Source organism: Brevundimonas sp. GW821-FHT12E07 (assembly GCF_058807035.1).
Window position 1 is genome coordinate 222,926 of record NZ_JBXAQH010000003.1, and the last position, 47,114, is coordinate 270,039.

Genomic DNA, 47,114 nt, shown 5'->3' on the forward strand with positions numbered 1-47,114 from the left:
CTTCGGCTACAACCTCGACCGCGTGCAGAGCGGCGTCACCCCGCTGGCCTCGACCTACTTCCCCTCGGAACTGGTCGACAGCTATGAAGCCGGCTTCAAGGCGACCCTGTTCGACCGCAAGGTCCTGTTCAACGTCAGCTACTTCGACCAGAAGGTCTCGGACTTCCAGCTCAACACCTTCCTGGGCACCGCCTTCGTGGTGGAATCCATCCCCGAGCTGAAGAGCCGCGGCGCCGACGCCGACTTCCTGTGGTTCACCCCCATCGAAGGCCTGAGCCTGTCGAGCGGCCTGACCTACACCGACTCCCACTACGGCAGCTTCGTCGCCGCGGACCTGGCCAACCCGGCCAACTTCCCGCAGCTGTCGCTGCTGCCGGGCCGCACCCCGTCGTTCGCTCCGGAATGGTCGGGCACCGCCTCGGCCAACTTCGAGCGCTCGATCGGTCACGGCCTGCGTCTGGGCGCCAGCCTGACGGCCAAATACACCAGCGAGTACAACACCGGCTCCGACCTGCTTCCCTACAAGCAGCAGGACGCCATGACCCTGGTCAACGGCCGCATCACCTTCGGTTCGGAAGACGACCGCTGGACCTTCGAGGTCTGGGGCCAGAACCTGACCGACAAGGAATACATCCAGGTCGGCTATGCCGCGCCGCTGCAAGGCACCGCCTTCCAGTCGACGGTCCAGACCACGGGCGCCTATGCGGGCACCTACTACAACCCGGCCCTCGATACGGCGACCTACGACGCCTACCTCGGCCAGCCCCGCACCTACGGGGTGACCTTCAAGGTCAAATACTGATCGTCCCGAAAAGAGGACGGAACTCAGAGGCCGGCCGGGGGAAACCCCGGCCGGCTTTTTTATGCCCTCTCCGTCGCTGCGATGGGGAGGGGACCGCGACGCGCTTGCGTCGTGGCGGAGGGGATGATGCGCGTGCCTGGCCTTCTCTTCTTGCGGGAGAAGGTGGCAGGCGAAGCCTGACGGATAAGGGGTTGCGCAGGCCTGTGAGGTGAGGGGCGTTCGACGTCAAACGTCGGCACGCCCCCTCATCCGAGCCGCTTTGCGGCCCACCTTCTCCCGCAAGGAGAGAAGGATCAGATACTACTCCGCAGGCGTTTCCGCTTCTTCGGCCGGATGGTGGTGGTGCTGGCCGCCGAACCAGCGGTCCATGCGGCGCTCCAGCCGGGTCTTGACCCCGTCGATCAGGCTGAACACCACCGGCACGAAGAGCAGGCTGAGCGCGGTCGAGGTGATCAGGCCGCCGATGACCGCGATAGCCATGGGCGAGCGGAACGCCGTGCCCTCGCCGACGGCGGCGGCGATCGGCAGCATCCCCAGACCCATGGCGAAGGTGGTCATGATGATCGGCCGGGCCCGCTTGTGGGCGGCGTCGATCAGGGCCTCGCGCTTGGGCATGCCGCCGCGCATGGCCATGATGGCGTAGTCGACCAGCAGGATGGAGTTCTTGGCCGCGATCCCGGTCAGCATGATGATGCCGATCAGGGCGGGCATCGACATCGACTTGCCGGTGATCAGCAGGGCGAAGAAGGCGCCGCCGAACGACACGGGCAGGGCGGCCAGGATGGTCACCGGGTGGAAGAAGCTGCCGAACAGCAGCACCAGCACGACGTACATCAGAAGGATGCCGGTGAAGATGGCGAAGGCGAAGCCGGCGCCCAGCTCGGCGTTGGATTCAGCGTCCCCGGTGAGCTGCTGACGGACGCCTTGTGGCAGCTCCTTCATGGCCGGCAGTTCGTTGATCGCCTTGGTCGCGACGCTGAGCGTCGTGCCCGAAGTCTCGGCCGAGATGTTGGCGACCCGCAGCCGGTCCAGACGGTCGATCTGGTTGGGCCCGGCGCCGAAGCTGATGTCGGCGACGGCCGACAGCGGCACCACCGCGCCCGAGGCCGTCGGGACCTTCAGGTTTTCCAGCACGCCGAGTTGGGTGCGGGATTCCTCGGTCAGCATGACCCGGATCGGCACCTGACGGTCGCCCAAGTTGAACTTGGGCAGCAGCTGATCGGCGTCGCCCAGGGTGGCGACGCGGGCCACCTGGCTGATGTCCTGGGTCGAGACGCCCTGCAGGGCGGCGACGTCGGCCTTGGGCGTGATCAGCAGTTCGGGCCGGACGAGGGCCGAGGAAGAGACCACGTTCGACAGGCCGTCCACGCCGCGCATTTCGCGCTCCAGACGGGCCGCGGCGGGCTCGAGGGCGGCCGGATTATCGCTGACCAGAGCCACCTGCATGATGCCCGCGCCGCCGTTGCCGGAGCCGCCGAACTGGACCCGGGCGCCGGGTGTCTGGCGCAGGGTCGGGCCGAAGTCCTTCTCGAACTCCTGCTGGCTGAGCTTGCGCTTGCCGCGCGGGACAAGGTTGACGGTCAGGTTGGCCTTGCGGACCTCGCCGGCGCCGGAGCCGCCGCCGGGTCCGAAGCTGACCGTGGCCGAGCCGATGGAGGAATAGACGGACTCGACCTCGGGCCGCTTCATCAGTTCGGCGTTGATGCGCTGAACGGCGGCGTCGGTTTCGTCCAGCGTGGTGCCGGGCGGTAGCTGGATGGTCAGGCTGGAGCGCGACTGGTCCTCCACCGGAATGAACTCGCCGGGCAGGCTCATCGCCAGGCCGATGGAGAAGATGAAGAACAGCAGACCCATCCCCATCACCCACAGGCGATGGTCGCAGAAGCGGGCGCGGACCCGTTTCAGGAACGGCGGCTTGCGCGCAGGACGCGACAGGTCGAAGTCGGCGTTCGAGGGCGAGCCTGTGGCCGCCCGGACCGTGGTCGTCTGGCCCGCAACGGCCGGAACCGCCTTGCCGCGGTCGCCCAGCGCCCATTCCAGGGCGTGGAGATAGGGCGCCATCCAGAACGGATCCTTGTGCTCCTTGCCTTGGTCGCGCTTGAGCAGATAGGCGCCCATGAGCGGGGTCAGGGTCCGGGCGACCAGCAGGGAGAACAGCACGCTGACGCAGGCCGCGATGGCGAAGCTGACGAAGAACTGGCCGACGATGCCGGGCATGAAGCCCGTGGGGGCGAACACCGCCACCAGGGTCGCGGTCGTGGCCATGACCGCCAGACCGATCTCGTCGGCGGCTTCGATGGCGGCCGGATAGGGCGGTTTGCCGTCGCGGATGTGGCGGACGATATTCTCGATCTCGACGATGGCGTCGTCGACGAGAATGCCGACTGTCAGCGAAAGCGCCAGCAGCGACACGACGTTCAGCGACTGTCCGGCCATGTCCATGATCCAGAAGGTCGGGATCAGCGACAGGGGCATGGCGATGGCGGCGATCATGGTCGCACGCCAGTCGCGCAGGAAGACGAAGACCACGGCGATGGCCAGCAGCGCGCCCAGAAGCAGGGCTTCGACCGAGGCGTGGAAATTGTTGATCACGTCGTCGGTGGTGTTGGCCACCTGTTCGATCGTCACGTCCGGACGCTCGGCGTCCAGCTTTTCGATCTCCTTCATGGTGTTGTGGTAGACATCGACCTCGGACGAGCCGATGGCGCGTGAAATGCCGAAGCCGACGACTTCCTTGCCGTTGAACCGGGCGCGGCCGCGCTGCTCGGACCATTCGTCGGTGATCTCGCCCAGATCGCCCAGCCGCACCGAGCGGCTTCCGACAGGGATCAGGGTCTCGCGCAGCTGTTCGACGGTCTTGGCCGAACCGACCGTGCGGATGGCCTGTTCCGCGCCGCCCAGCTCGCCCCGCCCGCCGGGCAGGTTGATGTTCTGGGTGCGCAGCTGGTTGGAGACGGCCGCGGCGGTGACGCCGGCGGCTTCCAGACGGTCAGGATCCAGCTTGATGCGGATCTCGCGGCTGACGCCGCCGTCGCGGCTGATCTGGCTGACGCCCTTCACCGACAACAGACGTTTGGCCACGGTGTTGTCGACGAACCAGCTGAGCTCCTCCGGGCTCATTCCCGGCGCGCGCACCACATAATTGGCGAAGGGAATGGCGGTGAATTCGATGCGCTGGACAATGGGCTCCAGCACGTCTGCGGGCAGGTTCTGGCGTACGCCGGCGACGGCGTTGCGCACGTCGTTGGTGGCCTTCTCCAGATCCACGCCCAGCTGGAACTCGATCGAGGTCGTGGAGACGCCCTCGTTGACCACCGACTGGATGTGCTTGACCTGACCCAGACCGGCGACCGAGTCCTCGACCAGACGGGTGACCTGGGTCTCCATCTCGGTCGGGGCGGCGCCCGACTGGATCACCGTCACCGCCACGACCGGCAGGTCGATGTCCGGGAAGTTGTTGGTCCTGAGCTTGAAGTAGCTCGACAGCCCCGCCACCGTCAGGACGATGAACATGAGCACGATGGGGATCGGGTTCTTGATCGCCCAGGAAGAGATGTTCTGGAAACCCATGTCCGGGGTCCTTAGCGGGCGGCCGGAGCGGCGGCGGCAGGCGCGGCGGCAGGCGCCGCGCTGACCGTCACATGGTCGCCGTCGCCGAGGAAGCCGGCCCCCTGGACCACGACACGCGCGCCGGCCTGCAGTCCGGCGGTGATCACCACCGTCTGACCCGACCGTTCGCCGGTCGTGACCGGGGTGAAGCGGACCGTATTGTTGGCCGCGATCAGATAGACGCCGGGCTTGCCTTCGCGGAACACCACGGCCGAGGCCGGGACGGTCAGGGCCGGATTATCGCCGACGTCGATCTCGGCGCGGGCGAACATGCCCGGACGCAGGCCGCTGCCGGGGCTGAGGGTGATGCGAGCGACACCGAGACGGGTCTGGGCGTCGACCTGGGGCGTGACGATGCGCACGCTGCCGCTCACCGGGCCATTGGCCTGTTCGGACGTGACGACGGCGCCCTGGCCGGCGCGGACCAGCGGCAGTTCGGTTTCGGGCACCTGGGCGTCCAGCTCCAGGCGGCCGTCGCGGACCATACGGAACAGTTCGCTGCCGGCCGAGATGATCTGGCCCTTGGTCACGCTGCGGCTGATGATCAGGCCCGAGACGGGCGCGCGGATGGTCGCCTGGTTGACCCGGGTCTGGGTCTCCGACAGGGCCGCGCGGGCCGAAGCCAGGTTGGCCGCCGAGGACTTCTGGTTGGCAAGGGCGGTGTCGAGCGAGGCCTGGCTGAGGAAGCCCTTTTCCTTGAGCTGTTGGGCGCGGGACAGGGCGGCGTCGTCGCGGGCGACATTGGCCTCAGCGGTCTGGACCTGGGCCTGCTGCTGGCGCAGCTGGGCGCGCAACAGGACGTCGTTCATCTGCACCAGGGGCTGGCCCTGGCGGACGTACGAGCCTTCATCGACGTAGAGGCCGACTGCGGTCAGCCCGCCGGTCTCGGCGCCGACCGGCACCTCTTCCCAGGCCGAAACACTGCCCGAGGCCGAAACCTTGCGGCGCAGACTGGTCAGGGTCGCGGTCGCCGCCGTCACCGTCTGGCCGGCCGCCGCCTGTTCCTGCTGGGCCTTCTTGGCCGCGTCTTCCTTGCCCCCGCCGCAGGCCGCCAGCAGGGCCAGGGTCGCCGTCAGGGCCACGCCCGCATAGGCGCTGCGGGTCCGGGTCATGGTCGTGAGGGCCATGGTTCAGTCGTCCTGTCGAAATGCGCCCGCCCGGGGGAAGCGAGGCGAGAACGTCGGCATGACGCTCCGGGTTCACTCGCCATACCGCGTTCGTGGCCCGTTCTCAAACCTCAGCTTCGCCATTACCGGATTGTAATCCGTGCCGGAACCGGTTCCAGATCGAGGCTTCAAGGCCCGCCTCGCAGCCGGAGATTGGCGTTCCGACGCCCTCCATGCTAACCGCGCCGCACAATGACGACGCCCCCTATCGACCGCATCCGCAACTTCAGTGTGGTAGCCCACATTGACCACGGCAAATCCACGCTTTCCGACCGGCTGATTCAATTCACCGGCGGCCTGAGCGCGCGGGAAATGTCGGCCCAAGTTCTCGACAATATGGAGATCGAGAAGGAGCGGGGGATCACCATCAAGGCGCAGACGGTGCGCCTGAACTACAAGGCCCAGGACGGGCTCGACTATGTCCTGAACCTGATGGACACGCCCGGCCACGTCGACTTCGCTTATGAGGTGTCGCGGTCGCTGGCCGCGTGCGAGGGCTCGCTGCTGGTCGTGGACGCTTCGCAGGGCGTCGAGGCCCAGACCCTGGCCAACGTCTATCAGGCCATCGACAACAACCACGAGATCGTTCCGGTCCTGAACAAGATCGACCTGCCGGCGGCGGAGCCCGATCGCGTCCGGCAACAGATCGAGGACGTCATCGGCATCGACGCCTCGGACGCCGTCATGGCCTCGGCCAAGTCGGGCATCGGCATCGAGGACGTGCTGGAAGCCATCGTCACCCGCCTGCCGGCCCCGAAGGGCCAGCTCGACGCCCCGCTCAAGGCCATGCTGGTCGACGCCTGGTACGACCCCTACCTCGGCGTCGTCCTGCTGGTCCGCGTCTTCGACGGCGTGCTCAAGGCCGGCCAGCGCATCAAGATGATGCAGTCCGGCTCGACCCACCTGGTCGACCGCGTCGGCGTCTTCCTGCCCAAGAACACCCCGGTCGACCAGCTGGGGCCCGGCGAGGTCGGTTTCATCACCGCCCAGATCAAGGAAGTCGCCCACGCCGCCGTCGGCGACACCATCACCGACGAGAAGAAGCCCACCGCCGAACCGCTGAAAGGTTTCAAGGAAGTCCAGTCGGTGGTCTTCTGCGGCCTCTTCCCGGTCGACGCCGCCGACTTCGAGGACCTGCGCGCCGCCATCGGCAAGCTGCGCCTGAACGACGCCTCCTTCACCTACGAGATGGAATCCAGCGCGGCCCTCGGCTTCGGCTTCCGCTGCGGCTTCCTCGGCCTGCTGCACCTCGAGATCATCCAGGAGCGCCTCTCCCGCGAGTTCAACCTCGACCTGATCGCGACCGCCCCCTCGGTGGTCTACAAGATCGGCCTGCGCGACGGGACCGAGATCGACCTGCACAACCCGGCCGACCTGCCCGACGTCATGCAGATCGACACCATCTCCGAGCCGTGGATCAAGGCCACCATCCTGACCCCCGACGAATACCTCGGCGCGGTCATCAAGCTGTGTCAGGACCGCCGCGGCTCACAGGTCGAACTGTCCTACGTCGGCGCCCGCGCCCTGGTGGTCTATGAACTGCCGCTCAACGAAGTGGTCTTCGACTTCTACGACCGGCTGAAATCCATCTCCAAGGGCTATGCCTCGTTCGACTACGAGATCACCGGCTACAAGGTCGGCGACCTGGTCAAGATGAGCATCCTCGTCAACGCCGAACCCGTCGACGCCCTGTCGATGCTGGTCCACCGCGGCCGCGCCGAGACCCGCGGCCGCGGCATGGTCGAGAAGATGAAGGAGCTGATCCCGCCCCATATGTTCGTCATCCCGATCCAGGCGGCCATCGGCGGCAAGATCATCGCCCGCGAAACCGTCCGCGCCCTGCGCAAGGACGTGACGAGCAAGTGCTACGGCGGCGACGCGACGCGGAAGAAGAAGCTGCTCGAGAAGCAGAAGGCCGGCAAGAAGCGGATGCGCCAGTTCGGCAAGGTCGAGATCCCGCAGGAGGCGTTCATCGCGGCGCTGAAGATGGACGAGGATTGAGGGCTGGGCCTCGGCCTCACCCTCAGTTCATGTCGCTCACTTTTGCAGGTTCTAGGCCGGTGAGATGACCCAGCCTGAGGTCCACATTGCGGAAAGCGTCTTCCACATTTTGGTTCATGCTCATGGCTTGTTTCACTGCGAGCGTTTTTGCTGAGTGAGCGAGGTCCATTGACCAGATCGGGTGTTCAACCAAGCGCTGAACCCCCTTCTCGATTGCCTCCCACTGGGCCGTGTCGGGCTCGCGTTCCGTAAAGACGCGGTCGGGTGATTCTTCTGCCATCACGTGTGCAACGAGCTTCTTCATGAGCATTGTGACGTATTGTAGGGAAGCTTGAAACTTGAGGCGTTCGGCTCTTGTCTCTGCCTGTAATGACGGATTGGGGCCGATTTCAAAAGCAGCGGCGGTGAACATGTTTAACAAGCGAACGATATTCTTATTTTCCCTCTCGCGGAGTTGTCGCATAGCCTCGCCTTTCTGAGAGAGAGGCTTAAGGTACAGAAGCTGCTGCAGGACTTTACCCTTCATTGTCGCCTCTGGAATCCCCTGTTCTCCAGTCTTCTTCCCGCTGGGCTTCAGAACGTAACGACGCAACTCGAGGGTGGGGTCGCTAACAATCCCATCGGTCAGTGCGGCCTTGAACGCTTCGTTGGCGCGTTTTCTCTCGGCCGGATCTGCGATCCATTTCAAGAAGCCATCTTCAGATGCTTCGATTGAACCCACCGCCGTCTCGTATTCGCTGAGCTTGTGCTCCCATTCGTCCGAAAGTTTTGCGTTAAATTCAAAGGGCGATAGCGGAAGCTTTTTAATTTTCGATTGAATAGAATTCACTAGAACGATCGCGTCCTTAGTGTCCATACCAAGATATATTTTGGCCACAACGCGATCTTGACCTTTGAGCCAAGTTGCGACGGTTTTGTGTTGGCCGTCAAACATTAACAGATCTTGTTTTGAGCTGCTCGGAAATTCTTTGAGCCGGCAGGCTGGGGGCTCGTGGAGAGGGTTGAGCTGAAGATCTGCCAAAATTGACCAGAGGTGGGCCAGTTTTATGGTTCGAGGTTGGCAGTCACCATCGTTTATGATTGCTGATCTGGGTACGTCAACAAACGTGTATCTGACTTTTTTCCCAGCGACGGTATCGGTGTATATAGGTGAAGTGCGAGAAGTATTATCTGGAAACTCAAACTTTACTTTGTCTGACCCAGAAATCTCCGCGACAATCTTTGAGGGGGTTTCTGAAAAGTACCCGATCGCGCCGTCGTATTTCACGTCTCCGCCATGCTTTGCGACATAAGCGTCAAATTCCAGGAATGGGCGGACGTTTACAGAGGGGTGGTTCCGTTTGAACCTGTTGCAACGCCGGTGCACGACGTTGAGGTTGTCGAGCGTGTTGCCGCCGCCTTCGGCGCTCGGGTGGTCGTGATCGATTTCCAAAATGTCGGCTGCGCGGTTCATTTCTTCGCTGCAGAGAAAACATTTGCCGCCGCTTTTCAGCCAGAGCTGCTCTTCTGCATCGGCCTGAATTTCGGCGGCTAAGCCCTTCTTCATTTCTTTTGACACGACAATGCCGGGCATCAGTGGGCTCCGTTTCAGCTTCTCAGTTTTTAGCTGTTGGTAGGCCCGAGCGCCACTGCCTTGCAAGGCGGGGCAATCCGGCCGAAGCGGTGCTTCGTTCTGTTCTTGTTCTCCTGGCGGAAACCTGGCACTCTGCCATCTTGGATCAACGCGGGAATCGGCCGTGTCGGAGTACGCGATCATGGTGAAACAGGCGGGCCAAGCGGTGGCCGACAAGGCTGTCGACCTTGGCTATATCGAGGGGCCCGCGAAACCTGCCGTCGCTATGCCGAAGCTTGAACTGGTTCGAGGCGGCGCCGACAAGGATGCGGCCGACTTTACCTTCATCGACCTGTTCGCCGGGATCGGCGGGCTGCGACGCGGGTTCGAGTCGATCGGCGGGAAATGCGTCTTCACGTCTGAATGGGACAAGTACAGCCAGAAGACCTACGCGGCGAACTTCCCGAACGACGACCACGAGATCAACGGCGATATCACCAAGGTGGATGTCGAGGACATCCCGGCGCATGACGTCCTGCTGGCCGGTTTCCCCTGCCAGCCCTTCTCGATCGCGGGCGTGTCCAAGAAGAACGCCCTGGGCCGCGCTCACGGGTTCGAGGACAAGACCCAGGGCACGCTGTTTTTCGACGTTGCCCGGATCATCAAACATCACCAGCCCGCGGCCTTCCTGCTGGAGAACGTCCGCAACCTGGTCAGCCACGACAAGGGGCGAACCTTCCAGACGATCAAGGACGTCCTGACCAACGAGCTGGGCTATACGATCGACTATCGGGTGATCGACGGGCGCCACTGGACGCCCCAGCACCGCGAGCGGATTTTCATCATCGGCTTCCGTGAGGATCAGGCCTTCCGCTTTGCGGATATGAAAATGCCCGAGACCGCGCCGAAGCTGGAAATGATCCTGCATCCCGGCGACGGGTCGGAAGTTCCGGACCAGAGGTTCACGGTCGGCAACTCGGGTCGGGTCGCGGACAAATACACCCTGACCGATCACCTGTGGAACTATCTGCAGCGCTATAAGGAAAAGCACCGGGCGGCCGGCAACGGCTTCGGCTTTGGCTTGGTGGGCCCGCAGGATGTCGCGCGGACCCTGTCGGCGCGTTACTACAAGGACGGTTCGGAAATCCTGGTAAAGCGGGAAGGCCAGTCGGTCCCGCGCCGCCTCACGCCACGTGAATGCGCCCGCTTGATGGGCTTCGATGCGCCCCAGGGCAATGACTTCATCATCCCCGTGTCGGACACCCAGGCCTATCGCCAGTTCGGCAACTCGGTTGTCGTTCCGGCGGTGAAAGCCATTGCCGAACATATGAAGCCGCACCTGTTCAAGGCGCTCGGCAAGAAGCCCCGGGTCGCCGTTGGCTGACGTCGTCGATCCGGCGACCCGCAGCCGGATGATGTCTGGCATCCGGGGAAAGAACACCAAGCCGGAACTGATGATCCGCAAGGCGCTGCATGCGCGCGGCTTTCGTTACCGGCTGCATTGCAAACTGCCCGGCAAGCCGGACCTGTGCCTGCCGAAGTATCGGGCCGTGATCTTCGTCCACGGCTGCTTCTGGCACGGCCACGACTGCCACCTGTTCAAATGGCCCTCAACCCGGCCGGAGTTCTGGCGCGAAAAGATCGCGCGGAACCGCGCGGTGGATGCGGTAGCGGAGGCGAAGCTGTTGGCCGACGGGTGGCGAGTGGCGACGGTGTGGGAATGCGCGCTGAAGGGCAGAACCAGGCAACCTCTGGAGACTGTGCTCGACAGTTGCGAAACGTGGCTTAGGGGGACCCAGAAAACTTTGGAAATCCGGGGCGATTGACGGGCGGTCGCAGGCTATCACTGGTGTGGACCTCGTCCGTCGCTTATCACTGCTTCTCACCGCCCGGAGATTCAATGCCGCCGCAGTCCGACCTCTTCGACCGGGATGATGCAACCGGTGCCATGCTGGCGGATCTACTGATCCACGCGCCTCAGGTCCTGGTCAAGAAGCTGTCGAATAACGACCGGGACTGGTCTCGACTGCAGAACAAGAAGCAGAATGGCGTCTACATCCCGCCTGCGCAGCGCGATGGCGGCTTCTTCCCTCCGTTGACCGCTAAGACGCGGGCCGTTGAAGACAGCGCGGACATTCGTGAGGTCTTCTTTCTGACCGAGTGGCCGCAGTTTGATGAGTGGAAGAAGACCCGGCTTGTGCACTACACGAGCAAGGGTGCCGAGACCCACATGACGGGACTGCCCAAGGTCGCGTTCAGTGATCTGGGTCCGGCTTCATGGCTGGTCATGGCCCCAAAGCTGGGTGAGGCTGAGCCGACCTTCCTGTGTCTGACGATCGACTCCGGCTCTGACGCAGTTGTCGTCTTGACCGAGACGTTGGGACTTGGCGCAGACTTCACCGTAGGCGTCCTTGAGCCAGCCTCTGTCGTCGCGCAGGAGCGCGACCTGATCATGGACTTCGCCGAGGAGGTCGCCGCCGCCTGGCTGGCCGGCGATGTCGCGCACTTTGCCGGTGACCGCGCGGCGATGCCAACGACTGCGGCGCTCGCTGAACTAGCCCGAAACGCCTTCCTCCAAGGCCATGGCATTGCCAGCCTCGACCCTTTCGCGCTGGAAAATCCTGGTGACGCCATTCGCGAAATCAGTCGTGTCATCGAGTGGGATCTGTTCAGGGAATGCCAACGCAAGGAGCGAGCCGTCGAACTGGTCCGGGCGGTGTTCGGGGATGAGCCGGCCGCGATGGATATGAAGTCGGTTGTCCGACGGATGGTCGATAGCGTAGGCGAGATCGATCGCATCATGCTCTCGGCCAGCCAGCAGCGGAAATCTCGCGCCGGCTACTCGTTCGAGCACCAGATCGAGGCGATGCTCGTCGCTGGCGATATCCCGTTCGCAAAACAGGTTGTGATGGACGCCAAGAAGCGCCCGGACTTCGTGTTGCCTTCGCTCAAGCATCTCCGAGCCAACCTTGAGGGGGCATCAAGAGGCCTGATCCTGAGCGCCAAGACGACGCTGCGCGAAAGATGGAAACAGGTAGAGCGGGAAATGGGCGGCAGCGACCTGTTCCTCGCCACTGTCGATGAGACCGTCGCGGCCAATGCGATCGAGGATATGGCTGCGATGAATATCACGCTCGTGGTGCCGGAGAGCCTGAAACAATCGGATTCTACGGAGTATGTACGGCACGCCAACGTGATTAGCTTCTCGTCTTTCTTCCGAGAGGAACTGGGGCAGGACCGCATGCCTTCATGGCATTGAAGAGCCCCTCCACCGCTTCGCGGTCCCCCTCCCCACTGCGTGGGGAGGAAAGGTCGGGGCCAACCGGAGGCGCCGTGTCGCCCCCTCCTGACCGCTGCGCGGTCTGTCCTCCCCATTCGCCTGCGCGAATGGGGAGGTGACGGTTCCGCCGACTAGGCTTCGTCCCCGAAAGGCCCGTTGACGCCGCGGGCCTTGAGGAAGGCCTTGATGTTGCGGGCGGCCTGACGGATGCGCTGTTCGTTCTCGACCATGGCGATGCGGACATAGCCCTCGCCGTTCTCGCCGTAGCCGACGCCGGCGGCGACCGCGACCTTGGCGTGGGTCAGGAGCTGTTTGGAGAACTCCAGACTGCCGAGTTGGGCCAGAGCCGGGGGCAGGGGGGCCCAGGCGAACATGGAGGCGGCGGGCTTGGGGATCTCCCAGCCGGCGGCGCCGAAGCTCTTCACGAGGACGTCGCGGCGCTTGTGATAGAGGGCGCGGTTCTTCTCGACGATGTCCTGCGGCCCGTTCAGGGCGGCGACGGCGGCGGCCTGAATGGGGGTGAAGGCGCCGTAGTCGAGGTAGGACTTCACCCGCGCCATGGCCGCGATCAGCCGCTTGTTGCCGACCGCAAAGCCCATGCGCCAGCCGGCCATGGAATAGGTCTTGGACAGGGAGGTGAACTCGATGGCCACGTCCTTGGCTCCCGGGACCTGAAGGATCGAGACGGTCGGCTTGCCGTCGTAATAGAGCTCGGAATAGGCGAGGTCGGAGATGATCCAGAGGTCGTTGGCCTTCGCAAAGGCGACGACGCGCTCATAGAAGGCCAGGTCCACGGTCTCGGCCGTGGGGTTGGACGGATAGTTCATCACCAGCACCTTGGGGCGCGGCACGGTGTAGGCCATGGCGCGTTCGAGGGCCTCGAAATACTTCTCGTCGGGCGTGGTCGGGACGCTGCGGATGGCGGCGCCGGCGATGATGAAGCCGAAGGTGTGGATCGGATAGGAGGGGTTGGGGGCCAGGACCACGTCGCCGGGCTCGGTGATGGCGGTGGCGAGGCTGGCCAGACCCTCCTTGGAGCCCATGGTGACGATGACCTCGGTCTCGGGGTCGAGGTCCACGCCGAAGCGCCGGGCGTAGTAGTTGGCCTGGGCGCGGCGCAGGCCGGGGATGCCGCGCGACTGGGAATAGCCGTGGGCGTCGGGGTTGCGGGCGACCTCGATCAGCTTGTCGATGACGTGGGCGGGCGGGGGCAGGTCCGGATTGCCCATGCCGAGGTCGATGACGTCCTCGCCGGCGGTGCGGGCGGCGTGACGCATATTGTTGACTTCGGCGATCACATAGGGCGGCAGGCGCCGCATGCGGTAGAATTCTTCGGACATCGTCGGCTCACAGGGAAGGCTTGCCGCCGAGGTGCAGCGAAGGGGCGGAAGACGCAAGAGGCTTGCGTGATCCGCCCTCAGAAAGATGCGTCAGAGGCCGAGCGCCGTGCGGTAGTGGGGGTGGACGATGTCCGCCCATTCGCGGTGCTTCTGGATATAGCCGGCGAAGAAGGGGCAGGTGGGCAGGACCACGAGGCCGCGATTGCGGATGTCGGTCAGGACGTGTTTCGCCAGACGGCTGGCGATGCCGCGGCCTTCGAGAGGGACGGGGACGAGGGTCTCGGAGATCAGCAGGCCGCCGGCGACCTCATTGTACTGGACCACGGCGGTCTGGCCGTCGACGACCAGTTCGTAGCGGTGGGTCTCGCGGTTGTCGGTGATGTCGGGGTCGAGGCCCGGGGCAAGGTCTGGGGTGGTCATCGGGGGAACTTTCGGAGGGGAAGGGGCGCCCGCCTCCGTGAGGAAGCGGGCGCAGGGTCGCGATCAGGCCTGGATGAAGGCCAGCAGGTCGGGGTTGATGACGTCGGCGTGGGTGGTGAGCATGCCGTGCGGGAAGCCCGGGTAGATCTTCAGCTGGCTGCCTTTCACCAGGGCGGCGGAGAGGGGGGCGGAGTCCGCGATCGGCACCACCTGGTCGTCGTCGCCGTGCAGCACCAGGGTCGGGACGGTGATGGCCTTGAGGTCCTCGGTGAAGTCGGTCTCGGAGAAGGCCTTGATGCCTTCGTAGTGGGCCTTGACCGAGCCCATCATGCCCTGACGCCACCAGTTCTGGATGACGCCTTCCTGCGGTTCAACGCCTTCGCGGTTGAAGCCGTAGAAGGGGCCGGCGGCGACGTCGCGGAAGAACTGGGCGCGGTTGGCGGCGGTGCCGGCGCGGAAGCTGTCGAAGACCTCGATGGGCAGGCCGCCGGGGTTGGCCTCGGTCTTGAGCATCAGGGGCGGGACGGCGCTGACGAGGACGGCCTTGGCGACGCGGCCGGCGCCGTGTTTGACCACATAGCGGACGACTTCGCCGCCGCCGGTCGAGTGACCGATGTGGACCGCGTTCTTGAGGTCCAGGGCGTCATAGACGGCCGCGGCGTCGGCGGCGTAGGTGTCCATGTCGTGGCCTTCCGAGGCCTGACCCGAGCGGCCGTGGCCGCGGCGGTCGTGGGCGACGACCCGATAGCCCTTCGCGAGGAAGAACATCATCTGGGCGTCCCAGTCGTCGGCGCTGAGCGGCCAGCCGTGATGGAAGACGATGGGCTGGGCGTCCTTGGGGCCCCAGTCCTTGTAGAAGATGGGCGTACCGTCGGCGGCGTTCACGAAGGGCATGGTTCTGATCCTGATTTCAGAGTTGGGGGACGAAGCTTGGGCACTCACCGGTGAGGGGCTTTCGTCGCCGCCGCGACCGGTGTGAGGCCAAGCTACCCGAAGCTTCAGGATCGGAAATAGAAACGGTCGAAACACATTGTTTCTGAAAGGCGCAGTTTCCGAAACGACCGTTTCGGATTCCGCGACCGTCACAGATCGGTGGTCTTTCAGAGCCCCAGCAGGTCGGACCAGCGCCAGCGGCCGGCGCCGAGGGCCAGGCGGGGATCGCCGGGGGCGTCACCGAGGCGGATGAGGACCAGGCCGTTGACCACCTGGGCGCGACAGGCGGCAGGGGCGAAGGCGACCTCGACGGCGATGGCCTGACGCAGGCCGGCGAGGCCCTTGCCCTCCTGCCCGGGGTTCCTGAGCCAGTCGCCGTTCCAGACGAGGAGGGCGCCGCGCCCTGCCGAGAGCGAGGAGTGAGCGCCGGCGGCGACGGCGCGGATATTGGCGTCGCGGCGCAGCACCGTCTGAAGGCGTTCGACCATGTCGCAGCGGCCGCCACCGGTTCCATTACCCGGCCCGGAGCTATTTCCGGAGCCGAGGCCTGAGCCGTCGCCCGGACCCGTCCCCTGACCCGAGCCGGCGGTGAGCGCGCCGGCCAGCTGGGCCTCGCCGACGACGGAGATCTGGCCCTCGGTCGAGGCGGGAGCAGCGGCCGCGACGACGGTGGGGACCATGGGCGGCGGGGTGCGCGCCGGGCGGTGACGGACAGGAGCCGGGACGGGTTTCGGCGCCGGCAGGGGCGCGGCGGGCTCCGGGGCTTTCTGAGGCGTGGGTTTCTCGGCCTTCTCGGCGGGAGCGCCGCCGCCGGGATCGGCGCCGGGCGTTGGGGCGGGCGGAGCGACCGGAGGCGGCTCGGGCCGGGTCAGGGTGACAACTATCGGCGGCTCGACCTCGAGCGTCGGCGCATCGGCGGCGAAGGGCAGGAGCAGGGCGAGGACCAGACCGTGCACGACGACGCTGGCGACGACCGCGACCAAGCGGCGTCGGCGGGTTCCGGCGCGGGGCCGCGACTGGATCCCGGACCGGGCGGCGTCCTGTTTCTGTGAAAGCGGCGTCGACACGCGAAAAAAAGATCATTCGCCCGCGTCAGGAACGTGGCGGCGACTTCAGACGTTTTCGCTTCGCGAAAGGTCATGAAGGCCAATAAATCCAATGGTCAAGCTGACGTAATCCCGCCCTTTACCGGTCATTCTGCCGCCGATTCCGACTCTGCACCTGAGCCTTGCGCATTCACGCGGGAGTCGCGCTCCGCCGGAATAAGGAGACTGATCTTGATCAGATCGACATTCATGGGCGCCGCGCCCGTCACCACCTTCAAGGGGCGTTTCAGCTCCCGCGCGGTGGCCATGGCCGGTGTCGTGATGATGGTCGGCGTCGCCGCGAGCGGTTGCGCCTCCCATCGCTTCGTACGGGACAATGTCGCGGTGGTTGACGCCCGCGTCGACGCCACCGATCAACATCTGGCCCAGGTCGAGGGCACGGCGGGGCAGGCGCTTCAACGCGCCAATGACGCGCACAAGCTGGCCGAGGGCAAGTTCCTCTATCAGGTCGTGCTCTCGGACGACTCGGTCAAGTTCCCGACCGACGCCCACTCGCTCTCGCCGGAAGCCGAGCAGCGTCTGGCCGAACTGGCCACGCGTCTGAAGGGCGAGAACCGCAACGTCTATCTGGAGATCCAGGGCTTCACCGATTCCACCGGCAGCCCGGAATACAACGAGGAACTCGGCGCCCAGCGGGCCGAGGCGGTTCGCCGGTCGCTGAGCCGTCAGGGCATCGCCCTGAACCGGATGTCGACCATTTCCTACGGCGCCGAGACCCCGGTCGCGCCGAATACGACCCGCGAAGGCCGCGCACAGAACCGCCGGGTCGCCATCGTCGTCCTGACGTAATCGACGGCGGCGGCCCGCCCGACGCGTGTCGCGTTATGGCGTACCGGGGGCCGCCGCCCGTTTTGATTTCAGAACCGGACGATCTCGCCGTCTTCCTTGACGAAGGCGTCCGGTCGCCGTTCCAGCAGGTCGAACACGACCTCTGACGGGCGGCACAGCTTCACGCCCTTTGGCGTCTCCACGAGCGGCCGGTTGACGAGGATCGGATGGGCCAGCATGGCCTCCACGATCTGCGCGGCGGTGACGTCTTCGGCCAGCAGGCCCAGCGCTTCGGCGGGCGTTCCCTTTGTCCGCATCAGGGCCTTGAGGCCCAGGCCGGCGCGCGCCGCCAGGCCGAGAAGCTGATGCTGCGACCAGCCCGCCTGAAGGTATTCGGCGATCTCCGGCTCGTATCCGGCGGCGCGCACCATGGCGACGACGTTGCGCGAAGTGCCGCAGGCCGGATTGTGGAAAACGACAACGGGGAATTCCGGGGCGGTCATGAGCGTTTCCGTGGGTTGAGAAGCCAGCCGAACACCGCCATCGCCACGAGGGCGCCGGCGATCTGGGCGAGGATGAAGGCCGGGACCCCGCCGGGCCCGATGCCGGCGAAGGTGTCGGTCAGGGACCGGGCCAGGGTCACCGCGGGATTGGCGAAGGACGTCGAGGCCGTGAACCAGTAGGCGGCGGTGATGTAGAGGCCGACCGCGACCGGCGTCGCCTCGGGCCGGAAGCGCGAGGTTCCGAGGATGGTCAGCAGCAGGCCGAAGGTCGCGACGGCCTCGGCGAAGAGCTGGTCGCCGCCGGAGCGGATGTGGGTCGAGACCTGCAGCACCGGCAATCCGAACATCAGATGGGCGACCCAGACGCCGAGAACCGCGCCCGCGATCTGGGCCGGGACATAGATGAGGGCCATGCGCCGGGGCAGATCGCGACGTAGGACGGCGACCAAGGTGACGACCGGGTTGAAATGGGCGCCGGAGACCGGGCCGAAAATCCAGATCAGCACGACCAGAGCCGTTCCGGTGGCGAGACTGTTGCCCAGAAGCGCAAGGGCGTCGTTTCCGTCGGCGAGCCGCTGACCCATGATCCCGGAGCCGACGACGACCATCAGCAATAGCGCCGAACCGAGGGCCTCGGCAGCCAGTCTTCGGGGCGGGTCGAAGTCGAGCGTGGCGCGGTCGAGCGTCCGGGTGGTCACGTCGCTCACTCGCAACAGGCCCGCGCGGTCTCCGCCAAAGGGGCGCAGATTTCGGGTCTGCCGTTGCAGCAGTCCTCGACCAGCCAGCCCAGAAGCGCCTGCATCCGGTCGAAGCGTGCAGCGTGGACGATCGACCGCCCCTCGCGCCGGGACGTCGTCAGTCCCGCCTGGGCGAGGATATTCAGATTGGCCGACAGGGTGTTGGGCAGGATGTCGAGCGTCCGCGCGACCTCACCCGCCGCCATCCCCTCCGGCCCGGCCCGGACCAGAAGGCGGAAGACAGCGAGCCGTCCCGGATGGCCGAGAGCGGACAGCATTTCGACGGCGATCATAGATTCCATATTTCCAGTAATATGGAAATAAAAGGTGGCGCAAGCCTTCGATTGACGGGACGCCGCCCGTTGGCGAAGGATCGGGCATGAACGATTTTCTGACCGCGCCTTCCCCCGCCCCGCTCGACGCGCCCCTGAACGGGCTGGAGCAGGTGATCGACGCCGCCTTCGCCGACCCGAAACACTGGCGGGCGTTCGAGGACCTGATGTCCGCCGTCGACCTGTTTCTGGCGCCCGACGGGGCGACCCTGGCCGGCATCGCGCCCGGGGCGACCGGAATGCGCACCCTGCGGCCCGACGAGGGGATGGACGTCAAGGGCGTGACCCTGGACGACGGCCGCGTGGCCGCCGGCGTCTTCACCGATCCGCGCCGCCTGCAAGCCGTCTGGGGCGAGGACACCACCTTCATCGCCATGAACGGCCGTCAGGTCCTGCATCTGTTCCGCGAGGGGCCAATCATCCTGAACCCCGGCTCGACCCGGGTGATGCTGTTCCAGAAGGACGACATCGCCGATCTGCTGGCCGCCGCCAACCGCCATGCCCGGATCACCCGGGCCGGCAGCGGCCGGCCGAGCGGCAAGGTCAGCCTGTTCCCGCCCCAACCCGTTCCCGTCGCCCTGGTCGAGAGACTGGCCGCCGCCTTCGGTCCCGTCGGCGGGACGGGTGTCACCGCGGCCTGGCTGGCCCGGGCCCACTGGCTCGAGGACAACCGCGAGGGCTGGTATCTGGACGTTCGCACCATGCGCCCGTCCGACGAAATCCGCGCCATGGTCGAACGCGCCGTCTCGGGCCTCGGCTTCGGCGACGACACCCTGGACGTCGCCGTCGGTCCCGAGAAGGAAGACGGCGTCGGGGTGCGGGTGGTCTAGGGAAGAAAAGGCCATGACCGGGTTGGACGAGTTGCGGACGAACTGGATCGCGTGGCGTCTGGCCCGGCGACTGCCGCGGTTCCTCAGCAAGGGATGGGGCGTGTCCGAATTCTATACCGTTGGCCAGATCGACGCGGGATTGGCCGCCTTGAAGGTCAAAGGTCCCTATCGGGCGATCGCATACGCCGCCTATCTCACCGAAACGGATTTCGACGCGGTCACCGAGGGGCGGTCGCCGATTTCCTACGACGCCGCCCGGCGGAAATTCTTCGGCCTGGTCCCGTGGAGCGGTCCAAGCCCCTATGCCTTCTCGCCGATCAGCAACGCCGACGCGGCGGGGCAGGGCGGGTCGGCGGCCCGCTGAAGGCGCAGGACCGCGCGGGACGCCGGCGATCTAACGGCGCGCTGGAAACACCTTGTCACGAACCCGAGGACCGGCGAGGTTCGGATATCTTCGTTCCTTGAGGGTGTTCCGATGCGCGCCGCCTGTCTGATCTCGACGCTGGCTCTCACATGGGCCGTGGGCGTGGCCCTGCCCGTCGCCGCACAGACCGCGGAAGGGGCGGCGGTCTGGCCGATCGCGGCGGATATCCCTAAGCCCCAGCCGGTCAGCGTGCCCTTGGCGGGGTCGGCGACGCCGGATGTGACGCGGTATCTGATGGCCAATGGGCCCAGCGAGGCGGCCCTGTCGCCGGACGGGACGCAGCTGGTCTTCGTCAGCACCGTGACCGGCGAGCCCCAGGCCTGGATCGTGGATGTGGCTGGAGGCGCCCCGCGTCGGCTGACCTATGGGCTGGGCATCGACGGGGTGATGTGGACGCCGGACGGCAAGGCGATCCTGTATGGCGCGGACAAGGGCGGGGACGAACGCTTTGGCCTCTATTCGGTGACGCCCGACGGGATGAAGGAGGTCGAGGTCCTGCCGCGCAGCGACGCCTTCACCTATCCGGGCGATTTCGGACCCGATGAGAAGACCATCCTCTATGCGACGACCAGCGGGGGACGCGGGGCCTTCGACCTCTATTCGGCGGCGCTGGACGGCAGCGGGTCGCGGCTGGTCGCCCCGGGACGGCTGGGCCTCTATCCGGCCTCGGTCCAGCCGCACGGAACCCTGCTGCTGATGCAGGAGGCGCGGGGCGAGCGGGGCAACGACCTGAGCCTGATCGACCTTTCAACCGGCAAGGAGGAGACGCTGTTCAAGCCGGCCGAGCCGACCGTCTATCACGGCATCAGCTGGTCGCCGGACGGGTCGGGCTTCTTCCTGGCCACCGATCAGGGCCACGACCATGCGGTGCTGGGTCACTATGATCTGGCGGCGCGCGAACTGCATATCATCGCCGAGCCGGAGCATGAGGTGCTGAGGACGGCCCTGAGCCCGGACGGGAAGATTCTGGTCTATGCGACCGACGAGACCGGTTTCGTGAAGCTGAATGCGCTGGACCTGACGACGGGGCAGGTGCTGCCGACGCCGGAGCTGCCGGCCGGGACCTACAGTTTCGACTTCGCGAAAGATGCGCCGGTGCTGTCGATCCTGATCAAGGGGCCGACGACGCCGGGCGAGGTGTGGATCTGGAAGCCCGAGACGAACGAGACGCGCCGCGTGGTGGCGCCCGATCCGGCGGGGATCGATCTGGCCGGGCTGGTCACGCCGGATCCGGTGCGGTTCACGGCGCGGGACGGGGTTCAGCTCAGCGGGCTGCTCTACCGGCCGAAGACTGCGACGGGGCCGGTTCCGGTCTTCCTGAGGCTGCACGGCGGGCCGACCAGCCATGCCCGCGTCGACTGGAAGCCGGACATGCAATACCTGATCGCGCGCGGGATCGCGGTGCTGGACTTCAACTATCGCGGCTCGGACGGCGACGGGAAGGCCGGGGCGGCGCTGAACGACCGGCGTCTGAGGGTCAATGAGATCGGCGACCTGGCCGACGCCGTGGCCTGGATCAGAACCCAGCCGGGGCTGGACGGATCGAAGGTCGCGGTCGGGGGCGCGTCATATGGCGGATACCTGACCAATGCGGTGCTGGGCGCCTATCCCGACCTGTTCGTCGCCGGGGTCAGCGAGGTCGGGGTGGCCGACTGGGTGCGCAATCTGGAGAATGCGGCGCCCTCGCTGCAGGCATCCGACCGGGTCGAGTACGGCGACGTCCATGACCCGGCGGAGCGGGCCTTCTTCGCCTCCATCTCGCCGATGAACAACGCCGCGAAGATCAGGACGCCCCTGCTGGTCCAGGTCGGCGCCAACGATCCAAGGAACGGGGCGGGCGAGCAGGACGCCTTCGTCACCGCCATCCGCGAGGCCGGCGGGACGGTGACCTACAGGCGCTACGAAGGGGAGGGCCATGTGATGTCGGACCTGCCCGACATCATCGACTTCTACCGCGCCAAGGCGGCCTTCCTGCTGGAGCATTTCGGGCGCTGAGGCGCGGGCCTCAGCGCCCGATGGATCAGAGGCCCAGCGTCGGGCTGCCGAGGTCGAGCGAGGCCGCCGAGATAACGACCAGATCCGGATGTTTGGCGCGCAGGGCGTCGATGAACATCGAGGAATTGCCGACCACCACGACATAGGCCCGGTCGGAGCCGAGGGTCGCGACGGCGGCGGACTGGATCGTTTCGGGGGTCACCGCGTCGATCCTGGTCGCATAGGCCGTGCTCTCGTCCAGCGGCAGGCCCAGGGTGACGGCGTCGGCGAGGAAGCCGCCGAGGCCGCCGGTGGTCTCGATCGAGCGCGAGAAGCCGCCGGTCAGGAAGGTCTCGCGGTCGGTCGCCGCCGTCGGGGTGACGGTCTCGGTCTTCAGCCGGTCGAGCTCCGCCAGCACCAGATCCACGACCTCGGCCGCGCTTTCGTTCTTGGTCTGGGTCGAGGCGGTCAGCAGGGCGCTGTCGAGGCGCGAGCCGAGGGCGGAATAGGCGCCGTAGCTGAGGCCGCGCTTGGCCCGGACTTCCTGGAACAGGTGGCCGTTCTGACCGCCGCCGATGACGGCGTTGGCGACCGCCAGCGGATAGAAGGACGGATCGGAGCGGTTGGGACCGCGCACGGCGGCGGAGACGGCGGCCTGACCCGAGCCGGGCAGGTCGACGACCACCACGCGCGGCGCCTGGACGTCGCCGGCGCGGGCGCCGACGGTCGGGACCGCGCCCGAAGGCCTGGCCCAGCCGCCCAGGGTGCGTTCGGCGAAGGCGAAACCCTCCTCGGCCGTCATGCCGCCGGTGATGATCAGGGCGGCGTTGTCCGGCCGCCACCAGCGGTCATGGAAGCCGACGATCTCATCGCGGCTGATCGCGCCGAGCGAGGCCACGGTGCCGCCCGAGGGCGCGCCATAGGGGGCCGCGCCATAGGCGATGCGGTTCAGGACCTGGCCGGCCAGCGGGCCCGGCTGGCGCAGGGCGACGCGCAGGGCGTTGACCGACTGGACGCGCGACCGCTCCAGCTCGTCGGAGGCATAGGTCGGCTTCTGCACCACGTCGGACAGGACCGCGCCGACGGCTTCGGCCGAGGCCTTGGGCGCCGAGACGAACAGGGTGGTCGCATCGGCCCCGGCCCCGCCGCCGATATTGGCGCCGAGGGCTTCGAGGGTGCGGGCGATCTCGGGGGCGATGCGGCCGCCGGCGCCCTGGGTGGCGAGGTTGGCGGTCATCGAGGCCAGACCCGGACGGGCGGCCGGATCGGCCGCGGCGCCGCCGGCGATGACCAGCTGGGCGTTCATGATCGGCAGGTCGGTCGATTTGGCCACGATGACGCGCAGGCCGTTCGACAGGGTGCGTTCGGCGATGACCGGGGCCGCGGCCGGGCGGGCGGCGCCCAGCGGCGGCGGGGCCTCGCGCTCGCCCTCGGGCCTGAGGGCGTTGGGCGGCAGGATGGCCGGGGGCACAGTCACGAAGGTCGGGACCGGGGCCGGGTTCTTCCAGTCCGTCTGGTGATCGAAGTCGGGCGTGCCTTCCGGGCGCTGGCTTTCGTCGAGGTAGCGGATCGAGACCCGGCCGCTGTCGTCGAGGTACTGGCGGGCGACGCGCTGGACGTCGGCGATGGTCACGGCCTTGATGGCGGCCACGCGCTTGTCGGGGCCGGACGGATCGTGCTCGGCGATGACGGCCGAGCCGAGCGAGAAGGCGCGGCCCGAGGCGGTTTCGCGGCCGCGCAGCTCCTGCGACAGCAGCTCGGTCTGGGCCTCCAGCAGTTCGGCCGGGGTGACGGGGGTGTCGCGGATGCGGTCGAGCTCGGCATTGAGGGCGGCCTCGGCCTCGTCGATGGATTTCCCTTGCGCGACCGTGACCTGGGCGGTGATGGAGCCGCCTTCCTCGTCGCCGCCGCCGGCGCGCAGGAAGGCCGAGGCGGCCAGCTGCTTGCCATAGACGAGCGACTGATAGAGGCGGCTGGATTCGCCACGCGACAGGATGGCGCTCATGACCTCCAGGGCGGGGCCGTCCGGATCCGAGGCGCTGACGCCCTGCCAGATGCCGGCGATGGCGGGCAGGGGGACGTTGGGGGCGTAGGCGACGATCGAACGCGGCTGGGTGCGTTTGACGAAGGCCGGGCGCTCGAAATGCGGGACCGGGCGGGCCGGGTTCTCGATGCCGGCGAAATACTGGTCGACCCACTGGTCCAGCTGGGCGGGGTCGAAATTGCCCGAGACGATCAGGGTCGCGGTCGCGGGGCGGTAATAGGCTTCATGGAAGGCCAGGGCGTCGGGCAGGGTGGCGGTGTCGAGCTGTTCGATCGAGCCGATCACCTGACGGCGGTAGATGTGGTTGTCGTAGGCGTTGTCGCCGATGATGAAGACGCCGAGACGGCCGTAGGGCGGGGCGTAGACGCGCTGGCGCAGCTCTTCCTTGACGATGGAGCGCTCGGCGTCGAACACCGCCTGGTCGACCACGGGGCGGGCCATCCGCTCGGCGTGGGTCCACAGCATCTGCTGCAGATATTGCGGCGGGACGGTCTCGTAATAGTTGGTGGTGTCCTGACCGGTGGAGGCGTTGCGCGAGCCGCCCGCGTTCTCGACCATGGTCGAGATCTGGCCGTAGGGCAGGTTGACGGTCTTGCGCGACAGGATGTGTTCGAACAGGTGGGCGAAGCCGGAGCGGCCCTCGGGGTCGTCCTTGCCGCCGACGTCGTACCAGAGCTGGACCGTCACCGTGCCGGCGGTCGCATCGGGCATGGCGTAGACGTTCAGCCCGTTGGCCAGGGTCCGGTGGGTGAAGTTCAGCGGCGGCGGGGTCAGGGCCTCAAGGCTGGCGGCGGAAGGCGCGGGGGTTTGCGCCATCGCCGGAGCGCCCGCGGCGAGCGCCAGCAGGGAGCAGCCGAAGACGAGTCCGCGAAGCGGGGCGAGACGGGACATGGGGGAACTCCGGTACGCGTCAGGGGATGCGGGACCGTATCAGCCTGTCGGACGGGCGGAAGTTACGAGCGTGTAATGTTGGGGCGGATGGCCGCGGCCGTCGGTCTCAGTCGAACATCTCGGGCAGCTGGCCCGCCTTGAACAGGATGGTGGGGTTCTCGTCATAGTCGCCCATCTCGGCGTCGGCGGACACCGAAAAGGCCACGACGCCGAGGCGCAGGGGCGCCAGCCGCTCGGCCTTGCGGCGGGCTTCTTCGGCCGTCTTGCAGCCGACCTGGGGTTCGGCCTTCAGGGCCTTGCCGCGTCCCTGAACATAGGCCTGGACGATGTAGACGGTTTCGGTGGCCATTGGCGGTCCTTGCAAAGGATGTCTGGGCGGCCTGTTCGGGGCGGGGGTCAAGCGCTAAACCGTCGGCCATGACCTTGCGAACCCTCAGAGACCTGCCCGGCGTCGACGATCTGGAGCTGAAGGCGCTGATGAAGCCGCGCTTCGCCGATCCCGACATGCCCGAGGGGCTGGACGAGATCGACGCCCTGTCGGTGGCCTTGTTCGGCCTGTCGCTGGAGGCGGCGGAGGAGACGGAACGTCCCGCCGACTGGGACCGGATCGAGCGGCTGGCGCCGTCAGACATGGTCGAGCTGTTCGAGGCCGAGGGCTGGGACGTCACCGACAAGAAGCGCAAGCCCCTGCGCCTGCTGCCCCATCTCGCCCTGCCGCTGGCCCTGGCCATGCGTGGCGTGGCGGGCGAGCTGCCCTTCGTCGCCGAACCGGATCAGAAGGAAACCGACTGGGGGTCCAGCCTGGCGGCTGAAGCGAGCCGGTTCCGAAAGCGCTAGGTTCGGGACCGGACACTTGCGGCGATCCGGCAAATCCCGCTTTGGACGCCCAAGGTTCGCTGGTACGGTCAGGCTTTAGCGCCGTAGCCCCGAAGGGGCGAAGAATGACCGACCTTCTTTCTCCCGCCTCCCGGACATCGCCCCGCGATGAGCCGAAAGGCGAACGCGCCGACATCGAGCTTCTGCACAGCATCAGCATGGAGCTGATCGGGGAGCACGACCTCGCCGAGTTGTACGGCAAGGTGGTCGAGGCGGCGATCCGGATCACCGGGTCGCAGTTCGGGACCATGCAGCGCCTGTGTCCGCAGGATGATCCCTCGGGGCATGGCGGCGAGCTGCAGCTGCTGGCCCACCGCGGCCTGCCGGAAGACGCCGTCGCCTTCTGGCAATGGGTCAATCCCCAGGCGTGGAGCAGCTGCACCGTTGCGCTGAAAGTCGGGCAGCGCGCGGTCATTCCCGATTTCGAGACCTGGGACGAGATCGCCGGCACCGAGGACCTGATGGCCTTCCGTCGCACCGGCATCCGCTCCGCCCAGACCACGCCCCTGCTGACCCGGAGCGGCGAGTTGATCGGGATGATCTCGACCCACTGGGCCGCGCCGCATTCGCCGTCCGACCGGGATCTGCGCCTGCTCGACATCCTGGCGCGTCAGGCCGCGGACCTTCTGGAACGCACCATCGCCGAGGAGGCGTTGCGCCGGCTCAACGAGACGCTGGAGAACCGGGTCGAGGCGCGGTCGCGCGAGCTGATGGCCGCCGAGGAGCAGGTGCGCCACATGCAGAAGATGGACGCCATCGGTCAGCTGACCGGCGGCGTGGCCCACGACTTCAACAACCTCCTGACCATCATCCGGTCCTCGGCCGAGCTGCTGGGCCGGCGCGACCTGTCCGAGGAGCGGCGTCTGAAATACGTCAGCGCCATCTCCGACACCGCCGACCGGGCCGCGAAACTGACGGGACAGTTGCTCGCCTTCGCCCGGCGCCAGGCCCTGCGTCCGGAGGTGTTCAACGTGGGGGATCAGGTCGCGTCCATCGCGGACATGCTGAGGACCGTCGTCGGCTCCCGCATCGATCTGGTGGTCGAGGCCGTATGCGAGACCTGTTTCGTCGAGGTCGACGTCAGTCAGTTCGAAACGGCCCTCGTCAATATGGCGGTCAACGCCCGCGACGCCATGGACGGCGAAGGCCGGCTGGCGATCCGGATCGAGGCGGCCGATGGCGTGCCCGCGCTGCGCGGCCATGCCGGGAGCCCGGGCCCGTTCGTGAAGGTGGCCGTCACCGACGGGGGCGCCGGGATGACGCCCGATCAGCTGGAACACATCTTCGAGCCCTTCTTCACGACCAAGGGCGTGGGCAAGGGCACGGGGCTGGGCCTCAGCCAGGTCTATGGCTTCACCAAACAGTCGGGCGGCGAGGTCGGGGTGGAGAGCCGCGTCGATCACGGTACGACCTTCAGCCTCTATCTGCCCCGGGTGGGCGCGCCGGCGGCGGCAGGCGACGTACAACCGCGCGAGGCGGTTCCGGCGTCCCAGGCCAGCATTCTGGTGGTCGAGGACAATGAGCAGGTCGGGGAGTTCGCCACAGAGTTGCTGCGCGATCTCGGCTATGGCGTCCGCTTCGCCGGCAATGCGACCGAGGCCATCGCCATCCTGGAGCGCGAGGCTGAGGTGATCGACATCGTCTTCTCGGACGTCGTCATGCCCGGGATGGACGGGGTCGCCCTGGGCCGGCATGTGCGGGCGTCCTGGCCGGATATCGCGGTGGTCCTGACCAGCGGCTACAGCCACGTCCTGGCCGCGGACGCGCGGCATGGCTTCGACCTGCTGCAGAAGCCCTATTCGGTCGATGAGCTGTCGCGCGTGCTCAGCGAGGCGCGGCGGCGGTCCCCGCTTTCGCGGGGATGAGCGGGATTATTTGGCCTTCGACGCCCGGAAGGCCGCGATGTTGTCGACGGCCAGCTTCACATTGGCCTCGATGCCGGCCCAATCCTTGGCCTTGATGGCGGCGTCGGTGATCAGTTTGGAGCCCATGCCTGCCGCGACGATGCCGGCGCCGAACCATTTGGCGATGGAGGCCTCGTCGGGGTCGACGCCGCCCGTCGGCATGATCTTGGTCCAGGGCATCGGACCCAGCACCGCCTTGACGAAGTCGGCACCGCCGACGCTGGAGCCGGGGAAGAGCTTGACGATCTCGCAGCCCAGTTCCTGGGCCTCGCCGATGTCGGTCACCGAGCCGCAGCCCGGGAAATAGGCGACCATGTGCCGGTTGCAGACCTTCGCGACTTCCGGAACCAGGCAGGGCGAGACCACGAAGCGGGCGCCACGCGACATATAGAGGGCGGCAGTCGGCGCATCGACGATGGAGCCGATGCCGAGCACGACCTGCGGGTCAGTGCGGATCAGTTCGCGATGGATCTCGCCGAACAGGTCGGCGGCGAAATCGCCCCGGTTGGTGAACTCGACCGCCGGGGCGCCGCCGCGCGCGCAGGCGCGGATGATGTTCAGGCAGACCTCGGGATCCGGATGATAGAAGACCGGCGCGACGCCTTGCGCTTCGAGGGCGGTCAGGACGGTCAGACGGTTGTGGCGCATCGGGAGGCTCTGGCTGGTGGGACCGGTGTCGGTCCGGGCTGGGGGTGTCCTATCGCAACCGGTGGTCTGCGGGGAAGGTTGGGAAGCGGAACTTATTGTTTCGCCAGTTCGACGATCCGCTTCACCAGCGCGCTGTCCGCATCGAGCAGCGGCCCCAGGACGGTGAAATGGTTCATGCCGGGCAGGGCCTCGTAGCGGGTTTCAACGCCGTTGGCGGCCCAGTGGTCGGCCATCATCTTCGATTGGCGCAGGAACTCGGGGCTCTCGTCGCCGCCGACGACGCAGTCCAGCACCGTGCCGCCGGGCGTCGAGCCGTTGGGGACGGGCCAGAAGACCGGCGACAGGGCGGCGGCCTCGTTGAGGTTCAGGTCCAGCGCCGTGTTGATCGAGGTGCCGATAAGGGGGCGCAGGTCGAAGACGCCGGAGATGGCCACGGCAGCCGAGGCCCGGCCCTCCGACAGCATGCCCGCCGACATATGGCCGCCCGCCGAATGGCCGAAGACCATCGGGCGTTTGCCGGTGCGGGCGCGGATCAGGTCGACGGCGGCGCGGACCTGTTCGAGGATCTTCGACAGCCGCACGGTCGGAGCCAGATCATAGGAGGGGACGGCGAGGCTGACGCCGTGCTGGAGCAGGGCCGGGGCGAGGCCGCTGAACCAGTCCTTGTCCAGCGCCTGCCAATAGCCGCCGTGCAGGAAGACGGCGACGGGGGCCTCAGGGCCGGCGGAGAAGAGGTCCATCACCTCGCGCGGGCCGGGTCCATAGGCGATGGTCTCGGGCGGCCGGGCCCCGCGCGCGGCCTCGGCCGTCGCCTTCCACCGCCCCATGGCCTCCATGTGATCGGGGACGCGGGCGCGGTTGTTGTATTCCGCTTCGAGATCGATCTCGTCTGTCACGCAACCATCCGCTAGAGAACCCGAAACACCCGGGAGCCGCCGCCATGATGACCGCCATCTTCGTCTTCATCAAATGCGAGCTGGGGCACGCCAATGACGTCGCCGCCGATATGGTGGACAATGTCGAGAACGTCTCGGAGGTCTATTCGACCTCGGGCCAGTACGACCTGCTGGCCAAGTTCCAGCTGCCGAAGGAGATGGACATCGGGACCTTCGTGACGAAGTCCGTCCAGACCCGGCCGCACATCCGCGACACCTTCACGGTGATCACCTTCTCGCCTTTTCTTCCAAGCGGGAAGTAGGGGCCTGCCGAGCGGGAAGTAGGGCTCGCAGCGGCCGCTAGTTGGCCGACCGCACCGCCGCCGACACGTCCGACACCACCCTCTTCACGAGCGCCTCGTCGTCGCCCTCAGCCATGACGCGGATCAGCTTTTCGGTGCCCGAAGGGCGGACCAGAAGGCGGCCCGTGCCGTTGAGTGCGTTCTCGGCCTCGGCGATGGCGGCCTTGACGTTGGCGCTCTCCAGCGGCTTGCCGGCGGAGTAGCGGACGTTTTCCAGCAGTTGCGGCACGGGGTCGAACTGGCGGGCCAGTTCGCTCATCGGCTTGCCGGTCTCGACCAGCACGGCCAGCACCTGCAGGGCCGCCATCAGGCCGTCGCCGGTGGTGGCGTGGTCGTGCAGGATGATGTGGCCCGACTGTTCGCCGCCGATGTTGAAGCCGCCCTCGCGCATCCGCTCCATGACATAGCGGTCGCCGACCTTGGTGCGCTCCAGCGTCAGGCCCTCGGCCTTCAGACGGCGTTCGAGGCCGAGGTTGGACATGACGGTGGCCACCACGCCGCCGCCGCTGAGACGGCCGCGCCGGGCGAAGTCGAGGCCGACCAGGGCCATGATCTGGTCGCCATCGACGACCTGGCCCTTCTCGTCGCAGATGATGACCCGGTCGGCGTCGCCGTCCAGGGCGATGCCGATGTCGGCGCGGTAGCGTTTGACGGCCTCGGCCAGGGTCGCCGGATGGGTCGAACCGCAGTCGGCGTTGATGTTGGTCCCGTTCGGCTCCACGCCCACGGGGAAGACCTCGGCGCCCAGTTCATAGAGGGTGGTGGGCGCAACCTTGTAGCCGGCGCCGTTGGCGCAATCGATGGCGACGCGCAGGCCCTTGAGGCTGAGGCGTTTGGGGAAGGCGGACTTGGCGATCTCGATATAGCGGGCCGGCACCTCGTCGTGGCGCTTGACCCGGCCGAGGCGGTTGGACGGGGCCAGACCGGCGTCGAGGCTGGCGTCCATCATGGCCTCGATCTTCAGCTCGATCTCGTCGGACAGCTTGTAGCCGTCGGGGCCGAACAGTTTGATGCCGTTGTCGGCATAGTCGTTGTGGCTGGCCGAGATCATGACTCCGAGGTCGGCGCGCATCGAGCGGGTCATCATGGCCACGCCCGGCGTCGGCAGGGGGCCGAAGGTGCGCACGTCCATACCGACCGAGGCGAAGCCGGCGACCAGGGCGGGCTCGAGCATATAACCCGACAGCCGGGTGTCCTTGCCGATGACCACCAGATGGCGGCGGTCGTCGCCCGACATGAACAGGCGACCGGCGGCCAGACCCACGCGCAGGGCGACCTCGGCGGTCATCGGAGAGACGTTCGCCTTGCCGCGAATGCCGTCGGTGCCGAAATACTTCCTGTCGCCCATGACGGGTTCTCCTTGTGGTCGCGCCGGCTTCTTATCCGGGTCCGGAAATCATCCGAAACGCCATTTTAGCAGCGTGGAGTCCTAATATCCCATAGAGGCGAGCTGGGTTCAGTCCCCGAGGAGCGAAATCATGTGCGGCATCATCGGCATCGTCGGGACCAAACCCGTCGCGGACCGGCTGGTCGAGAGCCTGAAGCGGCTCGAGTACCGGGGCTATGACTCGGCCGGGATCGCGGCCCAGGTCGACGGGGCGCTGGAGCGCCGGCGCGCGCCGGGCAAGCTGAAGGAACTGGAGAAGGTGCTCGAGGCCCAACCCCTGATCGCCCAGACCGGCATCGGCCATACGCGCTGGGCCACCCACGGCGCCCCGACCGAACGCAACGCCCACCCGCACATCGCCGGCCGCGTGGCGGTGGTCCACAACGGCATCATCGAGAATTTCGCCGAGCTGAAGGCCGAGCTGATCGCCGCCGGCCGGGTGTTCACGTCGGACACCGACACCGAAGTGGTCGCCCATCTGCTGGATTCCGAACTGGCCACGGGGCTGGAGCCGCTGGCCGCGTTCAAGGCGACGCTGGACCGGCTGTCGGGCGCCTTTGCCCTGTGCGTCCTGATCACCGGCGAGGACGAGGTCATCCTGGCCGCCCGCAACGGCCCGCCGCTGGCCGTGGGCTATGGCGACGGCGAGATGTTCATCGGCTCGGACGGTCTGGCGCTCGGGCCGTTCACCAACCGCATCGCCTACCTGCAGGACGGCGACTACGTCATCGCCACCCATGACGGGGCCCGGGTCTTCGACGCCACGGGCGCCGAGGTAGCGCGCGAGATCAAGACCGTGCCGGCCTCCGCCGTCCTGATGGAGAAGGGCAATTATCGCCACTTCATGGAGAAGGAAATCCACGATCAGCCGGAGGGGTGCCAGCGCACCATTGCGGCCTATGTGGACACCCTGTCGGGCCTGACCACGGTCGGCGGCGACGTCGACTTCGCCAAGCTGGACCGGATCCAGATCGTCGCCTGCGGCACCTCCTATATCGCTGGCATGATCGGCCGCTATCTGATCGAGCAGCTGGCCGACCTGCCGGTGGACGTCGAGATCGCCTCGGAGTTTCGCTATCGCCAGCCGGCCTTGCGCCCCAACGCCCTGGCCATCGCCATGTCGCAGTCGGGTGAGACCGCCGACACCCTGGCCGCCTTCCGCCACTGCGCCCAGGCCGGAATGAAGACCGCCGCCGTGGTCAACGCCACGGAATCGACCATCGCCCGCGAGGCCGATGTGGTCTGGCCGATCCATTGCGGGCCGGAGATCGGCGTCGCCTCGACCAAGGCCTTCACCGCCCAGGTCTCGGTGATGATCGCCATCGCCGTCGCGGCCGCCCGTGCGCGCGGCCGGATCGACGCGGCCGAGGAGCAGCGTCTGGTCCGGGTCCTGATCGAGGCGCCGCGCCTGATCGCCGAGGCCATCGGTCTGGAGGGGGCGATCAAGGACATCGCCGCCGAGGTCGCCAAGGCCCGGGACGTCCTCTACCTCGGCCGCGGCCCGATGTCGGCGCTGGCCCTCGAAGGGGCGCTGAAGCTGAAGGAGATCAGCTACATCCACGCCGAGGGCTATGCCGCCGGCGAGCTGAAGCACGGGCCGATCGCCCTCGTCGATGAGAACACCCCGATCATCATCCTGGCCCCGTTCGACAGCTGGTTCGAGAAGTCGGCCTCGAACATGAGCGAGGTCATGGCGCGTGGCGGTCAGGTGGTCTTCATCACCGATCCGGAGGGCGCCAAACACGCCCCGGCGGGCGCGCGCGTCGTGGTCACGGCCCCGGCCAGCGACCCGCTGGTCTCGGCGCTCGTGATGTCCGCCCCGATCCAGCTGCTGGCCTATCACGTGGCCGTGGTGAAGGGCGCTGACGTCGACCAGCCGAGAAACCTCGCCAAGTCCGTAACGGTCGAGTAACGGCGACTGGTCAGAACGGGGCCGGAACGGGCGGCGGACTTTCGCGGGCAACGCAAACCGGCCTATGATCGTTCGGCTGTCAGAAACTCCCCGGGCTGGAACTTGATGTCGTCTGCTACTCCCCGCGTGCGCAAGGCCGTGCTTCCTGTCGCCGGCCTCGGGACGCGGGTTCTGCCCGCCGCCAAGACGACGCCGAAGAACATGCTGAACGTGTTCGACCGGCCGATCCTGGCCCATATCGTCGAGGAAGCCCGGGCCGCAGGGATCGAACACTTCATCTTCGTGGTCGGGCGCGGCCAGTCGGCCGTCGAGGACTATTTCGACCACGCCTATGAGATCGAGGCCATCCTCAAGGCCAAGGGCAAGGACGACATCCTGCAACTGGTCCAGGCCGATCTGCCCAAGCCCGGCGAGATGAGCTTCGTGCGCCAGATGGCCCCGCTGGGCCTCGGCCATGCCGTCTTCTGCGCCCGCGACCTGATCGGCGACGAGCCCTTCGCGGTCATTCTGCCCGACATGCTGATGATGGCCGATACGCCCGCCCTGGGTCAGGCCATCGCTGCCCATGAGAAGACCGGCGGCAACATCGTCGTGGTCGAGCCGGCGCCCGAGGGCGAGACCTACAAATACGGCATCGTCGCCCTGGACGGTCAGGAAGGCCGGCTGAACCGCATGACCGGCATGGTCGAGAAGCCGCCGCTCGGGACCGAGCCGTCGAACCTGTTCATCTCGGGCCGCTATGTCCTGACGCCCGACATCTTCCCCCTGCTGGCCGACCAGCAGACCGGCGCGGGCGGCGAGATCCAGCTGACCGACGCCATGGCGCGGCTGATGAAGGTCAAGGACTTCCACGCTCTCGAATACGAAGGCACGACCTATGACTGCGGCGACGCGGTCGGCCTGCTGCGCGCCAATGTGGCCTATGCCCTGAAGCACGAGGCCCTCGGCGAAGCCGCCCGCGCGGCCATCGCGGACCTGCTCTGACAGCTTCGCCGCATTCCGGCCCTTGCATCGGGGGGCGTCTGGTCCTTTAAGCGCCCGCAAACACGCCTTGTGCGCCTGCCTGCCGCTCTCCCGAAGGTCCCGCCATGTCCAAAGCCTCCGACAAGCCCGTCAAGAAGGTCGTCCTCGCCTATTCCGGCGGTCTCGACACCTCGATCATCCTGAAGTGGCTGCAGACCGAATATAACGCCGAGGTCGTGACCTTCACCGCCGACCTGGGCCAGGGCGAGGAGCTGGGCCCGGCGCGCGAGAAGGCGCTGAAGATGGGCATCAAGCCCGAGAACATCTTCATCGACGACCTGCGCGAGGAGTTCGTGCGCGACTTCGTCTTCCCGATGTTCCGCGCCAACGCCGTCTATGAGGGCCAGTATCTGCTGGGCACCTCCATCGCCCGCCCGCTGATCGCCAAGCGCCAGATCGAGATCGCCCGCATGGTCGGCGCCGACGCCGTCTGTCACGGCGCGACCGGCAAGGGCAACGACCAGGTCCGCTTCGAGATCGGCTATTACGCCCTGGAGCCCGACATCCGCGTGATCGCGCCGTGGCGCGAATGGGAATACCGCAGCCGCGAGGCCCTGCTGGACTTCGCCGAGAAGAACCAGATCCCGATCGCCAAGGACAAGCGCGGCGAGGCCCCGTTCTCGGTCGACGCCAACCTTCTGCACTCCTCGTCCGAGGGCAAGGTGCTGGAAGACCCGGCGGTCGAGGCCCCCGAGTTCGTCCACCAGCGCACGATCAGCCCCGAGGACGCGCCCGACAAGCCGCACGTCTTCACCATGACCTTCGAAAAGGGCGACCCGGTCGCCATCGACGGCGTGGCCATGAGCCCGGCGACCCTGCTGACCAAGCTCAATGAACTGGGCCACGACAACGGCGTCGGCCGTCTGGACCTGGTCGAGAACCGCTACGTCGGGATGAAGTCGCGCGGCGTCTATGAGACCCCCGGCGGGACCATCCTGCTGGCCGCCCACCGCGGCATGGAATCCATCACGCTGGACGGGGGCTCGATGCACCTGAAGGACCAGCTGATGCCGAAGTACGCCGAGCTGATCTACAACGGCTTCTGGTTCGCCCCGGAGCGTGAGATGCTGCAGGCCGCCATCGACTACAGCCAGCAGAAGGTGTCGGGGACGGTGACGGTCAAGCTCTACAAGGGCAATGTCACCATCATCGGCCGCGAAAGCCCCTACAGCCTCTACGACCAGGACCTGGTGACCTTCGAGGAGGGCGTCCAGGCCTATGACCACAATGACGCGGCCGGCTTCATCAAGTTGAACGCCCTGCGTCTGCGGGTGCTGGCCAAGCGTAACGCGCGGGGCGGTTGAGGCGACAGGGACGCTTCACCCTGGTGTGAGGCGCTCTCTCTGGCGGATTGGTGTTTTCCAGTGCATCTTCGGGTTGTCTCAACCCGGAGGTTCGCCATGCGTCCCATGCTAGCCGTCGCCCTCGCCGCCGCCATGACCCTCGCCTCCGTTCCAGCTCTCGCTGAACCGGCGGGCCAGTCGTTCGAAGACCAGACCTTCGCGTTCGAGCACCAGATGGGCGACATGCGCCGCGATCTCGACCGCGCCGTGAGCGCCTTGGAAACGCGTGAGATCGCCGCGAAATATCAGCCCGTCGCCGACGCGTTTGCCGACCGGATCGAGGCGCGTCGGGAAGACGGGCTTGTGACCCCGCGCTACGGCAACGCACGCACCGTCCGCAACCTCCCGGAACAGCTGCGGCGTCAGACGGATCGCGCCCGGTTCTACGCCCGCGGGGGCTAGGCGAAGGTTTGCGGGCCACAAAGGGTCTCGCAGGCGTCGTAAAATGGCGCCACCTTACGTCCAGGCGTCATCACGCGCCGTCGCTCGTAATTCAGGACCTTCCATGTCGCTTCGTCTGATCATCCCTGCCGTGGCGGTTCTCGCCCTGGCCGCCCCGGCCTTCGCCCAGACCGCTCCGGCTCCGGCCCCCGCTCCGCAAGCGGCCGCCCCGGCCGAAGAGGAGACCTCGCCCGAGGAAGCTGCGTTCGAGGCCAAGGCCGAGGTGTTCAGCGCCCACGTTCAGGCCATGGCCGCTGAAATGCAGACTGCCGCCACCGCCTCGGGGGCCGACGCCGCCAAGAAGAAGGCCGATCTGGACGCCATCCAGGCCAAGTACCAGCCTGAAGTCGACGCCTTCGCGACCGAGCTTGAAGCCTTCGCCGGCAAGGAGATCGCGACCGCTCCGGAAGACCGGCGGGCCGAGATGCAGGCCAAGCTTACCGCCGGCATGGCGCAGCTGCGCAACCTGCCGGCCATGATGCGCGCCCAGATGGAAGAAGCCGCCGCCGCGCCGCCCCCGGCTCCGGCCGCGGCGCCGGTCCAGTAATCGGTCGCACCTGATGATCCGCATCCTGAGCCTCGCCGCCGCACTGGCTGTTCTGCCGGCTATGGCGGCGTACGCTCAGGATGACGGTCCGGTACGGACCGCACCTTCGGCCGCCGCGCCCGCCTCGACCACCGTGCCGGACGAGGCGGCGGTCGAGGCCGCCGCCGCCGCCTTCGAGACCCAGATGGACGATATGGCGAAAGAGCTTGAGGCGGCGAAGACCGCTTCGGGCCCCGACGCCGCCGCCCTGAAAACCTCCGCCGACGGCATCGTGGCGAAGTACCAGCCCAAGGCCGACGCCTTCGCCGAGATGGTCGCCGCCCTGATCGCCAGCCGTCCGGTCGCCCCGGACGATCAGGCCCGCGCACGGGCCGCCGTCCAGCAGGTCCGCGACATGCCCGGCATGATCCGGGACCACCATCTGGCGGCGCCCGCGACGACGCCTCCGGTGCCTTAACGCGAAGTAACTTGCGGTAGCGGGGTTCGGGGAGGAGTTTCCCGACATATCCCGCTAGGAAGCCGCGCCATGATCAAGATCCTGAGCCTCGCCGCCGCCCTCGCCGTCCTGCCCCTGACGCAGGCGGTCGCCGACGAGCGCAAGACCCCGTCCGAGGCCGCCATCGAGGCCGCCGCCAGCGCCTTCGAGGCCCGGATGGAAGCGTTCGGCGAGCGCGCCGAGGCCATCAATGACGACAAGTCCCTGACCGACGCCCAGCGCGAAATGAAGATCGCGACCCTGTGGTCGGAGTACCAGCCCGAGGTCGCCGTTTTCACGGCCGTGGTCAGCCAGCACGCCGGCCAGATCGCCTCGGAGGCCCTGGCCAATATCGACGTCGACGCCCTGGTCCATGAGGCCCTCGACACCCCCGAGGTTCAGGCGGCCCTGACCGGCGCGGCGGGCATGGCCCGAAACGGCGCCTGGGCCCAGAACGACCCCGAACAGATGGTCACCTACGGGCTGATGGCCCAGTACGGCGTCGATCAGGCCATGGACGCCATCGCCAACGCGGGCGACGACGACAAGGCCGAGGCCGCCGAGGCCGCCCGGGATGCGGAGGCGGACGCAGAAGCCGCCGCCGCTGACGCGAATGCCCATCACACGCCGCATTCGCACCCCTGAGCCCGCCCACTCTCCCCAGATGCTGGAACGGGATCAGTCCTCCGGGTCGCCATGAGGTTCCCCCACCTCGACCCGGAGTAAGGGCCGGCCGAAAGGCCGGCCCTTTTCGTTTGCAAGCTTGACCTGACGACCCGCCGGGGCTGAAAGCGCCCGGATGAACAGCCTTCCCGTCGATCCGCATCTGTACGGCGCCTTCCTGGGCGTCATGGCGGTGATGGCGATCACCCCCGGTCCGGCCAATGTCTTCCAGGTCGCCGTCGGGGTGGAGCGCGGCCGGGCGGCGGCGCTGCAGAGCGTGGTCGGGATGAACGCCGCGACCCTGGTCTGGTTCGGGGCGGCGGCCCTGGGTCTGGGCGCCCTGGTCGCGGCCTTTCCGCAGGTGTTCAAACTGGTCGCGATCGGCGGCGCCCTCTATGTCGCCTGGCTGGGGATCAAGGCCCTGCGCGGCGCCTTCGCCAATGAAAGCCAGCCGAAAGCTATCGTCACGGTGCGGGACCGCAGCGCCGTCGCGAACGGCTTCATGGTCCAGATCGCCAACCCCAAGGCCATCCTGTTCTTCACCGCCGTCCTGCCGCCCTTCCTCGATGTTCAGCGGCCGATCGTTCCGCAACTGTTGTTGTTCGCGATGGCCACCATCAGCATGGACGTGCTGGCCATGAGCGCTTACGGTCTAGGTGGAGCCGCACTGGCCCGCCGCCTGTCGGAGCCCCGGTTCCGGCGCGGGTTCGGGATTTTCGTCGGCGTCCTGCTTTTGCTTGCTGCGGTTCTGATTGTTTCACGATTGTAAGGGGTTACCGTTCCGGAACGGATACGGTTATCACCCGTTGAGCAGAAAAGGCGGCCGTGCGGTCGCCATGGGAGTTCAGTGATGAAGACGCGTTTCCTCAAACCGGTTCTGCTCGCGGCGGCCGCCAGCCTGGCGCTCGCCGCCTGCGCCACCTCCACCCCCTATCAGCCCGTCGGAACCGGCGGCGCGCGCGGCGGCTATGCCGAGCAGCGGCTGGAGAACGACCGCTTCCGGGTCAGCTTCGCGGGCAACTCCGTGACCTCGCGCGAACAGGTCGAGATGGGGCTGCTGCTGCGCTCGGCCGAACTGACCAAACAGAACGGTTTCGACTGGTTCGCCACGGTCAACCGCGCCACCGACCGCGACACCCGATATTCGACCCTCGGCTCCGGCCCGTACAATGATCCGTTCTACGGCCGTTACGGCGGCTACTGGGGCCCGTCCTGGCGCTTCTACGGCAACGGCGGCTGGAGCCCCTGGGGCAGCCCGTGGGGCCGCGGCTGGGGTCCCGGTTTCAATGACTGGGATGTCCGCCAGATCGACCGCTACGAGGCCTCCTCGGAGATCGTCATGGGCCGCGGAGCCAAGCCCGCCGGCGACCCCAACGCCTTCGACGCCGGCGAGGTCATCGCCAACCTCGGGCCGCGCGTGACGCGCCCGATGTAAGATATCGCGGGGCCCTGTTCGTCGTCCGGCGGACAGGGTTTTGCGAGCCTACCTCTGGTCGACTGCGACCGACTGGCCGGGATGTTCGGCCCAGAGGCTCAGGCTCGACCCGGCCTGTTCTATCGCGAGGGCCAAAAAGCCCAGCACAAACAGGCCCGCCAGTCCGGAAACGATCCGGATGATCAAGATGTGCCGATCTCCGCCCTGAAGCTTGTGTGCCGCCTGATAAGCGGCGCTGTCCGCGCCGAACCGGGCGGCGATCCACCGCAATTGGCTGTCCCGAAGCGCTCTGGCCTTGAAGAGGTTGAGCAGGCTTATTCCAACCAACGCGAACAGCGCCACGAAGGTGAGGATGACGGCTATCCCGGCTTTCGTTTCGGCTGACACGGCTGGCTGTCTCCATCGCCTCGAAGGGCGACCTATCCAATCCTCGGCGACTTCAGCCGGCGCTTGTTGGAGTGGCTGGCGGGGGCGTTGCCGAGGTCCTCGGGCAGTTCGCCCTTGAAGTAGAAGCGCTGCCAGGCCTCCTTGGCCGCATCCGGGTCGCCTGAGGCGAGGCGGGTGTTGAAGTCGGTGCGCTGGCGGTTCCAGGCCTCGAACTGGCCATTCATGACGGGGTTGGATTCCAGCGTCCGGATGACCGGCTGGAATTCCTCGACCTTCTTGTGTTCCAGCAGGGTGATGAAGCAGAAGGGCTCGCCCTTCTCGAACTTGATCCGGCCCGGCCGCGTGAAGATCCAGTTCATCGTGAAGGGGAAGGGCAGCCAGTCGGTCTCGATCAACCCGACCAGGGGCTGGATGCCGTCCTTCACGTGATTGGGCGATCCCGAGCACATCATCCCCCAGCCCGGCGGCGTGCGGAACAGATACTGGGGGTGCATGGTCAGCACCCCGCGCGAGAAGTGCGAGGTCACGAAGTGGCTGAGCGTCGGCTGGGGCCGGTCGGGCGTGATCACGATGTCGGACTGCTGCGGCCCGCCGTTCCATTCGGCGGTGAAGCCGAAGGGGCAGAGGATCTCCCACCCCGTCGTATTGGCCATGTTCAGCGGCAGGCAGCGATAGGGGTGGCGCGAGACGAAGGCGTCCATCCAGTTGCGGGACTGACGGCCGGGCACGAGGTCCGGCGGCGTCGCCGTCATCGGATAGCATTCCAGTTCCAAGGCCGGGCTCCGTTCTGTAAGCGGGACTGATCTCCTTCCTAGCCCGCCAGACGCTCGCACCTCAACCATGTCCGACACGCCTGCCGTTCCCGCTTACGACCGCGACCGCCTGCTGGCCTGGATGGCGGAGAATGGGGTGGAGCAGGTCACCCACGACCATCCGGCCGTGTTCCGCGTCGAGGAGGGGCTGGACCTCAAGGCCGACCTGCCGGGCGTCCACACCAAGAACCTGTTCCTGAAGGACAAGAAGGGGCGGCTGTGGCTGATCTCGGCGGCCCAGGACACGGTCATCGACCTGAAGCGGGCGCGCACGGCTTTGGAGGCGACGGGCAATCTGTCCTTCGGCAATGAGGGGCTGATGTACGAGACCCTGGGCGTGCGGCCCGGCTCGGTGACGGCGCTGGGGCTGATCAACGACCTCGACCGGCGGGTGACCTTCGTGCTCGACAGGCGGCTGCACGAGGCGGCGATCGTCAACTTCCATCCCCTGATCAATACGGCGACCACGGCCCTGGATCAGGCGGCCTTTCGGCGGGTGATGGATCTGCTGGGGCGTGAGCCGTTGGTGGTGGATTTCGAGGCGCTCTGATCCACGAAAAAGGGGCGCATCCGGCGGATGCGCCCCTTGTCGTTTCGGATCTGTGGCGACTAGCCCGCGACCTTGGCCGAAACCCGCTTGATCCAGTTGTAGAGGGCGAAGGCGAGGACGGCGAAGGCGACGACACCTGCCAGCATGGCTGGCCAGGCCGAACCCTCGGGGACCAGACCGAACGGGGATTCGTTGTTGGTGAAGACGATTACGCCCGCCAGGACCACCCCGAACAAGCTCTCGCCCACGATCAGGCCAGAGGCCAGCAGCACGCCCATGCGGCGACCGATGTCGGCGTACTTCGTGCCGGCTATGGCCTTGTCGTAGAACCAGCCCACGACCGCGCCGACCACCAGCATGGTGGTGACCGCGGCGGGCAGGTAGAAGCCGATGCCGACGGCCAGCGGCGGCAGCTTGACCTTGCCCCGGGTCGCCTTTTCCAGAACGGCGTCGAGGATGATGATGGCGACGCCGATCACGGCGCCGATCCCGATCAGGTCCCAGCGCAGGTCGCCGGCGATGACGCCCTTGGCCAGGGCCGAGATCAGGGTGGCCTGCGGGGCGGCGAGCGGGGCGTCGGCGATGGCCTTCGGGCCGCCTTCAAAGCCGATCGCCTTGTTCAGGAGGCTGAGAACCACCGGAATGACGATGGCGCCGGCGACGACGCCGACGATCAGCGCGACTTGCTGGCGCCAGGGGGTGGCCTCGACCAGCTGGCCGGTCTTGAGGTCCTGAAGGTTGTCATTGGCGATGACGGCGACGGCGAAGACCACCGCGGTGACCATCAGGGCGAAGGCGACGAAGGACGGATCGGCGGGGACGCCCGCGATGCCCATGACCACCAGCATCAGGAGGGAGGCCACGAGAATGGCGATGATGCCGACCCCCGACACAGGGCTGTTCGACGAGCCGATAAGGCCGGCCATATAGCCGCAGATGGCGGCGACCGCGAAGCCGATGACGATCACATAGACCAGACCGCCGATGACCAGGATCGGGGCGCTGGCGGCCAGGGCGGTGCCCTGGGTGAACAGGGCCAGGACCGTGGCGATGCCGACCAGGGCGATGATGGACAGACCGCCGACGATGCCGATCGGAATGTCCTGCTCGGTGCGCTCCAGCACCTCGCCGCCGGCGCGACGGCGCTGGGCCGCGAGCGCCGAGGTCAGGCCGCCGACCAGCGGGCCGAGCAGTTTGATCAGGGTCCAGATGGCGGCGACGCCGATCACACCGGCGCCCATGAAGCGCACTTCGCGACGCCAGACCGTTCCGGCCAGCTCCTCGGCGCCGACGCCGGCGGGCAGGGTGGTGGCGATCGACGGAATGCCGTGCGCCGTCAGCCAGGCGATGGTGTCGGGCGAGGTCAGGATAGGCACGGCGATGCACCAGGCCAGGATCAGGCCGAACAGCTGGGCGAGGCCCACGGTCAGGCCGATCAGGTGGCCGGCGCCCAGAAGCGCGAACTGCATGCCGAAACCGACGCCCGTGGCGCCGCCGCCGAGGAAGGCGGGAAGCTTGATGAATTTGGCCGTCTCGCCGGCGAAGGCGCGGGCCGAAATCAGGAAGGCGAACAGGGCTGAAACGATCGAGCCGACGATGACGACGCCGAGACCGGCCTTGTTCTCGCGCACGGCCTCATCGCTCTGTTCCACGCCGGGGGAGCCGACCTTGAGCACCTCGGCGGCGGCGACGCCTTCGGGGTAGGGCAGGTTGGCGTTGACCACCAGGGCGCGGCGCAGCGGGATGGAGAAGGTGACGCCGAGCACGCCGCCCAGCACGCAGATGGCCACCGATTCCCAGAACGGGAAGTCCATCCACCAGCCGACCATCACCAGGCCTGGCAGGACGAAGATGATGGAGCTCATGGCCCCGCCGACCGAGGCCACGGTCTGGACGGTCATGTTTTCCCAGATGGTGGAGCCCTTGAAGGCGCGCAGCACCGCCATGGAGATGACCGCCGCCGGAATGGCCGAGGCGAAGGTCAGGCCCACCTTGAGGCCCAGATAGGTGTTGGCGGCGGTGAAGATCACTGCCAGCAGACAGCCCAGGATCAGGGCGCGGATGGTGAGTTCGATGCGCTTGAGGCGCGGTACTGCCGGGGTGTCGGTCATAAGGTCCCTCTTTGACGGCGGAGGTAAGCCGGAAACGCCCTCGCTGGCAACGGCAGGCGCCGTCAGACGCGCCATCCCTTGACGGGAAGGCCGCTGCGGCGAACTGTCCCACATCCGTTTCGAGGAACACCGCCATGCGCCGCACCATCGTCACCAGCGTCATCGCCCTTCTGTGCGCGGCGGGCGCGGCCGGGGCCCAGACCTCCGCCTCGCCTTCGGCTGCCGAGACCGTCGCGGCGAGGAAGGCGGCCTTCAACCTGTCGGCCGTGGCCTTCAGCACGATGAACGCGGCGGCGGCCTCGCCCGCGCCGGACCCGCGCCAGCTGTCGTTCAGCGCCCAGGCCCTGGCGCGCTGGGCTCACGCCTTGCCGGGCCTCTTCCCCGCCGGAACCAGCGCGACCGACATGCCGGGCGAGACGACTGCTTCCCCGGCCATCTGGGCCAACCGCGCCGACTTCGAGGCCAAGGCCGCCGCCTATGCCGCCGCCGCCGACCGGCTGGGCGAACTGACCGAGGACACCGAGGCCTTCAAGGCCCAGCTGGCGGTGGTCAGCGACACCTGCAAATCCTGCCACCAGCCCTACCGGGTCCGCCCCGGCCGTTGACCTGATCAGGCGGTCACGAAGCTCGCCGTCCGCGCCTTCTGCGCCGCCGCATAGGGGCAGGCGACCATGACCCGGTGCAGGACCGCCAGCACCAGTCCGGTGATGGCCCAGGACAGCAGGATGTCCGACAGATAGTGGCCGCCGAAGGCCAGCCGGTTCATCGACAGGGCGACCGCATAGGCGATCAGGGGCGCCGCGGCCTTCACCCGCCAGGCGCGGGGCAGAAGGATCAGTCCCGCGACCATCCAGGCCGCTGAGGCCGCCTCTCCGGACACGAAGGAACAGTTGTGGGCGCAGGCCTCCGACAGGGTCCAGGCCGGGGTGAAGCCCGCCTCGCCGCCGAACAGATCGGTCTGGATCGGCCGGGCCCGGCCCCAGCTGCCTTTCAGCCAAGTGTTGACCACCAGCCCCGGTCCCAGCAGGAGGCCGATCAGGAGGAAGCCGCAGCGGCGCGCGCACATCGTCCGCCGCTCGCTGTCGCGGAACAGCCGCATGGCGACCCCGGTCAGGGCGGCCAGCAGGATCAGACCCATGACATATGTGGAGCTCTTGCGCAGCGCCCTCAGCACCGGTTCCTGCGACAGGAAGAAGCCGTCGCCCGCGCGATAGAAGGCTTCGCTGACGGCGAGGTCCACGCCGGGGAAAAGGACGAAATAGGCCGACAGGGCGAGGACGGCGATCAGGGCCAGTGTCGTTGGCTCGGACCAGCGGATGCGCACCCCGATCGCCAGCCTCAGCCGCCCGGCCTCCTCGCGCGCCGCTCGTTGCAGCATCGCCAGAGACGGCGCGCCCCAGGCCGCCGCGAAGGGCGCCCGCGCTCGTGTGTACTCGGCCCCGTCCATCGTTCCCCCCGGATCGATTTCCCCAACTCAAGGGACGGCCGCAGTCTGGCGAGGATCGGCGTCGGCAAGGTCACGGCGGCGTGGCGGTTCCGACTCTGTTTTGCGGCGGGGATGTGAGGGTCGTTCAGGCTCCGGAACGGTTACAGTCACGCTTGTCTCGGCGCTTCTCTCCGGCGTCTCAGCGGGTTAGGAGAAGCCATGCCTGAACTTCCCGAGGTCGAAACGGTCCGACGCGGCCTGGAGCCCGTTCTGGTCGGCGCCCGCCTGAGCCGGGTGCGGCAGAATCGCCCGGACCTGCGCTTTCCCTTCCCCGACCGTTTCGTCGAGCGGCTGGAGGGGGCGACGGTCACCGCTATCGACCGGCGCGCCAAATATCTGCTGGCCCGGCTGTCGACCGGCGAGACCTGGGTCACCCATCTGGGCATGACCGGCCGCTTCACCCTCGACGGGACCCAGATCGGCGAGTTCGAGGAGCCGGCGCCCATCGCGGGCAAGCATGAGCATATGAGCTTCTGTGCGGTGAAGGACGGTCTCGCCACCCGTGTGGGCTTCGCCGACGCCCGCCGCTTCGGCTTCATGGGGCTGATCCCGACCGAGGAGGCCGAGGCCCATCCGTGGTTCGCCGCCATGGGCCCCGAGCCGCTGGGCAACAGCTTCTCCGCCGCCCATCTGGCCGAGGTCTTCGCCGGCAAGACCCAGAACATCAAGGTCAGCCTGCTCGACCAGAGGAACGTCGCCGGTCTGGGCAATATCTATGTCTGCGAGGCGCTGTACCGGGCGCGGATCTCGCCCCTGATCGCGGCGGGCAAGGTCTCGCGGCCGCGACTGGAGACGCTCGCGAGCGTCATCCGCGACGTGCTCAACGACGCCATCGCGGCGGGCGGTTCGACGCTCAAGGACTTCGCCAACGCCGAGGGCGGGCAGGGCTATTTCCAGCACCGCTTCGACGTCTACGGCCGCGAGGGCCAGCCCTGCTTCGGAGAGGGCTGCACCGGCGTGGTCAAACGCATCGTCCAGGCGGGACGGTCGACGTTCTACTGTCCAAGTTGCCAGAGGAAGTGACGTGACCCACCGCATCATCCTCTTCCGCGGCATGAACACCGGCGGCGTCCGTGCGCCGGTCGGCGAGCAGCGGACCATGGCGGAAGAGATGGGGCTGAAGAACCCGCGCACGCTTCAGGCCAGCGGCAATCTGGTGGTTGAGACCGGCATGGCGACGGCGGCGCTGGAAGAGGCCGTCGAGACGGAGATGGCCCGCCGCTTCGACCTCAAGATCGCCGCCATGGCCCGCACGCCGGAGCAGTGGGCGAAACTGATCGCCGCCAATCCGTTTCCGAAGGAGGCCGAGGCCCACCCGGCCAAGGTCGTGGCCATGGTCATGAAGGGCGGGATCAAGCCGGGCGCGCTCGACGCCGTTCAGGCCCTGTGCCGCGATGGGGAGGACGTCCAGGCGGTGGATGGCGTCTTGTATTTCTGGTTCCCGAACGGCCAGGGCGTCTCGGAAATCTTCAAGAAGGCCACGCCGAAGATGCTGGGCATGGGCACCGGCCGGAACTGGAACACGGTGCTCAAGCTGGGCGAGATGGCGGGGCTCTAACGCGGCCGCGCGGAGGTCCCGGAGACGAAGGCCGCGATGGCGCTTTCGGCGTGCCCGGGGTCCGTCAGCATCACGAAATGAGGCGCGCCCGCCACCGTCACGAACTGAATGTCGCCAGCGGTACGCAGGCTGTCTGCATGGGCCGCCGCGCCCGCGTGCGGGGTCTTCGGATCCCGATCGCCCTGAAGCACCAGCACCGGCGGAAGGCTGGCCGGGCTTTGGCCAAAGGCGGCGTCGCGCGGATAGGTCATGTCGGCGCCGCCCAGCAGTTGCGACGGCAGGCTGCTGGTGAAGAGCAGGGCCCGGCTTTCGGCGGCGATGTCCTCTCGCGTCAGGGCCGGCCGCGCATTGTTTTCGGAGGCCGAGATCAGGGCGACCAAGGGGATGGAAGAGGCGGCCTCCGGCGCCATGAGGGGAGCGTAGAAGGCTTCCAGCGTGGTCTGCGCCTGCTCGATCGCGTCCTTCCTTCCGGCCATCGCGTCGGCGATGACGTCGGGGATCAGGGCGCGCGCGTCGGGAGCATCGAGCAGGCCGCCGAGGAAGGCCTTGGGCTGTCCACCCGGAAACAGTTTCGCGCGCTCGGGATCGTCGATCACGCGCTGGAGCGCCTCGACGGCGGAGCCGCCCATCTTCGTGTGACAGGCGGGATCCCGATCGCAGTCGGCCAGAACCTCGCGGCCCACGGCGTCAACGACCTGGGAGCGGTGGCTGAGGTCCCAGACTTCGTTCCCGTCCGGCGGCACGAGGGAGTCCAGCACGATCCCCTTTACAGCGGCCGGCGGCGCGACGGTCATCATGCGCAACACCAGCTGGGTGCCGTAGGAGACGCCGTACACATAGGTCTCACGCCCGTGCGAATAGCGCCCGATCAGGTCGTGGAGGTCGTGGGCGGCATTGGTCACGGTGAAGGACTGGACCCAGGGCGAGCGGGCGTTGAGCTGGCCGAAGCAGGAGCCCCATTCGGCGCCTTCGAGGCCGCGGCCGCCGGGCGACTCCGGCGCCTCCTCGGCGGCGCAGACCCGGCTGGACCGGCCCGTGCCGCGATGGTCGGGCACAAGGATGTCGTATCCCGGAAAGGCGGCTCTGAACCGGTCGATCAGGCCGTAAAAACTGGCCCCGGCCTCGCCCGGACCGCCCGCGACCAGCCAGACGTCGCCGCGGCTGACTCCTTGCGCCGGGAATTTGCGGATGAACAGTTCGATCTCGCCGGAGGTCGTGTCTCCATAGCGGAGCGGAGTCTTCGCCGTGACGCACAGGCTGCCGGCGAGACGTTCAGGCGTGGCCTCCTCGCAGGGCATGAAGTCGGGGGAGGGCAAAGCCGCTTGCCGCGATGTGGTCCCTGTCGACGCGCAGGCTGTCGTCATCAAGACCGCCAGCGTCGCCGCCGCGAAAACCGTCAATCGCATCGCATATCCCTCAGTTATCCCGACATCGCCGATCCCGGTCGCCCGCGCACCTTAAGCTTCGCTAATGATCGACCCGCAGACCGGCGATGAAGTTTGAAAAAGCGGACATCATGTAAAAAATACTGGACATTATGTCTTTGACAAACCCACGTCATGATGTAGTGTGGATGGACAAGGAGAAGCCCCGTGTCCGTTCTGTCG

General features: G+C 67.2%; 45 protein-coding genes (1 of these 45 cut by a window edge). 25 read left to right on the forward strand and 20 right to left on the reverse strand.

All coding sequences use genetic code 11. From position 1 onward, the window contains the following. A protein-coding gene (locus tag AC1ROD_RS12845; RefSeq protein WP_492948655.1) for a TonB-dependent receptor crosses the window boundary here: on the forward strand, positions 1 to 802 show its final stretch. Its footprint begins 1,817 nt before the window's first position; 802 of the gene's 2,619 nt are visible here — the last part of the coding sequence; its start codon lies off the left edge, out of view; the stop codon is at positions 800 to 802. A gap of 300 nt (positions 803 to 1,102) precedes the next feature. Here AC1ROD_RS12845 and AC1ROD_RS12850 read toward each other — a convergent pair whose 3' ends face one another. After that, positions 1,103 to 4,372, reverse strand: coding sequence for an efflux RND transporter permease subunit (locus AC1ROD_RS12850; RefSeq protein WP_492948656.1), 3,270 nt, complete (start codon positions 4,370 to 4,372; stop codon positions 1,103 to 1,105). Positions 4,373 to 4,383: 11 nt separating this feature from the next. Then, positions 4,384 to 5,538 (reverse strand): efflux RND transporter periplasmic adaptor subunit, encoded by a 1,155-nt coding sequence (locus AC1ROD_RS12855; RefSeq protein ID WP_492948657.1) that lies wholly within the window; start codon positions 5,536 to 5,538, stop codon positions 4,384 to 4,386. Between the two features lie 231 nt (positions 5,539 to 5,769). Between AC1ROD_RS12855 and lepA the strand changes: the two genes are divergently transcribed. Further along, the gene (gene lepA, locus AC1ROD_RS12860) at positions 5,770 to 7,578 is read left to right on the forward strand and encodes a translation elongation factor 4 (RefSeq protein WP_492948658.1); all 1,809 of its coding nucleotides are present in this window, start codon (positions 5,770 to 5,772) and stop codon (positions 7,576 to 7,578) included. A 22-nt stretch (positions 7,579 to 7,600) separates the two neighbouring features. Here lepA and AC1ROD_RS12865 read toward each other — a convergent pair whose 3' ends face one another. Next, on the reverse strand, positions 7,601 to 9,151 hold the full coding sequence (locus tag AC1ROD_RS12865; RefSeq protein WP_492948659.1) for an HNH endonuclease: 1,551 nt from the start codon (positions 9,149 to 9,151) through the stop codon (positions 7,601 to 7,603). Between the two features lie 163 nt (positions 9,152 to 9,314). Here AC1ROD_RS12865 and dcm point away from each other — a divergent pair, with 163 nt between their 5' ends. From dcm to AC1ROD_RS12880, 3 genes are all read left to right on the forward strand, one after another. Then, the gene (gene dcm / locus AC1ROD_RS12870; protein WP_492948660.1) at positions 9,315 to 10,514 is read left to right on the forward strand and encodes a DNA (cytosine-5-)-methyltransferase; all 1,200 of its coding nucleotides are present in this window, start codon (positions 9,315 to 9,317) and stop codon (positions 10,512 to 10,514) included. Next, positions 10,507 to 10,956, forward strand: coding sequence for a very short patch repair endonuclease (locus AC1ROD_RS12875; protein WP_492948661.1), 450 nt, complete (start codon positions 10,507 to 10,509; stop codon positions 10,954 to 10,956). The genes dcm and AC1ROD_RS12875 overlap by 8 nt, the downstream gene beginning before the upstream one ends. 74 nt (positions 10,957 to 11,030) lie before the next feature. Further along, the gene (locus AC1ROD_RS12880; protein ID WP_492948662.1) at positions 11,031 to 12,389 is read left to right on the forward strand and encodes a type II restriction endonuclease; all 1,359 of its coding nucleotides are present in this window, start codon (positions 11,031 to 11,033) and stop codon (positions 12,387 to 12,389) included. Positions 12,390 to 12,541: 152 nt separating this feature from the next. On the opposite strand, the gene AC1ROD_RS12885 is transcribed toward AC1ROD_RS12880, so the two are convergent. From AC1ROD_RS12885 to AC1ROD_RS12900, 4 genes are all read right to left on the reverse strand, one after another. Beyond that, positions 12,542 to 13,750, reverse strand: coding sequence for an LL-diaminopimelate aminotransferase (locus AC1ROD_RS12885; RefSeq protein WP_492948663.1), 1,209 nt, complete (start codon positions 13,748 to 13,750; stop codon positions 12,542 to 12,544). Between the two features lie 90 nt (positions 13,751 to 13,840). Continuing rightward, the gene (locus AC1ROD_RS12890; protein ID WP_492948664.1) at positions 13,841 to 14,170 is read right to left on the reverse strand and encodes a GNAT family N-acetyltransferase; all 330 of its coding nucleotides are present in this window, start codon (positions 14,168 to 14,170) and stop codon (positions 13,841 to 13,843) included. 63 nt (positions 14,171 to 14,233) lie between these two features. Further along, positions 14,234 to 15,064: an alpha/beta fold hydrolase gene (locus AC1ROD_RS12895; RefSeq protein WP_492948665.1), complete on the reverse strand. Its 831-nt coding sequence runs from the start codon at positions 15,062 to 15,064 to the stop codon at positions 14,234 to 14,236. A gap of 206 nt (positions 15,065 to 15,270) precedes the next feature. Next, the gene (locus tag AC1ROD_RS12900) at positions 15,271 to 16,086 is read right to left on the reverse strand and encodes a hypothetical protein (RefSeq protein WP_492948666.1); all 816 of its coding nucleotides are present in this window, start codon (positions 16,084 to 16,086) and stop codon (positions 15,271 to 15,273) included. A 369-nt stretch (positions 16,087 to 16,455) separates the two neighbouring features. On the opposite strand from AC1ROD_RS12900, the gene AC1ROD_RS12905 reads away from it, so the two are divergent. Then, positions 16,456 to 16,998, forward strand: a complete 543-nt coding sequence (locus tag AC1ROD_RS12905) for an OmpA family protein (RefSeq protein WP_492949074.1) — start codon at positions 16,456 to 16,458, stop codon at positions 16,996 to 16,998. A gap of 68 nt (positions 16,999 to 17,066) precedes the next feature. Here the strand turns inward: AC1ROD_RS12905 and AC1ROD_RS12910 are convergent, their stop codons facing one another. From AC1ROD_RS12910 to AC1ROD_RS12920, 3 genes are read right to left on the reverse strand one after another with little or no spacing between them, the layout of a single operon-like run. After that, on the reverse strand, positions 17,067 to 17,480 hold the full coding sequence (locus tag AC1ROD_RS12910) for an arsenate reductase family protein (RefSeq protein WP_492948667.1): 414 nt from the start codon (positions 17,478 to 17,480) through the stop codon (positions 17,067 to 17,069). After that, positions 17,477 to 18,178: an MIP/aquaporin family protein gene (locus tag AC1ROD_RS12915; protein WP_492949075.1), complete on the reverse strand. Its 702-nt coding sequence runs from the start codon at positions 18,176 to 18,178 to the stop codon at positions 17,477 to 17,479. The genes AC1ROD_RS12910 and AC1ROD_RS12915 overlap by 4 nt, the downstream gene beginning before the upstream one ends. Before the next feature lie 5 nt (positions 18,179 to 18,183). After that, on the reverse strand, positions 18,184 to 18,519 hold the full coding sequence (locus AC1ROD_RS12920; protein WP_492948668.1) for an ArsR/SmtB family transcription factor: 336 nt from the start codon (positions 18,517 to 18,519) through the stop codon (positions 18,184 to 18,186). A 77-nt stretch (positions 18,520 to 18,596) separates the two neighbouring features. On the opposite strand from AC1ROD_RS12920, the gene AC1ROD_RS12925 reads away from it, so the two are divergent. The 3 genes from AC1ROD_RS12925 to AC1ROD_RS12935 all read left to right on the forward strand — a co-directional run bounded on the left by AC1ROD_RS12925 (position 18,597) and on the right by AC1ROD_RS12935 (position 21,798). Further along, a complete protein-coding gene (locus AC1ROD_RS12925; RefSeq protein ID WP_492948669.1) occupies positions 18,597 to 19,379 on the forward strand; it encodes an SseB family protein in 783 nt (260 codons plus the stop codon). A gap of 13 nt (positions 19,380 to 19,392) precedes the next feature. Beyond that, positions 19,393 to 19,743, forward strand: coding sequence for a DUF6559 family protein (locus AC1ROD_RS12930; RefSeq protein ID WP_492948670.1), 351 nt, complete (start codon positions 19,393 to 19,395; stop codon positions 19,741 to 19,743). 111 nt (positions 19,744 to 19,854) lie between these two features. After that, a complete protein-coding gene (locus AC1ROD_RS12935; RefSeq protein WP_492948671.1) occupies positions 19,855 to 21,798 on the forward strand; it encodes a S9 family peptidase in 1,944 nt (647 codons plus the stop codon). A gap of 25 nt (positions 21,799 to 21,823) precedes the next feature. Here the strand turns inward: AC1ROD_RS12935 and AC1ROD_RS12940 are convergent, their stop codons facing one another. Further along, the gene (locus AC1ROD_RS12940) at positions 21,824 to 24,712 is read right to left on the reverse strand and encodes a M16 family metallopeptidase (protein WP_492948672.1); all 2,889 of its coding nucleotides are present in this window, start codon (positions 24,710 to 24,712) and stop codon (positions 21,824 to 21,826) included. Between the two features lie 106 nt (positions 24,713 to 24,818). Then, positions 24,819 to 25,061: a hypothetical protein gene (locus AC1ROD_RS12945; protein WP_492948673.1), complete on the reverse strand. Its 243-nt coding sequence runs from the start codon at positions 25,059 to 25,061 to the stop codon at positions 24,819 to 24,821. A 68-nt stretch (positions 25,062 to 25,129) separates the two neighbouring features. Here AC1ROD_RS12945 and AC1ROD_RS12950 point away from each other — a divergent pair, with 68 nt between their 5' ends. Together AC1ROD_RS12950 and AC1ROD_RS12955 are read left to right on the forward strand one after the other, a co-directional pair. Then, a complete protein-coding gene (locus AC1ROD_RS12950; RefSeq protein WP_492948674.1) occupies positions 25,130 to 25,549 on the forward strand; it encodes a hypothetical protein in 420 nt (139 codons plus the stop codon). 104 nt (positions 25,550 to 25,653) lie between these two features. Then, positions 25,654 to 27,453 (forward strand): GAF domain-containing hybrid sensor histidine kinase/response regulator, encoded by a 1,800-nt coding sequence (locus AC1ROD_RS12955; RefSeq protein ID WP_492948675.1) that lies wholly within the window; start codon positions 25,654 to 25,656, stop codon positions 27,451 to 27,453. Positions 27,454 to 27,459: 6 nt separating this feature from the next. Here AC1ROD_RS12955 and AC1ROD_RS12960 read toward each other — a convergent pair whose 3' ends face one another. Both AC1ROD_RS12960 and AC1ROD_RS12965 read right to left on the reverse strand, forming a co-directional pair. After that, entirely contained in the window at positions 27,460 to 28,140 is a 681-nt protein-coding gene (locus AC1ROD_RS12960) for a bifunctional 4-hydroxy-2-oxoglutarate aldolase/2-dehydro-3-deoxy-phosphogluconate aldolase (RefSeq protein WP_492948676.1), read from the reverse strand. A 92-nt stretch (positions 28,141 to 28,232) separates the two neighbouring features. Next, positions 28,233 to 29,036, reverse strand: a complete 804-nt coding sequence (locus tag AC1ROD_RS12965) for an alpha/beta hydrolase (protein ID WP_492948677.1) — start codon at positions 29,034 to 29,036, stop codon at positions 28,233 to 28,235. 44 nt (positions 29,037 to 29,080) lie between these two features. On the opposite strand from AC1ROD_RS12965, the gene AC1ROD_RS12970 reads away from it, so the two are divergent. Beyond that, the gene (locus AC1ROD_RS12970; RefSeq protein ID WP_492948678.1) at positions 29,081 to 29,338 is read left to right on the forward strand and encodes an Lrp/AsnC ligand binding domain-containing protein; all 258 of its coding nucleotides are present in this window, start codon (positions 29,081 to 29,083) and stop codon (positions 29,336 to 29,338) included. 37 nt (positions 29,339 to 29,375) lie between these two features. Here AC1ROD_RS12970 and glmM read toward each other — a convergent pair whose 3' ends face one another. Next, the gene (gene glmM, locus AC1ROD_RS12975) at positions 29,376 to 30,725 is read right to left on the reverse strand and encodes a phosphoglucosamine mutase (protein WP_492948679.1); all 1,350 of its coding nucleotides are present in this window, start codon (positions 30,723 to 30,725) and stop codon (positions 29,376 to 29,378) included. A 130-nt stretch (positions 30,726 to 30,855) separates the two neighbouring features. On the opposite strand from glmM, the gene glmS reads away from it, so the two are divergent. The 9 genes from glmS to AC1ROD_RS13020 all read left to right on the forward strand — a co-directional run bounded on the left by glmS (position 30,856) and on the right by AC1ROD_RS13020 (position 38,603). Next, entirely contained in the window at positions 30,856 to 32,676 is a 1,821-nt protein-coding gene (gene glmS, locus AC1ROD_RS12980; RefSeq protein WP_492948680.1) for a glutamine--fructose-6-phosphate transaminase (isomerizing), read from the forward strand. 105 nt (positions 32,677 to 32,781) lie between these two features. After that, a complete protein-coding gene (locus tag AC1ROD_RS12985) occupies positions 32,782 to 33,660 on the forward strand; it encodes a UTP--glucose-1-phosphate uridylyltransferase (protein WP_492948681.1) in 879 nt (292 codons plus the stop codon). Positions 33,661 to 33,764: 104 nt separating this feature from the next. Next, positions 33,765 to 35,003: an argininosuccinate synthase gene (locus AC1ROD_RS12990; RefSeq protein WP_492948682.1), complete on the forward strand. Its 1,239-nt coding sequence runs from the start codon at positions 33,765 to 33,767 to the stop codon at positions 35,001 to 35,003. A 96-nt stretch (positions 35,004 to 35,099) separates the two neighbouring features. After that, a complete protein-coding gene (locus AC1ROD_RS12995; protein ID WP_492948683.1) occupies positions 35,100 to 35,444 on the forward strand; it encodes a hypothetical protein in 345 nt (114 codons plus the stop codon). 103 nt (positions 35,445 to 35,547) lie between these two features. Beyond that, the gene (locus tag AC1ROD_RS13000) at positions 35,548 to 36,030 is read left to right on the forward strand and encodes a translation initiation factor IF-2 (RefSeq protein ID WP_492948684.1); all 483 of its coding nucleotides are present in this window, start codon (positions 35,548 to 35,550) and stop codon (positions 36,028 to 36,030) included. Between the two features lie 13 nt (positions 36,031 to 36,043). After that, the gene (locus tag AC1ROD_RS13005; protein ID WP_492948685.1) at positions 36,044 to 36,487 is read left to right on the forward strand and encodes a hypothetical protein; all 444 of its coding nucleotides are present in this window, start codon (positions 36,044 to 36,046) and stop codon (positions 36,485 to 36,487) included. 69 nt (positions 36,488 to 36,556) lie between these two features. Next, positions 36,557 to 37,150: a hypothetical protein gene (locus tag AC1ROD_RS13010; RefSeq protein ID WP_492948686.1), complete on the forward strand. Its 594-nt coding sequence runs from the start codon at positions 36,557 to 36,559 to the stop codon at positions 37,148 to 37,150. A 154-nt stretch (positions 37,151 to 37,304) separates the two neighbouring features. After that, positions 37,305 to 37,937 (forward strand): LysE family translocator, encoded by a 633-nt coding sequence (locus AC1ROD_RS13015; protein WP_492948687.1) that lies wholly within the window; start codon positions 37,305 to 37,307, stop codon positions 37,935 to 37,937. 81 nt (positions 37,938 to 38,018) lie between these two features. Then, entirely contained in the window at positions 38,019 to 38,603 is a 585-nt protein-coding gene (locus AC1ROD_RS13020) for a CC0125/CC1285 family lipoprotein (RefSeq protein ID WP_492948688.1), read from the forward strand. 48 nt (positions 38,604 to 38,651) lie between these two features. Here AC1ROD_RS13020 and AC1ROD_RS13025 read toward each other — a convergent pair whose 3' ends face one another. Then, positions 38,652 to 38,990, reverse strand: coding sequence for a hypothetical protein (locus AC1ROD_RS13025; RefSeq protein ID WP_492948689.1), 339 nt, complete (start codon positions 38,988 to 38,990; stop codon positions 38,652 to 38,654). A 32-nt stretch (positions 38,991 to 39,022) separates the two neighbouring features. After that, complete coding sequence (locus AC1ROD_RS13030; RefSeq protein WP_492948690.1) at positions 39,023 to 39,763, reverse strand: DUF6065 family protein; 741 nt, start codon at positions 39,761 to 39,763, stop codon at positions 39,023 to 39,025. Positions 39,764 to 39,830: 67 nt separating this feature from the next. On the opposite strand from AC1ROD_RS13030, the gene AC1ROD_RS13035 reads away from it, so the two are divergent. Next, entirely contained in the window at positions 39,831 to 40,352 is a 522-nt protein-coding gene (locus AC1ROD_RS13035) for a prolyl-tRNA synthetase associated domain-containing protein (RefSeq protein ID WP_492948691.1), read from the forward strand. Positions 40,353 to 40,411: 59 nt separating this feature from the next. On the opposite strand, the gene AC1ROD_RS13040 is transcribed toward AC1ROD_RS13035, so the two are convergent. Beyond that, a complete protein-coding gene (locus AC1ROD_RS13040; RefSeq protein ID WP_492948692.1) occupies positions 40,412 to 42,463 on the reverse strand; it encodes an OPT family oligopeptide transporter in 2,052 nt (683 codons plus the stop codon). Positions 42,464 to 42,597: 134 nt separating this feature from the next. Here AC1ROD_RS13040 and AC1ROD_RS13045 point away from each other — a divergent pair, with 134 nt between their 5' ends. Beyond that, positions 42,598 to 43,068: a cytochrome c gene (locus AC1ROD_RS13045; protein WP_492948693.1), complete on the forward strand. Its 471-nt coding sequence runs from the start codon at positions 42,598 to 42,600 to the stop codon at positions 43,066 to 43,068. Between the two features lie 5 nt (positions 43,069 to 43,073). Here AC1ROD_RS13045 and AC1ROD_RS13050 read toward each other — a convergent pair whose 3' ends face one another. After that, positions 43,074 to 43,910 carry a phosphatase PAP2 family protein gene (locus AC1ROD_RS13050; RefSeq protein WP_492948694.1) on the reverse strand — a complete coding sequence of 279 codons (837 nt, stop codon included), beginning with the start codon at positions 43,908 to 43,910 and terminating at the stop codon, positions 43,074 to 43,076. A gap of 198 nt (positions 43,911 to 44,108) precedes the next feature. Between AC1ROD_RS13050 and mutM the strand changes: the two genes are divergently transcribed. Then, entirely contained in the window at positions 44,109 to 44,972 is an 864-nt protein-coding gene (gene mutM / locus AC1ROD_RS13055) for a bifunctional DNA-formamidopyrimidine glycosylase/DNA-(apurinic or apyrimidinic site) lyase (RefSeq protein ID WP_492948695.1), read from the forward strand. 1 nt (position 44,973) lies between these two features. Beyond that, positions 44,974 to 45,507: a DUF1697 domain-containing protein gene (locus AC1ROD_RS13060; RefSeq protein ID WP_492948696.1), complete on the forward strand. Its 534-nt coding sequence runs from the start codon at positions 44,974 to 44,976 to the stop codon at positions 45,505 to 45,507. On the opposite strand, the gene AC1ROD_RS13065 is transcribed toward AC1ROD_RS13060, so the two are convergent. Beyond that, the gene (locus AC1ROD_RS13065) at positions 45,504 to 46,823 is read right to left on the reverse strand and encodes an alpha/beta hydrolase (protein ID WP_492948697.1); all 1,320 of its coding nucleotides are present in this window, start codon (positions 46,821 to 46,823) and stop codon (positions 45,504 to 45,506) included. The genes AC1ROD_RS13060 and AC1ROD_RS13065 overlap by 4 nt on opposite strands. Positions 46,824 to 47,114 lie beyond the last annotated feature (291 nt).

Excerpts from the sequence above, each read along its gene's own strand:
- AC1ROD_RS12880 (WP_492948662.1), top strand. The coding sequence starts at position 11,031 with ATGCCGCCGCAGTCCGACCTCTTCGACCGGGATGATGCAACCGGTGCC.
- AC1ROD_RS13040 (WP_492948692.1), bottom strand. The coding sequence starts at position 42,463 with ATGACCGACACCCCGGCAGTACCGCGCCTCAAGCGCATCGAACTCACC.
- AC1ROD_RS12940 (WP_492948672.1), bottom strand. The coding sequence starts at position 24,712 with ATGTCCCGTCTCGCCCCGCTTCGCGGACTCGTCTTCGGCTGCTCCCTG.
- AC1ROD_RS12910 (WP_492948667.1), bottom strand. The coding sequence starts at position 17,480 with ATGACCGCCCCGGAATTCCCCGTTGTCGTTTTCCACAATCCGGCCTGC.
- AC1ROD_RS12885 (WP_492948663.1), bottom strand. The coding sequence starts at position 13,750 with ATGTCCGAAGAATTCTACCGCATGCGGCGCCTGCCGCCCTATGTGATC.
- AC1ROD_RS13050 (WP_492948694.1), bottom strand. The coding sequence starts at position 43,910 with ATGGACGGGGCCGAGTACACACGAGCGCGGGCGCCCTTCGCGGCGGCC.
- AC1ROD_RS13020 (WP_492948688.1), top strand. The coding sequence starts at position 38,019 with ATGAAGACGCGTTTCCTCAAACCGGTTCTGCTCGCGGCGGCCGCCAGC.
- AC1ROD_RS13035 (WP_492948691.1), top strand. The coding sequence starts at position 39,831 with ATGTCCGACACGCCTGCCGTTCCCGCTTACGACCGCGACCGCCTGCTG.
- AC1ROD_RS13045 (WP_492948693.1), top strand. The coding sequence starts at position 42,598 with ATGCGCCGCACCATCGTCACCAGCGTCATCGCCCTTCTGTGCGCGGCG.
- AC1ROD_RS12905 (WP_492949074.1), top strand. The coding sequence starts at position 16,456 with ATGGCCGGTGTCGTGATGATGGTCGGCGTCGCCGCGAGCGGTTGCGCC.
- AC1ROD_RS12960 (WP_492948676.1), bottom strand. The coding sequence starts at position 28,140 with ATGCGCCACAACCGTCTGACCGTCCTGACCGCCCTCGAAGCGCAAGGC.
- AC1ROD_RS12955 (WP_492948675.1), top strand. The coding sequence starts at position 25,654 with ATGACCGACCTTCTTTCTCCCGCCTCCCGGACATCGCCCCGCGATGAG.
- AC1ROD_RS12950 (WP_492948674.1), top strand. The coding sequence starts at position 25,130 with ATGACCTTGCGAACCCTCAGAGACCTGCCCGGCGTCGACGATCTGGAG.
- AC1ROD_RS12930 (WP_492948670.1), top strand. The coding sequence starts at position 19,393 with ATGACCGGGTTGGACGAGTTGCGGACGAACTGGATCGCGTGGCGTCTG.
- AC1ROD_RS12995 (WP_492948683.1), top strand. The coding sequence starts at position 35,100 with ATGCGTCCCATGCTAGCCGTCGCCCTCGCCGCCGCCATGACCCTCGCC.
- AC1ROD_RS13015 (WP_492948687.1), top strand. The coding sequence starts at position 37,305 with ATGAACAGCCTTCCCGTCGATCCGCATCTGTACGGCGCCTTCCTGGGC.
- AC1ROD_RS12970 (WP_492948678.1), top strand. The coding sequence starts at position 29,081 with ATGATGACCGCCATCTTCGTCTTCATCAAATGCGAGCTGGGGCACGCC.
- AC1ROD_RS13000 (WP_492948684.1), top strand. The coding sequence starts at position 35,548 with ATGTCGCTTCGTCTGATCATCCCTGCCGTGGCGGTTCTCGCCCTGGCC.
- AC1ROD_RS12985 (WP_492948681.1), top strand. The coding sequence starts at position 32,782 with ATGTCGTCTGCTACTCCCCGCGTGCGCAAGGCCGTGCTTCCTGTCGCC.
- glmS (WP_492948680.1), top strand. The coding sequence starts at position 30,856 with ATGTGCGGCATCATCGGCATCGTCGGGACCAAACCCGTCGCGGACCGG.
- glmM (WP_492948679.1), bottom strand. The coding sequence starts at position 30,725 with ATGGGCGACAGGAAGTATTTCGGCACCGACGGCATTCGCGGCAAGGCG.
- mutM (WP_492948695.1), top strand. The coding sequence starts at position 44,109 with ATGCCTGAACTTCCCGAGGTCGAAACGGTCCGACGCGGCCTGGAGCCC.
- AC1ROD_RS12855 (WP_492948657.1), bottom strand. The coding sequence starts at position 5,538 with ATGGCCCTCACGACCATGACCCGGACCCGCAGCGCCTATGCGGGCGTG.
- AC1ROD_RS12945 (WP_492948673.1), bottom strand. The coding sequence starts at position 25,061 with ATGGCCACCGAAACCGTCTACATCGTCCAGGCCTATGTTCAGGGACGC.
- AC1ROD_RS12850 (WP_492948656.1), bottom strand. The coding sequence starts at position 4,372 with ATGGGTTTCCAGAACATCTCTTCCTGGGCGATCAAGAACCCGATCCCC.
- AC1ROD_RS12990 (WP_492948682.1), top strand. The coding sequence starts at position 33,765 with ATGTCCAAAGCCTCCGACAAGCCCGTCAAGAAGGTCGTCCTCGCCTAT.
- AC1ROD_RS12895 (WP_492948665.1), bottom strand. The coding sequence starts at position 15,064 with ATGCCCTTCGTGAACGCCGCCGACGGTACGCCCATCTTCTACAAGGAC.
- AC1ROD_RS13010 (WP_492948686.1), top strand. The coding sequence starts at position 36,557 with ATGATCAAGATCCTGAGCCTCGCCGCCGCCCTCGCCGTCCTGCCCCTG.
- AC1ROD_RS13005 (WP_492948685.1), top strand. The coding sequence starts at position 36,044 with ATGATCCGCATCCTGAGCCTCGCCGCCGCACTGGCTGTTCTGCCGGCT.
- lepA (WP_492948658.1), top strand. The coding sequence starts at position 5,770 with ATGACGACGCCCCCTATCGACCGCATCCGCAACTTCAGTGTGGTAGCC.
- AC1ROD_RS12865 (WP_492948659.1), bottom strand. The coding sequence starts at position 9,151 with ATGCCCGGCATTGTCGTGTCAAAAGAAATGAAGAAGGGCTTAGCCGCC.
- AC1ROD_RS12920 (WP_492948668.1), bottom strand. The coding sequence starts at position 18,519 with ATGGAATCTATGATCGCCGTCGAAATGCTGTCCGCTCTCGGCCATCCG.
- AC1ROD_RS12935 (WP_492948671.1), top strand. The coding sequence starts at position 19,855 with ATGCGCGCCGCCTGTCTGATCTCGACGCTGGCTCTCACATGGGCCGTG.
- AC1ROD_RS12890 (WP_492948664.1), bottom strand. The coding sequence starts at position 14,170 with ATGACCACCCCAGACCTTGCCCCGGGCCTCGACCCCGACATCACCGAC.
- AC1ROD_RS12925 (WP_492948669.1), top strand. The coding sequence starts at position 18,597 with ATGAACGATTTTCTGACCGCGCCTTCCCCCGCCCCGCTCGACGCGCCC.